This window comes from Kushneria aurantia DSM 21353 (assembly GCF_000382245.1).
GTDB classification, from domain to species: Bacteria; Pseudomonadota; Gammaproteobacteria; order Pseudomonadales; family Halomonadaceae; genus Kushneria; species Kushneria aurantia.
Genome location: NZ_KB907890.1, coordinates 1 through 43,738 on the forward strand (window position 1 = coordinate 1; position 43,738 = coordinate 43,738).

A 43,738-nucleotide genomic window follows, 5' to 3' on the forward strand; every position below is an offset into this window, starting at 1 on the left:
ATGGATACCGGAGATCGGTTATTCGTGCTTTGTCTCGGCGAAGCGGTCAATCACGGATTATCTGATCGGCTATTACAGTGCTCTCCGGCCCCACAAGCATAATGATGGGCTGCCGCCCAATGTGGCTGAGCAGCTCTATTGGAAGACTCAAAAGACAGTGGCCTAAATCACTTGACCACTACAGGATATTCATATGCTTGAGCTTGCCGCTGATCTGTTCGGGAGACAAGCGCTGACGCAGCATGTGCTGAATCAAGGCGAATCGAGGGCTGCCTGGAAGCAGTTTGCTCATGGGCCGACAACCGTCTCGACGGTCATGACGGTGCTGTTGCGCATGTGACGCGCGATACCGTCCATCGGACGACCCTTTGCGCCGTATCTCTCGACTGATCGTCGCCGGAAACCGTTCAAGCAGAGCCGCTACCTTCCTGATGCTCAAGCCTTGTGCGAGGCTGACCTGGATAGTGGCACGTTCTTCGGTGCAGAGTTCAGAATATGACATGGGTACAACACCTTACCGGTTTGATCAGGTGTTGCATTCAGAATTTGCGGCCAAGCAGTGTCTTCGCTACAAGGCTCACGGACACTAGAAACCCGCACACTTGGCGGGTCGTAAAGCGTTTTTACGGTTTAGGTGAACCGTATGGCGTCGCTCGATAGCACCTCTACCATGGCCGTATCTCCAAGGCTATAAGCCTGCTGGAACAGCTTTGCAAGCTCTGAGCGTCCATATATCCGTGGTGCGCCTGTGGACTGAGCTTTCCTACTTATGTAGCCGAGAACGGCTTCTGGTAAGTCCTTCACATAGATTTCAACCGTGTCTTTGTGGTCACCGAACAAGTCTGTGGCTTCCTTGGGGACGTTGACGAACCCCTGCTCGTAGTAGGTGGTGCCAAGCTTCAAGGTGAAGGTGCCAGTGGGCGCGGGGAAATCCGGTGCCTGCAGATCGGCTTCTTCCTGCTCCTGAGCGACCTCTTTTGGTGGCTTACCGTTCCATGGAGGGTCGAGGGTCTTGATAATGCTGTCCTCAAGGCCACTTGCTAGGTTCAGGTGGAACGAGCCGTAATGCATGAGGCCGTTGTCAGGTAGAACGTAGATATCTACTTCCTCACCAGCTTGAAGGCAAGCAAGGATGTTGGCGTTGTTCTTGGTGTTGGTGGGCTGTCTACCGTGGGGGTTCCGGTAGCCATAGAAACGGCGTGAAAGCGTTGTGGTGGTCTTTCCTACGTATCGAACCTCACCGTCGACGACGAAGACATACAGAACGTTAGAGTCTTTGTAGAAGCGGTCGAGCTTGAAAGCAATGCGGTTGTCTTCAAGGAACCAGTGACCAGCGTGCTCGAAGCCGACTTTCAGAAGTCTGTCCATGGACTACCTCACTGAATCGAGCCAAGGGCTCTCAGGTGGTTTCTCAAGCCTTCCACGCTCTGTGCTGGCCGTGTCCTATGGATCATGGCGTGACAGTTAGCACAGACCGGCACAAGGTCGTTTACGGGGTCTATCTGATACTCTTCTCCAATCTCAGAGATAGGCACGATGTGGTGAACGTGAATATACTCTTTGCCAAGACCGCCATAGAAGCGTGTGAAGTCGAATTCGCATACCTTGCACTGGTAGCCATGCTTCTCAAGGCATTTGGCTCTGGCCTTGCCATTACGCTCAAATTGGTTCACCAGCACCGATTTCGAGGCACCCTCGGTAGTGTTCATAATTCTGTGTCATTTCTTTAAACTGGGCCAAAAAGAGATGACTCATGACCCAACCTACATTCGATATGGATGCCGCCCTTCAAGCCCTGCGTGAGGGCAAGGATCTCACCGGCAAAGAGGGCATCCTGACGCCGTTGATCAAGCAACTCACCGAAGCCGCCATGCAAGGTGAGCTGGACGCCCACCTGGCCTCGGAGGACGCGCCTAATCGCAAAAACGGCTCCAGTCGCAAAACCATGCAAGGACCGACAGGCAGCTTTGAGCTAGACGCACCGAGAGACCGGGCTGGCTCCTTTGACCCTCAGATCGTCAAGAAACACCAGACCCACCTCACCGACGAGCTGGAGCGTAAAATCATCGCCTTGTTCGCACTCGGTAACAGCTATCAGGACATCCGCACGCACATTGCCGATTTGTATGGCATTTCGCTCTCAAACGGCACCCTCAATGCGGTCACCGACAAGCTGCTACCGGAGCTGCAAGCGTGGCGTGAGCGTGACCTGGAGGCCATTTATCCGATTGTCTGGCTCGACGCCATACACTACAAAATCAAGGAGAATGGTCGCTATGTCAGCAAGGCGGTCTATACCCTCCTTGGCCTGAATATTGAGGGCAAGAAAGAGCTGCTCGGCCTCTACCTCTCCGACCAGGAAGGTGCTCACCACTGGCTCGGCGTCCTCACCGATCTCTACAATCGAGGCGTCAAGGACATCCTGATTGCCTGTGTCGACGGTCTGAAGGGCTTTCCCGAGGCTATCGAGTAGATCTATCCCGACACCGAGATCCAGCACTGTGTCATTCACCAGATCCGGAACTCGCTGAAGTACGTGGCCTCAAAAAACCACAAGGTCTTTATGGCCGACCTGAAAGCCGTCTACAAGGCGGCCACGCTCAATGCCGCCGAGATGGCACTTGATGACCTGGAAGCGAAATGGGGCGATAAATACCCCATGGTTATCAAGTCTTGGCGAGACAAGTGGCCCACTCTCTCGGCCTACTTCAAATACCCGGATTACGTCCGCAAGGCGATTTACACCACCAATGCGGTGGAGGCCGTGCACCGCCAGTTCCGCAAGCTCACCAAGACCAAGGGCGGCTTTGCCAATGAGAACAGCTTACTCAAGCTGCTCTATGCCGGTATACTCAAAGCGTCCGAGCGCTGGACGCATCCCGTGCAGAACTGGAACTTGACGCTGTCACAGATGGCTATTCATTTCCCAGGACGCTTGGAACAGCACCTCAGCCTATGAGGTAGTTGGCTGACACAGAGTTTTGAACACCCTCGCACCCTCGAAATAAACCTCATTGCTTTCAATTTCTTCGGCTACGAGCTTTGGTTCTTTTTTCTTATCGACCGCATACCACTCCCTCTCTATTTTCTCCAACTGCATATCATTGAGTTCAGCAATGAAACCGCCAATCTTTGCTGGACCTTCTTCACCGTCTCGCTCCTGTTCTACGTATTCCATAACAAAGGTTTTGAGTGTATAGCCTTTATCCTCGATCAGTTTGATATGCTCAATCGCCTGTCCATAGCCACTCTGTTTGCGTCCTTTATCAGACTTCTGCCAATCTTCGCTGAGTAATAGGCTCATATCAGTATCAACTTTATCGTTCCACACACCGAATATGACGAATCTTTCATTGTGATTCACAAACGACCAACTCCACAACCAGTTCGCACAGGTTGCGCCGTGACTTTCGATGAATTGTTTACGGTTCATAGCCAGTCCCCTTGAATACCAAATCAGCTTGGCCGCAGATTCTGAGTGCAACACCCCACCCGGTAAGGTGTTGTACCCATGTCCTGTTCTGAACTGTGTGCCAAAGTACGTGCTCCCCCCCAGGTCAGCTTCGAGCAGGGCCTGAGCATCAGGCCCGAACCACCTCAACAGGCGGCGGTTTTCTTGTTCGCTCCGGCCGCGCGGTCTGCCCTCAAGGCCATCCACACCCCGATAAGTGCCAGCACCGACATCACCGCACCGGCCAGCGGCACCGCCTGATAACCCAGCCCGGCGGCGATCACTGCACCACCCAGTGCTGCGCCGATGGCGTTGCTCAGATTGAAGGCGCCGATATTGACCGCCGAGGCAAGGTTGGGCGCATCGCCAGCCGCGCCAATCACGCGCACCTGCAAGGGCGGCACGATAGCGAAGCTCGCCACGCCCCACAGAAAGATCAGCCCTGCCGTCGGTACCCGATAGGGGGCCAGCAGGGCAAAGGCGATCAGCACCAGCGTCAGGCCGGCAAGGGTGACCATCAGGGTACGGTCGACCGAGCGGTCCGCAAATCGGCCCCCCAGAGTGTTGCCCAGCATCAGGCCGAGTCCATAGATGACCAGCATGGCAGCGACAAAACCAACCGAAGCACCGGTCTCGACCTGCAATAGCGGTACGATGTAGGTGTAAACGGTGAACATCGCGCTTGCCCCCAGGGCGGTAAGGGTGAGCGCCACCAGCACCGGGCCGCGCGCCAGCACCCGCAGCTCTGCCAGCGCACCTTCGCTGGCCGGCGCCGGGCGGTCCGGCAGGGTCAGGCGCAGTGCCGCCATGGTGACAAGCCCCAGTGCGGTAAAACCCCAGAAAGGCAGGCGCCAGCCGAACTGTTCGCCCAGCCATGTCGCCAGCGGCACGCCCGCCACCGTGGCCAGCGTCAGCCCGCTGAACATCGCCGCTACCGCACTCGCCCCACGCCCCGGCACCACCACGCTGGCGGCCACTACTGCACCGACGCCGAAAAAGGCGCCGTGATTGAGCGACGTGACGATCCTCGCCACCATCAGCATGGCGTAACTCTGCGAAAGCGCCGCCAACAGATTGCCCAGGGTGAAAATGGCGGCGAGTCCGATCAGCAGAGTGCGCCTTTTCATATTCCCGGTGGTCAGCGTCATCAGCGGCGCCCCTGCCATCACACCGATGGCGTAGGCACTGATCAGCAGTCCGGCGGTGGGAATCGAGACGCCGAGATCGCCGGCGATCAAAGGCAGCATCCCCATGGGTGAAAATTCGCTGATACCGATACCGAAGGCGCCGATGGCAAGCGCCATCAAGGGAGGATTGAGGGTCATGACGTCTTTTCCCGGATGAGTGTTTGGGGCAAAGATAAAGGCCTCTTTTCACTATCGGTAGCCGGCAACAAGGCAAGGGAGTTTTAACATGAACGCAAAGACGCTCTCGCCGAGTGATCGCACCCGTGCGCTGGAAGTCTTTCTGGCGGTCGCCGCAGCGGGCAGTTTTTCGGCTGCCGGGCGGCAGTTGGGCATCAGCCCTTCGGCGGTCAGCCGCACGGTGGATCGCATCGAGCAGCGCCTCGGGGTGCGACTGCTGCTGCGCACCACCCGCGCGCTGACGCTGACGGCGGAGGGCCAGGCCTATCTGCATGCGGCGCGGCGCATCATTACCGACCTCGACGACGCCGAGCAGGCGATCGCCGATCTGGGCGCACCGCGCGGTCGGCTACGGATCAGCGCCGCCCAGTCGCACGGGCGACTGTGCGTGGTACCGCTGCTGAAAGCATTCACCGCACGCTATCCGCATATCCTGGTCGATATCAGCCTGAGCGATGCGATAGTGGATATCGCCGCCGGCCAGACGGATGTCGCCATCCGCTTCGGCCCCCTCCCCGACAGCTCGCTCAACGCCCGCCGGCTGGGCGACAATCGTCGCGTCATCGTCGCCTCCCCCGACTATCTCGCCCGCCATGGCACACCGCGTGTTCCGGAAGATCTGCACGAACACAACTGCCTTAATTTCAACTTCCGCCGCGCCGAGCCGGTCTGGCCCTTTTGCAGGGCGGGGCAGGAGTACGCCATGAGCGTGCGCGGCAGCGTCGAGGCCAACAATGGCGAAACCCTGGGCCAGCTCGCCACCGCCGGGGTGGGCATTACGCGCGTGGGCGCCTTCAGTGTGGCCGCCGAAATCGCCGACGGTCGTCTGGTCACACTGCTGGAGGCGTATAACCCCGGCGACAAGGAGGAGATCAATGCGGTTTTCGTCGGCGGCGCCCACACCCCCGCTCGCGTGCGCGTCTTCGTCGATTTCATGATCGACAGGCTGCGCCAGGCGCCCGAAAAGGGGGGCCGACTTGCCAGAAGCGCGGCCAACTCCAATACTGATTGACCTGTGTTGCCACTATCCGGAGCGCCGCTCGCCATGCCGCTCAACGATGACACCACCCATGCTGACCAGCGCGCCCTGCTGGTGGTCGATCTGCAGCCCGATTTCATGCCGGGTGGACCACTGGCCTGTGAGCGCGGCGACGAGATCGTCGACGCCATTGGCGCGCTGATCAACGACAGCCGCTTCGGCCGCGTCGTGGCCAGCCAGGACTGGCATCCGCCGGGGCATATCTCCTTCGCCGGCAGCCACGCCGAGCGCGCGCCGTTCGACACGCTGGAGCTCTACGGCGAGCCCCATACCCTGTGGCCGGATCACTGCGTGCGCGGCACGCCCGGCGCCGCTCTCGACCCGCGCGTCGACTGGTCGCGGGCCGATCTGATCCTGCGCAAGGGCAGCGACCCGCGCATCGACAGTTACAGCGTCTTTCGCGACAACCTCGGCCCCGACGGCCAGCGCCCCGCCACCGGGTTGGCCGGCTGGCTGCGCGAACGCGGTGTGCGCGAGGTCTATCTGTGCGGTCTGGCGCGCGAGGTGTGCGTGCTGTGGAGCGCCGAGGACGCCGCCGCTGCAGGGTTCGATACCTTCTTTCTGTGGCCGCTGACGCGACCGGTAACGTCGGCTTCCGATGTGGCCACGCGCCAGCGGCTTGGCGAACGGGGCATTCATATTGTCGATGCCCCCGACATGGCAGTCCTGCAGGATAGGCAGGACTCACACAAGGAGTGACTACATGAGCGACCACGTCTACAAGTCTGTCGAACTGACCGGCTCCTCCGAAACCAGTATCGAGGATGCCGTACAGAAAGCCCTCTCCAGGGCAAGCGACACCATCAAGAACATGCAGTGGTTTCAGGTGACCGAAACCCGCGGTCACATCGTCGACGGCCAGGTGGGCCACTGGCAGGTGAGCGTCAAGGTGGGCTTCACCCTCGAATGATCCTCCCGAGGCGCCGCCCGGCGGCGCTTCGCGCTGTTCCCCTCCCCTCGCCCGGCTATTCCACGGGCCTTCCCCTTGTCGTCGATTGGTGCCACCATCCTCGCCACCACGGGCAGCGACAACCAGCGCGCAGCAACAAGGTTTCCCGCGCTCGCAGCGCTCATCACCCCAGCGGACGATTGGCATGAAGATCATCATTCTGGGTGCCGGCCAGGTCGGCGGTACTCTGGCGGAACACCTGGCTCACGAGGACAACGACATCACGGTCGTGGATGTGGACGGCTCGCGCCTGCGCGATCTGAGCACGCGACTCGACCTGCGCACCGTGCAGGGGCACTGCGCCTATCCTGCCACCCTGCGCGAGGCGGGCGGCGACGACGCCGACATGCTGATTGCGGTGACCAACTCCGACGAAGTCAACATGATCGCCTGCCAGGTGGCCCATACGCTGTTCAGCACCCCGACCCGCATCGCCCGGGTGCGCGCCTCCCAGTATCTGACCCGCAAGGGGCTGTTTTCGCAGGATGCCATTCCGGTCGACGTATTGATCAGCCCCGAGCAGGTGGTGACCAACCACATTCGCCGCCTGATCGAGTACCCCGGTGCCCTGCAGGTACTCGACTTCGCCGGCGGTCTGGCGCAGTTGGTGGCGGTCAAGGCCTATTACGGCGGGCCGCTGGTAGGTCAGGAGCTGGGGTTTCTGCGCCGCCATATGCCCAACGTCGACACCCGGGTGGCCGCCATCTACCGCCGCAATCGGCCCATCATGCCGCGCGGCGACACCGTCATCGAGGCCGACGACGAGGTTTTTTTCATCGCCGCACGCAAGGACATTCGTACCGTGATGGGCGAGCTGCGGCGCATCGACCGCGGTTTTCGACGGGTGATGATCGGTGGCGGCGGCAACATCGGCGAGCGGCTGGCGGAGACACTGGAGCACGACTACCAGGTCAAGATTCTTGAGCAGAACCTGGAGCGCTGTACCCACCTCTCGGAGCATCTCGACCGCACCGTGGTGCTGCACGGCAGCGCCACCAGCAAGCGGCTGCTGCTGGAAGAAAACATCGAGGAGTGCGATATCTTCTGCGCCCTGACCAACGACGACGAGGTCAATGTGATGTCGTCGATGCTGGCCAAGCGGCTGGGCGCCAAGAAGGTGCTGACCCTGATCAACAACCCCGCCTATGTCGACCTGGTGCAGGGCGGCGAGATCGATATCGCCATCTCGCCGCAGCAGGCCACCATCGGCAGCCTGCTGACCCATGTGCGCCGTGGCGATATCGTCAACGTACACTCGCTGCGCCGTGGTGCCGCCGAAGCGATCGAGGCGATCGCCCACGGCGACTCGCGCTCCTCACGGGTAGTGGGCCACACCATCGGCGAGATCAAGTGGCCCGAGGGAGTCAGCGTGGGCGCCATCGTGCGCGGCCGCGAGGTGCTGATGGCCCACGGCGACATTACCATTCAGACCGATGACCACGTGATTCTGTTCGTGGTCGACAAGCGCCGCCTCAAGGACGTGGAGCGGCTTTTCCAGGTAGGGCTGAGCTTTTTCTGAACTCTACCGGCCGCCCATGAGGGTGCCACACAAAGGCCGGATGGATGATCAGAACGGCGTCGGCGACGCCACGGACAGAAGATTGGCACAAGCAATTCTTTACCAATCGATAAAATACTGATCTAATCACGTCCATGAAAGGCGCTGAAGGAGAGCCACCATGAGCGGAAGACCCAAAGAATACGACGATACAGCCGTCATGGACGCCGCAATGGATGTTTTCTGGACGAAAGGTTATGAAGCCAGTTCAACGCAGGAATTGTGTGAGCGTACAGGTCTGGGGCGTGGCAGTTTCTACCATGCCTTTGGCAGTAAGCAGAACCTCTATGAGCAGGCATTACGTCACTACCAGGAGTTGGGGCTCAAGGCGCAGACCGAAATTCTCAATGGCCCCGGTACCGCCAGGGAGCGATTGCAGGCGCTATTGCAGTGGGGCGTGGATGGCGACCTGAACTCCCGGGGCCGCAGCTGCATGGCTCTGTTTTCCGTCATGGAGCGCAGTAATAAAGATCCGGTGATCGAACGGATAAACCGCTCCTATGTCAACAGACTGGAGGCAGTGGTTTGCCATGTCATCGCCGTCGGCCAACGCAATGGAGAGCTTGCCAACGAACAGCCTGCCCTGGAAGTCGCACGCGCATTCCTGGCCAGTTACTACGGGCTGCGCATCCTTGGACAATCCATGCCGGACCGCGCATTCCTGTCCGATGTGCTACAGGGGACAATCGCCAGACTCTAAATGCAGATGCTTGCCGGCCAGTGGGCCGGTTCTTTTCGATCAATTTTGTACTTATAGGTACACTTTAGAGGGGAATTTGCCATGCCATTGGCAGTTTACATGCTGGGGTTGACGATTTTTTCCTTGACCACTTCGGAATTCATGGTTGCCGGCATGATGCCGTCGCTGACACAGGCATTTGACGTGTCGGTGACGCAGATCGGCCACCTCATCTCGCTCTATGCCATTGGCATGGTTATAGGGGGACCGCTGCTCACCTGCGGCCTGCTGACACTGCGCATACCCAACAGGAAGGCGCTGCTATGGCTGCTGGGCTTCTATGCAGTCGCTCAAGCGGTGGCCGCGTCCGCAACCAGCTACGACATCATGGCCATCGCCCGAGTTGCCACGGGCGTGGCCGGTTCAGCGTGCTTTGGCGTATCGTTGGCGATCTGCGCCGAAATTGCAGCTGCCGAATCACGGGGACGCGCCGCGTCCATCGTGATCGGCGGACTGATGCTGGCAACGGTGCTGGGCGTTCCCATTGCCACGGTCATCGACCAGCACTGGGGCTGGCGCGCCAGTTTCTGGCTGGTGGTCGCTCTGAGCGTGCTTTGTGCCACGGCCATCATTTTCCTGGTGCCCTGCTCCAGGGCTTCCGAAACAGTCAGCCCGGCTGTGGAGCTTGCAGAGTTCAGGAACCGGCATCTATGGGCGGCCTATGCCACCAGCGGGCTGATTATTGGCGCGACCTTCGCAGCTTTCAGCTATTTCACCCCGATCCTGACCGAGGTGACCGGCTTCGCTACTGCCTCGATACCCTGGCTGCTGGGAATCTACGGCGCGGCGAATGTCGTGGGCAATATGGTCGTGGGGCGCTATGCGGACAAGCACACCATGCCCATCATGGCGTGGGGCCTGATCGTGCTGGGCGCCGCCCTGGCGGTGTTTGCCCTCTTTGCTCAAAACCAGGCCTTGAGCCTTGCCGCACTGATCGTGATCGGCCTGGTCGGTGTTCCGATGAATCCCGCCATGATCGCCCGCGTCATGAAGACCGCTCACCCGGGCGCGCTGGTCAATACCGTCCATACCTCGGTCATCAACATCGGTCTTGGCCTCGGTACCTGGATCGGCGGCCTGGGCATTTCGGCTGGCCTCGGAATCCGCTCGCCACTGTGGGTCGCTGTTGCCCTGGCGGTTCTCGGCCTGCTCAGCCTGCTGCCCTATCTCGCGCGAAAAACCGCGAACGGCACGCCGTGCGCCGATCAATAGTATTGCTTATGGCCGTCGGTCCATGGCCGACCAGAAGAAACACTCAATTCACAGTCCGGAATTGTTTGACCACCGCAATGAAACCTTTACAGAAGGTTGGTTGCTCTCAAGGTGAGGGAGGTTGCACCTTGCATGACTTTTCAGGGAAGACTGTCCTGATTACCGGGGCTGGTTCCGGAATCGCCCGTAGCGTGGCATTGGCCTTCGGAGCTGCCGGCGCACGTATCATACTGTTGGGTCGGAGAGTCACCGAACTGAAGGAAACGGCAACGCTCATCCCCGGATCGGCTGAGGCCGTCCGTTTCATGCCTGTTGACATTACTGACGAAACTTCCGTGGATAAGTTCTTCAGTTCGGTCAACAGTATAAATGCGGCGCCTCCATCTAGTTACCGGGGTCTTGAAACCATCGTGCGCGGCCGCGAGGTGCTGATGGCCCACGGCGACATTACCATTCAGACCGATGACCACGTGATTCTGTTCGTGGTCGACAAGCGCCGCCTCAAGGACGTGGAGCGGCTTTTCCAGGTAGGGCTGAGCTTTTTCTGACGAAGCACTCAGCCGAGATCGCGCAGCGCCTCGGGGTGTCTGGCAGCCACCCGGAGCAGCGTCAGCGCCGCGCCGGTAGGTGCACGCCGGCCCTGCTCCCACTCCTGCAGGGTGCGCTTGCTCACCCCCAGCAGCTCGGCAAAGGCAAGCTGTGAAAGCCCCATGCGGTGGCGCGCCTGCGCGGCGGTGGAGACCTCCATCCGAGTTACCCGCGCCGCTTCGCCGCGCTTCATCTGGCGCACCGATTCAAGCAGCTTTTCACCCAGCTCCTCTCCGGTCATGGTGTTATCTTCACGCATACTCGATAGACTCCCTGATCGCTTTCAGGATCACGGCCGGAATATCGCCGCGAACCGCTTTGGCGTAAATCACCAACAGCCAGATTTCACCGTTGGCGAGCCGGTTATAATAGATGACCCTTATCTTGCCCATGCCGCGGCGCATCCAGCGTATCTTGCGACAACCGCCGGAGCCGGGCACTACGCTACCTGCCTCGGGATTTTCGGACAAAAAGGCGAAAAACTTACCCCGTTCATCTTCCGACCAGAGGGTTCGCGCATCAGTCTCGAACAGCGGGGTTTCGATAAGAGTATACATGACTCGATAATACGTCCCTGACGTATAAGGGACAAGATTTTCCCGCATCGCAGCTCGCTGAGGCAGCGCTTGCGCCCTTTTGTCTACGGCCGCCGCTTCAGCGATAATCATCTCGAACACGGGCAGCAGAACTCGCCCGCCATCATGACTTCCAGCCCGCGAGTGACCATGAGCGACACATCCCGGGGGCCGCGCGAGGGCCTCGATCTCGGCACCCACCATCTCGAACTGTTGGGCACCGCCCACGTCTCCCGTGAAAGCGCCGATGAGGTGCGTGAACTGATCCGCTCCGGCGAGTTCGACGCCGTGGCTATCGAGCTGTGCGCCTCGCGCTATCAGAGCCTGGTCGAACCGGATGCGATGGCGAAGCTCGATCTCTTCCAGGTGCTCAAGCAGGGCAAGGCCGGCATGGTGGCCGCCAGCCTGGCGCTGGGCGCCTTCCAGCAGCGGGTCGCAGCGCAGTCCGGCATCGAGCCGGGGGCGGAGATGCGCGCCGCAGTGGAAGAGAGTCATCAGGCGCAGCTGCCGCTCTACCTGATCGATCGTGAGCTGGGCGTGACCCTCAAGCGCATCTATCGCAACGTGCCCTGGTACCAGCGTTTCGCGCTGATGTCGGGACTGGTGGGCAGCGTACTGTCGCGTCAGAAGGTCTCCAGCGAGGAGATCGAGCGGCTCAAGGAGGGCGACGTGCTGGAGTCCACCTTCGCCGAGTTCGCCCAGCAGTCGCAGAGCCTCTATGCGCCGCTGATCAGCGAGCGCGACCGCTACATGGCGCTCAAGCTGGTCGAGGCGCTGCCGGAGGGTGGCGCAAGGCGGGTACTGGTGGTGATCGGCGCCGGCCACCTGAAGGGCATGAGCGGCCATCTGCGCGAGTTCAACGAGGCACCGCCAACGCTGCAGGCAGCCCAAAGTGAGCGCGAAACGCTGGAAACCACGGCACCGCCGAGCCGCGTCTGGAAACTGCTGCCGTGGCTGATCGTGGTGCTGATACTGGCCGGCTTCGCGCTGGGCTTCAGCCGCAATACCGAGCTGGGCTGGACACTGGTGCTCGAGTGGGTACTGATCAACGGCGTGCTGTCGGCGCTGGGGGCGCTGATCGCGCTGGCTCATCCGCTGACAGTGGTTACCGCCTTTGTCGCCGCGCCGCTCACCTCGCTCAATCCCACCGTGGGGGTGGGCATGGTGGTCGCAGGTGCAGAGCTCTATCTGCGCCGTCCCACAGTGGGCGATTTCTCCGCCCTGCGCCGCGATGTCAGCCACTGGCGCGGCTGGTGGCGCAACCGGGTGGCGCGCACCCTGCTGGTCTTTCTGTTCGCCACCATCGGCTCCGCCGCCGCCACCTGGATCGCCGGACTGCGCATCGCCGGTCAGCTGTTTGGCTGAGCGGCGCAGCGCACGGTCGCGGAATTTCAGGATTCAGCGCTGCTCTGCCCGTCGCGCCAGCAGTCGCTCGGCGGCGTCGGACAGGCAGGGCGTACCGGCGTCGCGACGGGCGGCGGCATACTGATCGTTGAAAACGGTGAAGTAGTCATCGAGCACTGCCGCCGCCTGGCTGTCACCGATACGCGACAGCAGCTCGGCGGCCACTTCGGCAGTACAGAGGTGCTCGGGGCTGGCCGCTTTGCGCAACCGATAGCGGGTTTGACGCGCGCTGTGCAGGGGCACTACCGGCAGCGCAGCGAGGTAATCACTGCGGCGAAACATGCGTCGTGCCTGGCGCCAGGTGCCGTCGAGCAGAATCAGTACCGGTATGCGCTCGCTTGACGCCACTCGTTGCGGGCCGACCACCCGATGGCGATAGTCGTCATTGTCGTCGGGAAACACCACGAAGGGCTCGAAACGCTCATCGGCAAGCGCCGTCAGCAGCGCCGGGTCGGGTTCGGTACGCGACCACTGAAAGACCCGGGTATGCTCGATGCAGTCGCCGATCAGGCGGCCGGTGTTGGTGGGCTTGTAGTGCTCGATACGGTGGGTGATCAGCCAGATATGGGTGCGGGTCGCCACCCGCACCCGGTAGGCGCAGATACAGTGCAGGCGCGGCATGCGGCACGCCTCGCAGCGGCTGGCAAAGCTGCCCCGCGCCCGAAAGGGGCGCGAAGGCGCCTCGGGATCGTAACCTTCGCTCATGACGCGGTGACATTCTCACGCGTGCCGGTGTGCGCCGCGCGACGTTTCCACCAGGCGGCCAGCAGCGAACCCGAGATGTTGTGCCACACCGAGAAAAGCGCCCCGGGCAGCGCCGCCGCGGCGGGGAAGAAGGTGGTCGCCAGCGACACCGCCAACCCCGAGTTCTGCATGCCGACCTCGATGGACACCGCGCGGCTGTCGCGCTCGTCGAGCCCGAACAGGCGCGCCACCCAGAAGCCGCCGGCCAGTCCGCAGGCGTTGTGCAGCATCACCGCCAGCGCCACCAGCGGTCCCAGACTCGTCAGCCGGTCGGCGTTGAGTGCCACCACGATAGCGATGATCACGACGATGGCGGCCATGGCGACACTCGCCAACGCCGGCTCGATGCGCCGGATAGTGCCGGCGAAGCAATGGTGACAGAGCGACCCCAGGGCGATGGGCGCGATCACCAGTCTGGCGATGCTCCACAGCATGCCGACCACCGGAATCTCGATGCTGGTGCCCAGCCAGGCCCACACCAGCAGTGGCGTCATGGCGACCGACAGCAGCGTCGAGACCAGCGTCATGCTGACCGACAGCGCCACATTGCCACCGGCCAGCCAGGTCATGACGTTGGAGGCAGTGCCACCGGCGGTAGCCCCCACCAGCATCATGCCCACCGTCAGCGCCGACGACAGTCCCAGCAGATGAGAGATGACGAAGGCGGCTGCGGGCATCAGCGCAAACTGCAGCACCAGCCCGATCAGCACCGCCTTCGGCGAGCGCGCCACGGCGGCGAAGTCATGGCGCGACAGCGTCAGCCCCATGGTGAACATGATCAGCGCCAGCAGTGGCTGGATCAGATGGCTCAGCGCGCTGAACGCCTCGGGCATCAGCGCCGCCAGCACGGCAGCGGCGATCGCCCAGAGTGGAAAGAGTCGATTGATGGTTTCGAACATGGGGCTGGCTCTATGCAGAACAGGCGGTAATGACCGCGCGCGGACAGGGTGATCTCAACGGCTGCGAGGGTAACCGAACACGGCTCCCGCCGCGCCTGGCCAAAGGTGTCACGATGGCGCCGACGGGCGCTGTCAGGCGGTGTCGAAATCCACCGCCGCGGGCTTCACCAGCCGGCCCTGCTGGTGCCAGAAATCACACAGATGGCGCACGCCACGCGTGGCACTGCCACAGATGGGCACCACACCGTTGCTGACCAGCGACGCCGCGCCCGGATCGACCAGCACGCGCGGTGCGTCGAGCGGCGCCTCATCGAGCAGCATCGACGCCGGCGTCACCGCCAGCGAGGTGCCGACAATCAGCAGCAGATCGGCTTCGGCGACGATATCGCAGGCGGTGGCGTAGAGCGGCACGTTTTCGCCGAACCACACCACATGCGGGCGCAGCTGCGAGCCGCTGTCGCAGTGATCGCCCATGTCGATGTTCTGGTCGTCATCGAGGCGATAGACCAGCCGAGGGTCGCGGGTCGAGCGCGCCTTGAGCAGTTCGCCGTGCAGATGCAGCACGTCGCGCGAGCCGGCACGCTCGTGCAGGTCGTCGATGTTCTGGGTAATGATGCTGACGCGAAAATCCTGCGCCAGCTCGGCCAGCGCCAGGTGGGCGGCGTTGGGGTTGGCGGCGCGCATCTGAGCACGGCGCTGATTGTAGAACTTCAACACGGTGTGCGGATCGCGGGCCCAGGCTTCCGGGGTCGCGACATCCTCGACCCGGTGGTTCTCCCACAGGCCATCGCCGTCGCGAAAGGTTTTAATACCACTTTCGGCGCTGATTCCGGCGCCGGTCAGCACAACCAGGCGAGACATTGATCACTTCTCTCCGCAGCAGTGGGAAGGCGGCCAAAAGACGCCGCCCTGTTCAGGATTTCATTCACTCAATGTTGCCCTCGAGTTGTCGCCTGCTCGACCACGAGCGCGGCTGCGATATTACCAGACAGGCGCCGACGAGACACGCCGGGGCCTGTACAGCCCGGGCTCGAGACCCGACAATAGTGGCCCTTTCCCTTTCGACAGTTCTCCTTGCGACGCAGCCGATGAGCGGATTGATTCCGATCCTCTACCGTGACGACCACCTGGTGGTGGTGCACAAACCCTCCGGCGCGCTGGTCCATCGCAGCGCCATGGCGCGCCATGCCGGGCGGGTCATGCTGCAGACGCTGCGCGATCAGCTCGGGCAGCGGGTCTACCCGGTGCACCGCCTCGACCGCCCCACCTCGGGGGCGCTGCTGTTCGCCCTCGATGACGATACGGCCTCGGCGCTCAACCGGCAGTTTCGCGAACATCGCGTCGATAAGCGCTATCTGGCGGTGGTGCGTGGCATCGGCCCGGAGGCAGCGACCCTTGATCGGCCGCTGCGCGACGAAGAGGGGCCACGACCCAAGGCGCAGATGCCGGCCCAGCCGGCACTGACTCGGGTGCGGCGGCTGGACAGCGTCGAACTGCCGGTGCGCATCGACCGCTACCCTACCAGCCGCTATTCGCTGATGGAGGCGCGACCGGAGAGCGGCCGCCGCCACCAGATCCGTCGCCATCTGAGCGGCTGTGGCCACCCCATCATCGGCGATGCCAAGCACGGCAAGGGCGTACACAACCGCTTCTTTCGCGATCACCTCGACGCCGGCCGGCTGCTGCTCGCCGCCGTGGGGCTGGGTTTTCACCACCCCGTCAGCGGCCGCTGGATGAGCGTCAGCGCCGCTCCCGAGGCGGACTTCGCCGCACTGCTGACACATTTCGGCTGGTCGGGGCATCTGCCTCCGGACAGCGTCAGCGTCTCCGATGAGGCGCCTGCCATCCATCGAACCGAGCGTGAACCCTCGACACCATGAACGACCCTATTCGGTCTCCCACGGCCCCCCTCGACCCGCGCCATGAGGCGGATTTCGCCGCCCGCTTCGATGGCCTGCGCCGCCTCTACGGCCAGCGCGGCGTGGCCCACCTGCGCCGTGCCCATGTGGTGGTGATCGGCATCGGCGGCGTGGGCAGCTGGAGCGTCGAGGCGCTGGCGCGCTCCGGTTTCGAGCGCCTCAGCCTGATCGACCTTGACGATGTCTGCGTGACCAACATCAACCGCCAGCTGCATGCCCTCGACGGCACCGTCGGCCGCCCCAAGACCGCGGTGATGGCCGAGCGCTGCCGACTGATCAACCCCTGGCTCGAGGTACGCGAACTGCCGGGGTTCGTTACCCCCGACAACATCGCGCGCATGCTGCCCGAAGACTGCGACCACGTTATCGATGCCATCGACCACGCCGCTGCCAAGTGCGCGCTGATCGACCACTGCCGCCGCCGGCGCATCGGCATTACCATCACCGGTGCCGCCGGCGGGCTGACCGATCCGACCCGCATCACCCTGGCCGATCTGACCCGCACCGAACACGACCCGCTGCTGGCGAAGGTGCGCAGCCGGCTGCGCCGCGACTACGGCTACAGCCGCAACCCGAAGCGGCGTTTCTCGCTGCCCTGCGTCTATTCGCCCGAGCAGCGCCGCTTTCCGGATGGCGCCGGTGAGGTGTGCAATACGCGCCCGCCCAATGGCGAGGCGCTGAGGCTGGGCTGCAGCGCCGGCTACGGTTCGGCAACCTTCGTGACCGGCGCCTTCGGCTTCGCCGCCGTGAGCCACGCCATCGACAACATCATCGCCCGCGGCGAGCGCGCCGAAGCCCCGGCCGCCGCCGATAGTGAACAGGAGTGATCATGCCCCATACCCCGCAGACCGCACTGCCGCCGGGCATCTACCGCCACTACAAGGGCAGCGACTACGAAGTGATGGGCGTGGCGCAGCACAGCGAGACCGAGGAGGCGCTGGTGGTCTATCGCGCCCTGTACGGCGAGTTCGGCCTCTGGGTGCGGCCGCTGGCCATGTTCATGGAGACGGTCGAGATCGACGGCGAGGCGGTGGCCCGCTTCCGCCTGATCCGGCATTTCTGATGACGCGCTGCGCGCATCGCACACGCAAAAGGCCGCACCTCTGAAAAGTGGCGCGGCCCTGTCGATACAAGCCGGAGAGGCGGTGCGATCAGGTCGCCGTTTCGCCCTCGCGCGGCTGGTCGGCGGCACGCATCTGGCGCTGATGGTAGTTTTCCAGCCCCACCTGCTCGATCAGCGACAGCTCGGTCTCGATGATGTCGATGTGCTCCTCTTCATCGGCGAGGATTTTCTTGAGCATGTCGCTGCTGGGGAAGTCGCTCACCGACTCGCAGTAGCGGATCGCCTCGAGCAGGTCGTTGCGCCCCTCGTGCTCGATATGCAGATCACACTCCAGCATCTCTTTGGTGTTCTCGCCGATATGCAGCTTGCCGAGATCCTGCAGGTTGGGCAGGCCTTCGAGAAACAGAATACGCTCGATCAAAGTATCGGCGTGCTGCATCTCCTCGATCGACTCCTTGTACTCCCAGTCGTTCAGGGCATGCAGACCGCGGTCGCGGTACATGCGCGCATGCAGAAAGTACTGGTTGATCGCCACCAGCTCGTTGCCGAGGCACTTGTTGAGGTGTTCGATAACGTGAGGATCGCCCTTCATGATGTGGTCTCCGCCGGTCAGGTCATCCTTTTCTGGCGCACAAGCGCCACAATTGTTCGGTCAGTATCCATCAAAAGGGGCGTAATTTCGACACCCGCAGACATAAAAAAACGCCGATGAGAGAGTTTATCATCAGCGAATTCAAACGGTTAGCAGTTTCCGGCAAAAAAGCTGACCCTATCCCACCGCATAGGCCAGTTCGTCAAAGCGTTGCGCCGCCGGATGAGTGGCGCCGAACTGCGCCAGCAGCGCGTCGTCGACGATCTCGCGAGCAAGACAGGTGCACTTGCCGCACTGGGTCGAGCAGCGTGTCTCACGTGATACTTCGCCAAAGCTGGAGGCGCCCTGCGCCACCGCCTGGCGCAGCTGACGATCGGTGACCTTCTTGCACATGCAGACGTACATCACTCCCCTCCAACTGACGAATACAAATGATTCTCATGACAAGCGCTGAAGGGAATATGCGAAATATTTTCATTTACGTCAAATAAAAAATTGAAGAAGAGCGGCGTTGGCCGCTCTTCTTCGTTGCCAATGACGTCAATGTCGTTTTCGGGGCGGGTCGCGCTCAGTAGAGGCCGGCGGGATCATCGCTGTAGGAGATCAGCTGGCATTTAAGCTGCTGGTAGCTGCCAAGAATGGCCAGATGGGTCTCGCGGCCGATGCCCGACTTCTTGTAGCCGCCGAAGGCGGCATGAGCCGGGTACTGGTGGTAGCAGTTGGTCCACACCCGGCCGGCCTGAATGCCGCGGCCCATGCGCCAGGCGCGGTTGATGTCACGGGTCCAGACGCCGGCGCCGAGGCCGAATTCGGTATCGTTGGCGATCGCCAGTGCCTCCGCCTCGGTTTTGAAGGTGGTCACTGAAAGCGTCGGCCCGAAGATCTCCTCGCGGAAAATGCGCATGTCGTTGTGGCCGCGGAAGATGGTGGGCTGCACGTAGAAGCCGTTTTCATACTCGCCTGCAACCCGAGCGCGCTCGCCGCCCAGCAGCAATTCGGCGCCTTCGGCACGGCCAATCTCCATGTAGGAGAGAATTTTGTCGAACTGCTCTTTCGACACCTGAGCTCCCATCTCGGTGTCGCTGTCCAGCGGATCGCCGAACCTCAGCCGTTTGGCCCGCTCGATGAGACGCGCCATCAGTTCGTCGTAGACCGCTTCATGAATCAGCGCCCGCGACGGGCAGGTGCACACCTCTCCCTGGTTGAAAAAGGTCAGCATCAGCCCCTCGACGCACTTGTCGGCAAAGGCCTCGCCGTGGCTCAGCACGTCTTCGAAGTAGACGTTGGGGGATTTACCGCCCAGCTCCAGGGTAGCGGGAATGATGCGCTCGGCGGCACGCCCCATGATATGGCTGCCCACCGGCGTGGAACCGGTAAAGGCGATCTTGCGAATACCCTCGTGGCTGGCCAGCGCCTCGCCGGCCTCTTCACCCGGGCCGTGCACCACGTTGAGCACGCCGGGCGGCAGCAGGTCACCGATCAGTTCCAGCAACACACCGATCGAGGCCGGCGTCTGCTCGGCGGGCTTGAGCACGCTGCAGTTGCCCGCCGCCAGTGCCGGCGCCAGCTTCCAGCCGGCCATCAGTAGCGGAAAATTCCAGGGGATGATCTGCCCCACCACGCCATAGGGCTCGTGGTAATGGTAAGCCACGGTCTGGCCGTCGATCTCGCTGATGCCGCCCTGCTGAGCGCGAATGCAGCCGGCGAAATAGCGAAAGTGATCGGCCAGCAGCGGAATATCCGCCGCCAGGCACTCGCGGATCGGCTTGCCGTTATCCCAGCTCTCGGCCACCGCCAGCGTTTCGAGGTTCTCCTCGATACGATCGGCGATTTTGAGCAGGATACCGGCGCGCTCCGCCACCGGCGTTGCCGCCCAGCCGGGTGCCGCCTTCTGTGCCGCCTGAACGGCCAGATCGATATCGGCGCGGCCGGAGCGCGGCACCTGACAGAACACCTCGCCGGTTACCGGGGTGATGTTGTCGAGATAGCGCCCCTCCACCGGCGCGCGCCACTCGCCGCCGATGAAGTTGTCGTAGCGCTGACGGAAACTGACTTTCGAATCGGGGCTGCCGGGTCTTGCGTACTTCATCACACACCTCCTGGACAGGCCGCAAAGTGACAATGCTGCGCCTGCCAGGATGGCACCCGCGCAGGAGCGTCACAATCGCTCATTGGTCCAGGAGCCGGCCGCCTATCGACAGGCGGCGATCAGCCGGCACGCCGCAGCAGCCAGAGCCCGATGCCGTAGCAGAGCAGCATCGGCACCAGGATCGCCCAGATCGGCGAGAAGCCGAAGATGATCGCCGCCGGCCCCAACAGATCCTGCACGTACTTGAAGGTCAGCCCCACGATGGTGCCGTAGAATACCCGGGTGCCGGCCGCCACCGTGCGCAGCGGGCCGAACACGAAGGAGGCGGCAATAATCACCAGCGAGGCGAGGGTCAACGGCAACAGTGCCTTCTGCCAGAAGTAGAGCCAGGTGTCGTCGGCGCGAGTGCCCTGGGCGTTGAGGTATTGTCCGTAGCGCCACAGGTCGCGCATCGACTGGGTGTCGCTGTCGGTGATGATCAGGCGCAGCAGATCGGGGTCGAGCGAGGTACTCCAGGCAAGGGTGTCGAAGCGTTCGGCGCTGGTGGTGTCATCGCCGATAGTGGTGCGCTCGACGTTTTCCAGCTGCCAGCTGCCATCCGGCTGCAGCACTGCCCGATCGGCGTGGGTGGCCGCCACCAGCTCGCCCTGCTGATAGCGAAAGCGGTTGAAATCGAGCAGGGTGTTGTCGGCGCGGATCGATCCGAAGCGATAGAAGCTGTCGCCCTCGCGCTGCCAGCCGCCACGGTGACTGGCCACGCTGCCGCCCTGCAGCTCGGTACGATACGACTCGGCAATCATCTGGGTACGTGGTGCGGCAAATTCGCCGATCAGCATGATCACGATCACCACCAGTGCCAGTGATTTCATCACGCCGACCAGGATGCGCCACAGCGAGAAGCCGGCCGCGCGCATCACGGTCAGCTCGTTGCTCGAGGCCATCGCCCCCAGCCCCACCAGTGCGCCGATCAGCACGCTCACCGGGGCGAATTCGTAAAAGCGCCAGGGCAGCTGCAGCACGCCGTAGACCAGCATCTGCGCGCTACCATAGTCGCCCTCGGCATCGCCCAGGTTATTGATGAAACTGATGATGAAATCGAGCCCGAGGATGATCACCTGGACAATCAGCATGCCCGCCAGCACGTTACGGGCGATATAGCGATCCAGTCGGTTGAACATTATCTGAGCCCTCCGCTGCGCCACAAAAGCCCTGCGCCGATCAGCGCAAACAGCAGGTGAATCGGCCACAGCCCGATGGCGGCGGAAAGCTGACCGGCGGCGATGGCATCCTGCGCCGCCAGCAGCAGACTCATGTAGGCGACGTACAGCATGATCGCCGGCAGTATCCGCGCGAAGCGCCCCTGACGCGGATTGGCGCGCGACAGTGGCAGCGCGATCATGGTCAATACCAGCACCATCAGCACCAGCGAGAAACGCCACTGCAGAGCGGCGCTGGCCTCGCGACTGTCGGCACGCAGCAGCGCAGCGGTCGATTCGAGCTCGACATCGTCAAGCGTCATCTGCGCGCTGCTGTCCTCCAGGCGCAACGCATAGGTATCAAAACGCAACCGCTCGAGCGCCGGCGAGCCGGGCGTGACGCTTACCCGCGAGCCGTTGGAGAGCACCAAAAAACGGCTGCCGGTCTCCTCGTCGGTGGCCTGGTAGCCGCTTTCGGCGCGGGTCAATACCTCGACACGCTGCCCCTGCTCGCCGCGCTGGCGCTCGGCAATAAAGACATTCTGCAGGCGGCTGTTGTTGTCGCTGTGGCCCTCGGCATAGAGCGTACGCCCTCCCAACGACTGAAAGCGCCCCGGCGCCAGCGCGCTCAAATCGGCACGCTGCTGCTGCTCGGTGAGCAGGCGCTCGTTTTGCGAAAGTCCCAGCGGGGTCAGCCACAGGCTGCACAGCGCCACCGCCAGCGCCACCAGCAGCGCCGGCCAGCAGGAAGCGCCCAAAAGGCGCACAGGACTTATGCCGCAGGCGCTCAACACCGTCATTTCACTGTTGAGATAGAGCTGCCCGTAAGCCAGTAGAATGCCCAGAAAAAAGGCCAGCGGCAGAATCAGTTGCACAAATCCCGGCAGGTGAAACAGCATCAGGCTGCCCAGCAGGGTGGCGGGAAAATCGCCCTCGGCGACGTCGCTGAAATAGCGAATGAAGCGATTACCCATGATGACCAGCAGCAGAATGCCGGTAACGGCCACCATGGTCGTCAGTATCTCGCGCATCAGGTAGCGAAAAACGATCAAACAGTAACTCCCTGTACCTGCTTTACCCGTATCGATCTCTTGCCGGCGCTTTCAGGCCTGCACTGCCCCGCATGGTCATGACCCTGCCACAACAACACCGATATTCGTTTACCATGGGGACAGGCACAAGCGCCTGTTCGTCAGGGCAGGCATTATCGCCAATACCCAGCGCATTGTCCCGGAGACATCATGGAATTTCCCGTTCTCACCGCCAACCCGGCCAGGGTCGATACCGGCTGCATCATCGTGCCGGTATTCAAAAGCGGCGACCTGCCGCCCGCCAGCGCGCGTCTCGACGACGCCAGCGAGCGGCTGATCGGCCAGCTGCTGGAGCGTGGAGACTTCGACCCGACCACCGGCAACGTCCAGCTCCTGCCCTTTGCCCCCGGCCTCAATACCGACCGCCTGCTGCTGGTGGGCTGCGGCGAGCCGGACGCCTTCGACGAGGAAGCCTTTCGCCGCGCCCTGGATGCAGTACTGGCGGCGCTGCTCAAGCTGCCCGTTGAAGAGGCTGCGATCGTCATGCTCGACCGCCAGACGGGCCCGCGCGACAGCGCCTGGAAGGCGCGCATGATCGCCGAGTGCACGCTGCGCGCCAGCTGGCGTTTTGACACCTTCCGCTCGAAAAAGAGCGAGCCGATTCAACTCAACAGGCTGTCGCTGATCGTCAGCGACGCCGGCGCCGCCCGCGATGTCGAGAAAGGCGCCCGGGTGGGCGCAGCGACCGGTGCCGGTATCAACCTGTCGCGGGAGCTGGGTGAGCTGCCGGGCAACGTCTGCACCCCGCGCTATCTGGCCGAGCAGGCGCAGCTGTTGGGCAGCGAAGCCGGCTTCGAAGTCAGCGTTCTTGACGAGCAGGCGCTGGAGGAGATGGGGGCCGGTGCGCTGCTGGCGGTCGGTCGCGGCAGTGCCGAGCCGTCGCGACTGATCGCGATCGAATACCGCGGCGCCGACGAGTCACAGCCCCCCCATGTGCTGGTGGGCAAGGGCATCACCTTCGACAGCGGCGGCATCTCGATCAAGGGTGGCGCCGACATGGACGAGATGAAGTTCGACATGGGCGGCGCCGCCGGTGTCATGGGCGCCATGAAGGCGATCGGCGCGCTGCGCCCGAAAATCAACGTGGTCGGGGTTATCGCCGCCGCCGAGAACATGCCCGACGGCCATGCCTACAAGCCCGGCGATATCATCACGACCCTCAAGGGGCTGACCGTCGAGGTGCTCAACACCGACGCCGAGGGGCGGCTGGCGCTGGCCGATGCGTTGACCTTCGTCGAGCGCTATCAGCCCGCTTCGGTGGTGGATATTGCCACGCTCACCGGCGCCTGCATGGTGGCCCTGGGCGATCACGCCAGCGGTCTTGTGGCCAACGACCAGGCGCTCGCCGACGCCCTGCTGGCAGCCGGCATCACCGCACGCGACCGCGCCTGGCAGCTGCCGCTGTGGGCGGAGTACGACAAACAGCTGGAGTCGCGCTATGCCGACATGGCCAACATCGGCGGGCGCAAGGCGGGTGCCATCACCGCCGGCTGCTTTCTGTCGCGCTTCAGCGGCAGCTACCGCTGGGCCCACCTGGACATCGCCGGTACCGCCTGGCGCGGCAAGCAGGGCTCGACCGGCCGCCCGGTGGGGCTTTTGACCCAGTATCTGCTCGACTGCGAGGCAAGCGCCGAATAACGCTGCAGCGCTTTGTTGCCGCACTGCGGCTGTGCCATTCTTGAATTTCGCCAATTGTGATGTGCCGGGCGCCCCGATCGGCGTCCGCATGCTCTTTCAAGCCCTATCGACAAGCCCTATCGACGGAGAACCGACCGTGTCTACCCAGCAATTCGATCTGCGCCCCACTGCCCACCCCACCGAAGAGAGAATTCGCGCGGAGATTCTGGCCAACCCGGGCTTCGGTCGCTACTTCACCGACCATATGGTGCACGTGCGCTGGACCCACAACGACGGCTGGCACAGTGCGATGGTGCGCCCCTATGGTCCGCTGACGCTGGACCCGGCTGCCTCGGTGCTGCACTACGCCCAGGAGATCTTCGAAGGGGTCAAGGCCTATCGTCACGCCGACGGCTCGGTATGGACATTTCGCCCGGAGCGCAACGCCGCCCGCTTTCAGGCCTCGGCACGACGGCTTGCGCTGCCGGAGCTGGACAGCGACACCTTTATCGCCTCGCTGAAGGCGCTGGTCAGTCAGGATGTTGACTGGGTACCCACGCCGGCCAGCGAGGCGGAGGAGTCGAGCCTCTATCTGCGCCCCTTCATGATCGCCAGCGAGAAGTTCCTCGGCGTCAAGCCGGCCAAACAGGTCGACTACTACGTCATCGCCTCACCGGCGGCGGCCTACTTCAAGGGCGGCGTCAAGCCGGTGTCGATCTGGCTGTCGTCGCACTATAACCGCGCCGCCCGCGGCGGCACCGGCTCGGCCAAATGCGGCGGCAACTACGCCGCCTCGCTGGCCGCCCAGAAGGAAGCCGAGGCGCACGGCTGCGATCAGGTTGCCTTTCTCGATGCGGTGGAGAACCAATGGGTCGAGGAGCTGGGGGGCATGAACCTCTTTTTCGTTTTCCGCGACGGCCGCATTGTCACGCCGGCGCTGACCGGCACGATTCTGGAGGGCGTCACCCGCGACTCGGTGCTGCAGCTGGCCGCCGACGACGGCCTGCAGCCCGAAGAGCGCGCCATCAGCATCGACGAGTGGCGCGAAGGCGTGCGCTCCGGTGAGATCAGTGAGGTGTTCGCCTGCGGCACTGCCGCCGTGATAACCCCGGTGGGTGAGCTGATCAGCGAAGATGATCGGCTGGTGTGCGCCGAGGGCAGCGGTGGCGAAGTGGGCAAATCGCTGCGCAAGCAGCTGCTGGATATCCAGTACGGTCGCGCCGAGGATCGTCACGGCTGGCTGACCCGGCTGGCCTGAACCCGACTTTTTGGCAACGTTTTTCAACCGGCAACGTTTTTCAAAAGGAGCCAACCGCCCATGAGCGTCATGATCATTACCGGTGCCAGCCGCGGCATCGGCGCCGCCACCGCGAAACTCGCCGCCGCGCGCGGCTATGCGGTGGCCATCAACTACGTCAGCAATCGCGAGGCCGCCGAGCAGGTGGTCAGCGATATCGAGTCAGCCGGCGGCCGGGCGCTGGCAGTACAGGCGGACATGGCCCATGAGGCCGATATCGTGCGCCTGTTCGAAACCGTCGACCGTGAACTGGGCACGCTCGACGTGCTGGTCAACAATGCCGGCGTGATCGACCGGATCGCCCGCCTCGACGAGATGAGCGCCGAGCGTATCGAGCGCATGATGCGCATCAACATCACCGGCCCCTTCCTCTGCGCGCGGGAGGCGGTCAAGCGGATGTCGACACGCCACGGCGGCAAGGGCGGCGCTATCGTCAATATCTCCTCGGCGGCCGCGCACCGCGGCGGCGCGGGCGAATATGTCGATTACGCCGCCTCCAAGGGCGCCATCGACACCTTTACCGAGGGGCTGGCGAAAGAGGTGGCGGCCGAAGGCATCCGCGTCAACACCGTACGCCCGGGCGTGGTGCACACCGAAATTCACGCCAGCGGCGGCAACCCGGACAAGCCCGAGAAATCGAGCCAGGCGATTCCCATGGGGCGCGCCGGTGAACCCGACGAAATCGCCCACGGCATTCTGTGGCTGGCCGGCGGCGAGGCGTCGTTTGCCACCGGCGCGTGTCTGGACATTGACGGCGGGGTGTAAGCGCCCACACAACGACTATCTGTCTCATGGCTCCTCCGCTGCTCTGTTGCTGGCCGATGACATGCAGGAGGTCAGGGCGCTCTATCGGCTCTGGAGTTTTCACTGGCAGGCCTCTGAAGCACACATTGCCAGGGTCGGAGAAGCATTAAGGGATACCGATAAAGGAACATTCACCATGTCCATGGATAACTGGCTTGCTTTTGCTATCGCCTCTGCCATCATGCTGGCGATTCCGGGCCCCACCATTTTGCTGGTCATCTCTCATGCGTTAAGTCATGGCCGTCGGGCGGGCGCCGCGACGGTCGCCGGTGTCGCCCTGGGCGATCTGGTTGCCATGAGCGCTTCGATGGCCGGACTGGGGGCGCTACTGACAGCTTCGGCAACGTTGTTTACGCTGCTGAAGTGGCTGGGCGCCGGCTATCTGATCTACCTCGGCATCAAACTCTGGCGTACCGCACCCACCCTTCACGACGAAGGTGCAGGCCCTGCCATTACAGGGAAATCAGCGAGACTTTTCGGTCACGCCTTTACGGTGACCGCACTCAACCCCAAGAGCCTTGTGTTTTTTATCGCTTTCGTGCCTCAGTTCATGGATCCGGGGCTGCCACTGCTGCCGCAGATCGCCCTGATGGAAATCACCTTCGTCTCGCTGGGCGCGCTCAACGCCGCGCTGTATGGCCTGCTCGCCTCATCGGCACGCCAGAAAATCAGACAGCCCGGCCTGCAGCGTATCGCCAACCGTACGGGCGGTAGCCTGCTGATCGGCGCGGGCTTTTTAACGGCATTCTACAGGCGAACCAATGGATAATTCGCTCACACGGTCATGACCCGCATCGACTTCTATGTACTCTCCGCCACTACGGCCGAGGCGCGGCTCGACTTCGCCTGCCGGCTGGCGGAGACCATCTACCGCAAGGGCTACCGGCTGCATCTGCACTGCGAGGACGAGGCAATGGCGGCCGGCCTCGACGACCGCCTGTGGACCTTCCGCCATGACGCCTTCGTGCCTCATGTGCGGCTGGACGATCAGCGCCTGCCGCCGGCGCCGGTAACGCTGGGTTGGCAGGATGCCGCGCCACCGCCGGGTATCGAAGCGCTGCTCAACCTGCATCCCGATATCCCCGACTGGTTTTCACGCTTTCCCAGAGTGGCGGAGATCATCTCTCAGCAGCAGACGGTGCTCTCCGCCAAGCGTGCCTGCTGGCAGGCCTACCGCGAGCGCGGCTATGAGGTAGAGAGCCACCGCATTGGCGGTGGCTAGCAGTTCAGCTCTGACGCTCGACACGAAAGCGCTGCGTAACGCCGTAGAGTTCACCGGCACTGCTGCTCATCTCCGCTGCGGAGGCGGCCGTTTGCTCCACCAGGGCCGCGTTTTTCTGAGTATTCTGATCCATCTGACTGATGGCGTCGTTGATCTGCTCGATGCCGCTGCTCTGCTCTCGACCGGCAGCAGCGATCTCTTCGAGCAGGTCGTTGATACGCTGAATCCGGCTGTCGATCTCCTGCATCCGCTCACTGGCGAGTTGCACCCGCTGCGAGCCACCCTCGATGTGCTGACCGGACGCCTCGATCAGTTCACGGATATCCTTCGCCGCATTCGAAGAGCGGTTAGCGAGACTGCGCACCTCATTGGCCACCACCGCGAAGCCGCGGCCGTGCTCTCCGGCGCGCGCCGCTTCGACCGAGGCGTTGAGGGCCAGAATATTGGTCTGAAAGGCGATGTTGTCGATCAGCGAGATAATCTCGCCGATACGCTCGGCGCTGGCGGTAATCTCCTCCATGCCGCTCACCGCCTCGCTCATCGCCTGTTGCCCGGCGCTGGAGGTATCAGCCGCTTCACCGGTCAGCTGGCGAGCACGGGCGGCGTTATCGGCGCTCTGGCGCACGCTGGCGGTCATCTGCTCCATGCTGGAGGAAGTCTGCTCGAGCGCCGCCGCCTGCTGCTCGGTACGTTGCGACAGCTCCTGGTTGCCGGAAGACAGCTCTTCGGCCCCCTGGTCCACCCTGCCGCCGGTCTGCTGCAGCGATTTAACCAGTTCGGCAAGATTGTCACGCATGGTGCTGATATCGGCCAGCAGGCTGCCACGATCGCCCTTGCGCAGGGTGATGTGGGCGCTCAGATCACCCCCGGCGATCTGCTTGACCACTTCAGCGGCACGACCGGGCTCACCACCCAGCCGGCTCAGGATACGACGCATTCCCCACCAGAACAGCATCGTCAGCAGCACACCGGCGATCAGTATCACCAGTGTTGACTGCAGTAGACGGGCCATCACGATATTGTTGATGTCCCCCATGAACATGCCGCTTACCAGGTACATATCCCAGTCGCGATCATGTTGCACGAAGGCCAATACGGAGAGGTTATCCTTGCCATCGCGGGAAAAATTGGAACGGTACTCAACAAATCCACTGCCTTCTCCAGCGGCGGCGATCACGTTCTGAAACAGCAGACTGCCGTCGCCCCCGGTCACATTGGAGACATCCTGACCACGTGGACGTTCGGGATGGGCCAGGATATGCAGATCGCTGCTGACGGCATACACATAATTGCCGTTGCCGTAGCGTAAATTCTGTAGCGCGTCCAGCGCCTGCTCACGCGCGGCACGCTGCTCCATGACGCCCTGCTGCGCCATGTCCTGATAGTGCTGAACAAGGCTTTCTGCCATTTCTACCGCCTCGACCAACTGCATGCGTCGCTCGGTCACCAGTGCACCGTGCAATTGGCTCGCATTGATTGTCAGCGTGACAAGCAGAACCAGCCACATTACTCCCAGACCGATCAACATTTGCCGTCGTAGTGTCAGCTCCCGACGGGTTCGATTAGCGCTGCCTGCGGCTGAAGGATTGTTTGTGGCGTACTGCGCCTGCGGTAATGCAGCTTGTGAAGCATTCATGAAAAAGCGGCCTGATCTTGTGTCGGGATGGATGTTGGCAGCATACCGGCGCATGGCATGCGACTTTAGTATCAATCCGTCTATCGACTCAGTGACGACAATCTTTAGAACCACCGCTCAATTGTCGACAATGCCTACCCCGCCATGACGGCCACCGCTTGCCGGCGCTATAATCGATGGTATTTCGCCGCTTTCAGGCGGCCGTTGCGAATTTCAGCACCCCGGACCGAGCCTCTTCATGGAAAAGACCTATCAGCCCGAATCGATCGAAAGCACCTGGTATCAGCACTGGGAGGGGCGCGGCTATTTCGCACCGCGCGGTAGTGGCGACCCTTACGCCATCATGATCCCGCCTCCCAACGTGACCGGCAGCCTGCACATGGGCCACGCCTTCCAGGACACGCTGATGGATACCCTGGTCCGTTATCGGCGCATGCAGGGGCGCAACACGCTGTGGCAGGCCGGTACCGATCACGCCGGTATCGCCACTCAGATGCTGGTCGAGCGCAAGGTGGCCCACGAGGAACAAAAGAGTCGTCACGATCTGGGCCGCGAGGCCTTCATCGAACGCATCTGGGAGTGGAAGCAGGAATCCGGTGACCATATCACCCACCAGCTCAGGCGCATGGGGTCGAGCATCGACTGGAGCCGCGAACGCTTCACCATGGACGACGGCTTCTACCGGGCGGTACGCGAGGCCTTCGTGCGTCTTTTCGATGAAGGGCTGATCTATCGCGGCAAGCGGCTGGTCAACTGGGACCCGGCACTGGCCACCGCGATCTCCGATCTGGAGGTGGAAAACCGCGAGACCGACGGCCATATGTGGCACTTCAAGTATCCGCTGGCCGGCGGCGAAAGCTATGAATACATCGAGCGCGATGCGGACGGCAATGTCACCCTGCGCGAGCAGCGCGACTATATCTCGATCGCCACCACCCGTCCGGAGACCATGCTGGGCGACGGCGCGGTGGCGGTGAACCCGAATGACGCGCGCTACGCGCCGCTGGTCGGCAGGCTGTGCGAAATTCCGGTGGGGCCGAAGGCACAGCGCCGCCTGATTCCCATCATCGAGGATGACTACCCCGATCCGGCGTTCGGCTCCGGTGCGGTCAAGATCACCGGCGCCCACGACTTCAATGACTACGCGGTGGCCCAGCGCAACGCCATTCCGCTCTACAATCTGATGGACCGCCACGCCCATATGCGCAGCGACGGCCTCTCCTATGCAGAGAGCGCCGCGCTCGCCTCACGTGCTGCCCGCGGCGAGCCGCTCGACGACGTGGCGCAGGTCAATCTGGTGCCCGAGGAGCTGCGCGGCCTGGATCGCTTCGAGGCGCGCGCGCGCGTGGTCGAGGCGATCACCGCCGAGGGCCTGGCGGTCACCGTCAGCGATGAAGAGGGCCGCCAGCAGCCGCTGGTCGAGAGCAAGAAGATCATGCAGCCCTTCGGCGACCGCTCCGGGGTGGTGATCGAACCCTGGCTTACCGATCAGTGGTTCGTCGCCGTCGAAAGCCTGGCCAAACCGGCGATTGCCGCCGTCGAGAACGGCGACATTCAGTTCGTGCCGAAAAACTACGAGAACATGTATTTCGCCTGGATGCGCGATCTACAGGACTGGTGCATCTCGCGCCAGCTCTGGTGGGGGCATCGCATTCCCGCCTGGTATGATGAAAACGGCGCCTTCTATGTCGCACGTAGCGAAGAAGAGGCGCGCGAGAAATATGGTCTCGAACCCGGGGTAGCGCTGCATCAGGACGACGACGTGCTGGATACCTGGTTCAGTTCGGGGCTGTGGACCTTTGCCACCCTGGGCTGGCCGCAGCAGACGCCGGAGCTTGCCACCTTCCACCCCACCAGCACTTTGGTGACCGGTTTCGACATCATCTTCTTCTGGGTCGCGCGGATGATCATGCTGACCCTGAAGTTCACCGGCGAGGTGCCCTTCAAAACGGTCTATGTGCACGGCCTGGTGCGCGACAGCCAGGGGCAGAAGATGTCCAAGTCGAAGGGCAACGTGCTCGACCCCATCGACCTGATCGACGGCATCGATCTGGAAAGCCTGGTGGAGAAGCGCACCGGCAACATGATGCAGCCGCAGAAGGCGAAGGCGATCACCAAAGCCACCCGCGCCGAATTCCCCGAGGGTATCGAGCCCAACGGCACCGACGCGCTGCGCTACACCTTTCTGTCGCTGGCCACCACCGGGCGCGATATCAAGTTCGATCCGGGCCGGCTGGAGGGTTACCGCAACTTCTGCAACAAGCTGTGGAACGCCGCCCGCTACGTGCTGATGAATACCGAGGGCGAGGACTGCGGCGCGGATGGCGAGGTAGCGCTGTCGCTCGCCGACCGCTGGATTATCTCGCGTCTGCAGCAGGTCGAGCGTCAGGTGACCCGCTCGCTGGACGACTACCGCTTCGATCTCGCCAGTCAGGCCCTCTACGACTTTATCTGGCACGACTACTGCGACTGGTACCTGGAGCTCTCCAAGCCGGTGCTGTGGGACAGCGAGGCGAGCATGGCAGCGCGTCGCGGCACGCGCCGCACGCTGGTGCGAGTGCTGGAGGCGATCCTGCGACTGGCGCATCCGATGATGCCCTTTATCACCGAAGAGATCTGGCAGAAGGTGTCGCTGCTGGCCGGTGTGGATATTGACCACCACGGCAGCTCGATCATGGTGCAGCCCTGGCCGGTATGCGATGCAGCGCGCATCGATGAGCAGGCAGAAGCCGACATCGAATGGCTCAAGGCGGTGATCGTGGCGATCCGCAATATCCGCGCCGAGCTCAATATCGCGCCCGGCCGTGAGCTGGCGTTGCTGCTGACCCACGGCGACGACACCGACCGCCGCCGCCTCGACGACAACGCCCGCTTTCTGAGCCGGCTGGCGCGGCTCTCGGAGGTCCATTTCGCCGCTCCCGAGGAAGTGCCGGCCGCCGCCGTGCAGCGTGTCGGCAGTCTCGAACTGCACGTGCCGCTGGCCGGGCTGGTCGACCGCGACGCCGAACTGGCGCGCCTGGATCGCGAGATCGGCAAGCAGGAGAAGCTGATGGCAGGCGTGGAGAAAAAGCTCGGCAACGCGAGCTTTACACAGAAGGCGCCCGCCGAGGTGGTCGAGAAAGAGCGCGGCAAGCTCGATGAGGCCCGCGCCAGCCGCGACACCCTGTTGGCCCAGCGGCGCACCATTGAGGCGCTGTAGCCGCTGCTGTGAAGTTGGTGCAAGGGGCGCCGTGAGGCGTCCGGCAGATCGATGACAAACCTGATAGCACTATTGCTGGCGGTATGGCCGCAAGGATCGGGATAGCCTGAAACGAGGGTTATTCGCCAGGGATGGCGAATTTAGCGCCCAGGGAGGGGTTTATAGCGCCCTCGTGGAAGGCTTGTCCCGATCTGAATTACTTTATCGGCAGCCTCAAAGGGCGCCACGAGGCGCCCCTCACGTTGCCGAACCTACCAGCTGCCGGTGTTCTCCATCGACGCCCAGGGTTCCTGCGCCGCCTGCGCATCGCCCTTCTGCAACAGCTCGATGGAAATCCCGTCGGGCGTTTTGACGAAGGCCATGTGGCCGTCACGGGGCGGCCGGTTGATGGTCACACCGTTGTTCATCAGGCGCTGACAGGTGGCGTAGATATCATCTACCCGGTAGGCCAGATGGCCGAAATTGCGAGCATCCTTTGAAAGCTCCTCCGGGTCCCAGTTCCAGGTCAGCTCGAGTTCCGGCGACTGGTGCTTGCTGGAGGATGCCACATCCTCGTCGGCAGCCAGAAAGATCAGGGTAAAGCGCCCCTTCTCGCTCTCCTTGCGGCGCACCTCCTTCATCCCCAGCAGGTCACAAAAGAAGTGCAGCGACTGGTCGATGTCGGTGATTCGCAGCATGGTGTGTAGATATTGCATGGTCTCTCCAGCTTTCTTTAAAGGCGTCGTGATGGGCAGGCTTTTCGCCCGCCTTGTCCTGCAGGATAGCTGGACCGTGAGCCGTTCACAGGTTGAGATTGTCCGGGCGCACATCGAGCTGTTCGAGACGCTGCGCCAGCAGCCCCGGAAAGCGGCGATACCAGGTCTGGTTGAGCGGCGAAGGGTGCGGCAGCGGATAGAACCTGAAGGTGCGGCTGCCACCGGCCGGGCGAGCTCTCGAAAGGCCTGTCGCTGGCGTTGCTCCAGCGCCATACTGCTCTCCTTAAGCCGCATCAATATTGGCATGCTATGGTAAATGGCGTCTTGCTCGATTCCAGGCTCGAGCACAGCCGTCATGGACGGTAACACCATCAACGCCGGTTCGATGGCACAGATAACGCACTCCCCGATCAGCAGGACATAAAAGGCATGGATTCATTGACACAGGCCTGCCTCGGCGGCGCTATTGGTGGCGCAGTGCTGGGAAGGCGGCTGGGACGCCGCGCGGTAGTGCTGGGCGCGGTCACCGCCACGCTGCCGGATCTCGACAGTTTCATCGATTACGGCAACGCAGTGGCCGACTATACCTTTCATCGCGGTTTCAGCCACTCGCTGTTCGTGCTGACCGGGGTGGCGGCACTCGCCACGCTCATATGCAGCCGGCTGCCACGGGCCCGCGACATCCCGGCACGCCGGTGGTGGTGGTTCTGGTGGCTGTGCCTGATCACGCATCCGCTGCTGGACGCCTGCACCACCTACGGCACCCAGCTCATGTGGCCGCTGGCGCCGCCACCCACGGCCTGGCCGCTGTTTTTCATTATCGACCCGCTCTATACCCTGCCACTGCTGATCGCCGTTATCGTCATGCTGATACGCGGCCGACCGGGACGCGCGCCGCTGGCGGGACTGGCGCTCTCCACGCTTTACCTCGGTTTTGCCATATCGGCGAAGGCTGCAGTGATCGATCACATTACGCCAACGCTGATCGAGCGTGACCTGGTCGACCGCCCGGTGATGGTCCAGCCAACGCCCTTCAACACTTTGGTGTGGCGGGTAACGGTGATCGACGACGGGCGTCAGCTGGAGGCGCTGGTCAGTCTGTTCGACGGCGACCAGGCGCCGCGCTTCGATCTCTTCCGGCGCCCGCAGGTCGACTACGACAGCGCCGTCGATCTGTGGGCAGGGCAGCGGCTGGCGTGGTTTTCGGCACCCTTCTGGCGCATTTCGGCAGCCGATGACCAACTGCTGATCACCGATCTGCGCATGGGCTTTCCGGGCAGCTATTTCTTTGCCTTCGTGGTCGCCGAGCGCGAAGATAACGGGTGGCAGGCAGTCACGCCGCGCCAGCCGCAGGACCTGCGCCCCGACATGTCACTGCTGCCACGGCTGGCGGCGCGTATTGTCGATTCGCGGGCGCTCTGCCCGGCTGATTTCGGCGATCGTGACCTGCTGTTGCCAGAGAGCGAGTGTGTGATGCCCTCGACCTGACCACGAGACGCAGGACGCCCTGCACTGAACGCGAATACCATGAGAGACAGGTCTTCATGATCGAATTTCGCCACCTGCGCACCCTGCTGGCACTTCGCGACACAGGATCGCTGGTCGAGGCCGCCGAACGTGTCCATCTGACGCAGTCAGCGCTCTCTCACCAGCTCAAGGATCTCGAGGAGCGGCTGGGCTGCCCGCTCTTTCTGCGCAAGACCCGCCCGGTTCAGTTTACCCGCGCCGGCCAGCGTCTACTGGGGCTGGCCGAGCAGGTGCTGCCCCAGGTACGCAACGCCGAGCGCGATATCGCCCGCATGGCCGGCGGCGAGCAGGGTCGGCTGCACATGGCAATCGAGTGCCACAGCTGCTTTCAGTGGCTGATGCCTACTATCGACCATTTTCGCGACCACTGGCCCGAGGTGGAGGTCGACATCCCCGCCGGTCAGCACTTTGACCCACTGCCGGCGCTGGCCCGCGAACAGCTCGACCTGGTGATCACCGCCGACCCACAGCCGCTGGCGCAGGTGCACTACGAGCCGCTGTTTCGCTACGAGAGTCTGCTGGCGGTATCCCGCCAGCACTCGCTGGCCGAACGTCGCTTTGTGACCGCCGAGGAACTCAGTGAGGAGACGCTGATCACCTATCCGGTAGCGCACAGCAAGCTGGACGTTTTCAGCCGCTTCCTCGATCCGCTGGGCGTTCACCCGCGCGAGACCCGCACCGCCGAGTTGACCATGATGATGATGCAGCTGGTGGCCAGCGGTCGCGGCGTTTGCGCGCTACCCAACTGGGCGCTGACCGAGTATCTGCAGCGCGACTATGTACGCGCCTGTTCGCTGGGTGAAGAGGGCGTGTGGGGCACGCTGTACGCGGCGGTGAGAAGCGACCAGTTGGAGCTGGCGTGGATGACCGACTTCCTGCGCACGGCGCGGGAGACCTCCTTTGCGGTGCTGGACGGCATTCGACCGGCGAATTGACGGCGTCGTACGCTATGACACCTCATCGTCGTCCGACCATTCACGCGGCAGGCAGAGTATAAAGCGGGCGCCGCCCAGCTCCGGCGCGCTGTCTACCTCGACATGGCCGTCGTGCCACTCCATGACCCGCGCCACGATCGCCAGTCCGAGGCCATAACCGCCGTTTCTTTCCCGCTGGCGGGTACGGCTGTCGTCAAGACGAGCGAAGGGTTTGAAGATACGTCGACGCGACTGTTCCGGCACGCCGGGGCCGTCGTCCTCGACGCTGATATAGACGCTCTGGTTATCGCCCGTCAGCTGGATCCGGACCCGGCTCTCGGCATGGTGGCAGGCGTTGACCACCAGATTCTGCAGCGCCCGCTGCAGGTAGCGCCGGTCAGCATGCACCCTCAGCGCGCTGTCGCCGACCACTTCCAGTGTCAGGCGCGGAAAGAGCGTTGTCAGCGTCTTGACCACTTCATCGGCCATATCGCCTACCGCCAGCGTAATCGGCGCCAGCGGTATGCTGCCATCTGCCGTGTTGTCCAGCCGCGCGTAGGTCAGTATTTCGTCGATCAGCCGGTCGATCGCCTCGATGTCGTCGTCGACACCGCCCAACAGCCGCCGAATCGCGGGCGAGTCGCTCATGTCATCGACCATCTGCAGGGCGAAGCGCACCCGCGCCACCGGCGTGCGAAACTCATGCGATACGGCACGCATCAACTCCTGCTGTGACGACAGCACCGACTGCACCTGATCGGCCATGGTGTTGAACGACTGCTCCAGCTGGGTCAGGTACTCCTGCCCCGGCTCCGCTCGAGCGCCGAAATCTCCGGAGGTGAACCGCAGGGTAATCTGCTCGAGCCGTGTCAGGCGCCGTTCCAGACTACGCAGCAGCAGATAGATCACCATGCCAAACAGCAGCAGCAACATCGCCATGACCGCGGCGATCACCATCAGCGGCAGCGGCTCGAAGGGGCGCAGCGGGCCGACCATCAGCCAGCGCCCGCCGGGAAGGCTGGCATAAAATGAAAGGTTGGCACGATCGGCGCCGATGTTGATGACCACATGGCCATCATTGAAGCTTGCAAGCTGCCGCTCGGAGAGCCCGGGCGGCGTGCCGCTGCCCAGTCCCATGCCGACCGCCATGCGCTGGCGCAGGGATCGAAAGCGCGTCTCGCGCTCTGCCTCGGGCGCAAGTTCCAGCCACTGGCGCAGCAGTGACACCAGCAGTATCGGCTGGCGCTCGGAGAGCCCGACGAACTGCGCCGCCAACACCGCGCCATCCTCGCCCGGCAGCTCCCGGTAGAGCTGCCAGCCGCTCTCGCCCTCGGCGCGACGCGCCAGTACGCCGCCGTTGTTGAGCCGGTAGCGCTCGAGAAACCCCAGTCGCAGCGTTTCCGGGTCGGACATGGCAAGGCGAATGCCCAGTTCATCTTCATAGGCACTGAGCCACTGATCGCGGGCATCGGCGGGCTGAGACGCCACCAGTGCGGTCAATAACGCCATGGGCGCACTGGCAAGCCGCTGACGATAGCTGTCCTGACGCCAGTCGTTGATCAACCAGGCGGCCCCGAGGCCGACCAGAAAGATCAATAAAAGCGATATGAACAGCATCAGGTAGAGACGGCGAAAGCCACCGTTGGTCGACCGGGTGGACGACCAACGCGCGCTCGGGCCGCTATCGGTATCCTGATAAATGGATGGCGTCCGGCCGGTTTGCAATGCCATCTTTCATTCCCGTCGGAGGATGACGATCACCGGGCATCGTTCTGACCAGGGGCACCGCCGTGGTTCAGCTTTCACGTACGAACAGATATCCCCTGCTGCGTACGGTCTTGATGCGCTGCGGCTGATGGGGGTCGTCGCCGATCTTGGGACGAATGCGCGATACGCGCACGTCGATAGAGCGATCCTGACCATCGTAGCGGATGCCGCGCAGCGCCGAGAAAATTTCTTCACGGGTCAGCACGCGCCCGGCGTGAGAAGCGAGCAGCCAGAGCAGATCGAACTCGGCACTGGTCAGGTCGATGCGTTCACCGTTGAGCCAGGCTTCGCGGGTCGAGGCTTCGATCACCAGGTCGCGAAACTCGAGCCGCGTCTCCTCCTGCTCGGAGGTTTCAGGGCCGTCGGCACGGCGCAACAGTGCCCTCATACGGGCCAACAGCACACGTGGCGGCACCGGCTTGGGTACGTAGTCGTCGGCGCCCATTTCGAGCCCCAGCACCTGATCCATATCGTCGGTGCGCGCGGTCAGCATCAGAATCGGCCCTGCATACTGCGGACGCGCTCGGCGACAGATCGACAGTCCGTCCTCACCCGGCAGCATCAGATCGAGAATCACCAGGTCAGGGCGCAGCGACACGATACGCTCTACGCCGTTGGCGCCGTCATGCTCGACGCTGACTCTGAACCCGTTGCCTTCAAGATATTCGCGCGTCAGCGCGGCCAGCCGCTCATCATCCTCGACGATAAGAATGTGCTCGTTGGCGTTTGTAATGTTATCCAAGGCTTGTCCGTCCGATCATTGTAAAGAGAGCTTTCCTGCCATCGCCTGACGCTGCGTTCTTTTCTGCCGCAGGCAGGCAAGACAACCCTCGACATGGACACCGCACTTCGATCAGTGTTCCGTTAACCACATTGTGCCACCCTTGCCGGAAACTGCCCATATCGATGGCCGCGCGATCATATCGCGCGGCTGTCTACCCTGACACGCATGAATTTTTGTCCGATTGCAGCCTGTTTCGGCTGAAATATTCGCGATCTACCCCACCCTATAGAATCGATGGCAAGGCTTTCCCGTCAACGCCAGCGGCAGCAGGCGTTGCGCCGGAAAGGTCACAGGTTGTCCACATCCCACGCACTCTTGACCACAACTTTTTACTGTTGAGCCCCCTCGCAAGACACAATATAGTGTGCCTGCAACGCCGGCAGACACACTATATTGTGTCCGGGCGCGCAAAACGCCCGATAACGGCAGCCCGCTTTCAACGACTCGCTTCAACGGTTATGCCGCTCTCTCCTGCACTTTAAGCAGGCGAACACGGCCTATCTTTGACCTTAACGGCATGGAAGGAATATCGCATGGCTACGTCCACTGACGAGCGCAGACATCAGGTCGCGCTTGATGACGGATCGCAGGATCATACGACCCATCGCCAGGTGCTGCGCATCATCAAGCGCACCGGCGATACGGTCGAATTCGACCCCGGCAAGATTTCCGTGGCCATGAGCAAGGCCTTCCTCGCCGTGGAGGGCAGCAACGCCTCCGGCTCCTCGCGCATTCGCGAACAGGTCGAGGCGCTGACCCAGTCCATCGTCGAGACCTTCGAGCGGCGCATGCCGGAAGGCGGCACCCTGCATATCGAGGATATTCAGGATCAGGTCGAGCTGGCGCTGATGCGCTCCGGCGAGCACAAGGTGGCACGCGCCTATGTGCTCTATCGCGAGGAGCATGCCCGCGCTCGCGCCGCCGAGCAGCAGGGCATCGAGCGCCCCCATCCGACCATCAACGTCACCCAGCCCGACGGCAGCCGCCGGCCGCTGGATCTGGCACGCATCGAAACGCTGGTCGGCGATGCCTGCAGCGGCCTTGCCAATGTTGATGCCAAACGCATCGTCGAGGAGTCGTTGCGCAACCTCTACGACGGCGTCACCGCCGATGGCGTAGCCACCGCGCTGATGATGACCGCGCGCACCCTGGTCGAGAAGGAGCCCAACTACACCTTCGTCACCGCGCGCCTTCTGCAGGACAACCTGCGCCGCGAAGCGCTCTCCTTCCTCGGCCTCTGCGAGGAAGCCACCTTCGGCGACATGGCCACCCTCTACAGCCGCGCCTTCTCGACCTACGTGGCACGCGGCATCGAGTTCGAGCAGCTCGACCCGCGGCTGGCCGAATTCGATCTGGAGCGCCTCGGCGCCGCGATCGATTACGAACGCGACAATCAGTTCACCTATCTGGGCCTGCAGACCCTCTACGACCGCTACTTCCTGCATCGCGACGGCGTACGCTACGAGCTGCCGCAGGTGCTGTTCATGCGCGTAGCAATGGGTCTGGCACTCGAAGAGGACGACCGCGACGCGCGCGCCATCGAGTTCTATCAGCTGCTGGCGAGCTTCGACTACATGACCTCGACGCCGACGCTGTTCAACGCCGGCACCGTGCGCAGCCAGCTCTCCTCCTGCTACCTGACGACCGTGCCGGACAATCTCGAGGGCATCTATGGCGCCATCCGCGACAACGCCATGCTCTCCAAGTGGGCCGGCGGTCTGGGCAATGACTGGACGCCGGTACGCGCACTGGGGTCCTACATCAAGGGCACCAACGGCAAGAGCCAGGGCATCGTGCCCTTTCTCAAGGTGGTCAACGACACCGCCGTGGCGGTCAACCAGGGCGGCAAGCGCAAGGGCGCGGTCTGCTCCTATCTGGAGAGCTGGCACCTGGATATCGAGGAGTTCCTCGAGCTGCGCAAGAACACCGGTGACGATCGCCGCCGCACCCACGACATGAACACCGCCAACTGGGTGCCGGATCTGTTCATGAAGCGCGTCAGCGAAGAGAAGGAGTGGACGCTGTTCTCGCCCTCGGTATGCCCCGATCTGCACGATCTCTACGGTGCCGCCTTCGAAAAGCGCTACGAAGAGTACGAGGCGATGACCCGTACCGGCGAGATCAAGCTCTACAAGCGCGTGCCGGCGAAGGATCTGTGGCGTCGCATGCTGTCGATGCTGTTTGAAACCGGCCACCCCTGGATCACCTTCAAGGACCCCTGCAACCTGCGCAGCCCGCAGCGTCACGCCGGGGTCGTGCACTCTTCCAACCTGTGCACCGAGATCACCCTCAACACCAGTGCCGACGAGATCGCGGTGTGCAACCTGGGGTCGATCAATCTGGCCGCGCACATCGTCGATGGCCGGCTCGACAGTGAAAAGCTCAAGCGTTCGGTCAAAACCGCCGTGCGCATGCTCGATAACGTCATCGACATCAACTATTACGCAGTGCCCCAGGCCAGGCGCGCCAATTTCCGTCACCGCCCGGTGGGTCTGGGGCTGATGGGCTTTCAGGATGCGCTCTACAAGCAGGGTATCGCCTACGCTTCACAGCAGGCGGTAGATTTCGCCGACAACTCCATGGAGCTGATCAGCTATCACGCCATCGAAGCCTCCAGTGACCTCGCCGCCGAGCGTGGCCGCTACGAATCCTTCGAGGGCTCGCTGTGGAGCCAGGGCGTGTTGCCGATCGACTCGGTGAACGAGCTGGCCCGCGAGCGCGGCGAGCAGTATCTGCAGATGGACACTTCCGCCACCCAGGATTGGCAGCGCATCCGCGACAAGGTGCGCCGTCAGGGGATGCGCAACTCCAACGTGATGGCGATCGCGCCGACCGCGACAATCTCCAACATCTGCGGCGTGACCCAGTCGATCGAGCCGACCTATCAGAATCTCTATGTGAAGTCGAACCTCTCCGGCGAGTTCACCGTGGTCAACTCCCATATGGTGCACGCCCTCAAGGAGCGTGACCTGTGGGACGAGGTGATGATCAACGATCTGAAGTATTACGACGGCTCGCTACAGCCTATCGAGCGTATCCCGGAGGATCTGCGCGAGCGCTACGCTACCGCTTTCGAAATCGAGCCGCGCTGGATCGTCGAGGCCGCTTCGCGTCGTCAGAAGTGGCTCGACCAGGCGCAGTCGCTGAATCTTTATATCAGTGGCGTCTCCGGTCGCAAGCTGGACAACACCTACCGTATGGCATGGCAGCTGGGGCTCAAGACCACCTATTACCTGCGTGCCCAGGCCTCGACACGGCTGGAGAAATCCACCCTGAAAGGCACCGATGGCAAGCTGACAGGCGTCAAGCCGGCCGCCGCACCTGGTGCTGCAACCGGCGACAGCCGTCCGTCCAGCGCCGCTCCGGCGGCCGATCCGCAGCAGCCGATGGGCTCGGCACCGCCCCTGGCCTGCTCGCTGGACGATCCGGACTGCGAGGCGTGTCAGTAACGTACATTTGCACCACCGAGGCAGCGACCGCCGTGTCGCTGCTGACGAATATAAAGGCCGCTCCGCGTCGGTGACGTCGGAGCGGCCCGCAGGAGGCCAACAACATGCAGGAATCCACACTCTTTGATGCCGAAGACGGCAATGGGCAGGTCGACAACAGCGGTCTGGGCGAAATCGACGTAGGTGCGGCACGTATCGATGCCAGCGAAAAGTCGATGATCAATGCCCGTTCCGACGTCAATCAGTTGCTGCCACTGAAATACGGCTGGGCCTGGGAGAAGTACCTCTCCGGCTGCAATAACCACTGGATGCCCACCGAAGTCTCGATGCAGGGCGATATCGCCACCTGGCGCGCACCGGTCAACAGCCCGGAAGGATTGACCGAGGACGAAGTGCGCATGCTAAAGCGCAATCTCGGTTTCTTCGCGACCGCCGAGTCGCTGGTGGCCAACAACATCGTACTGGCGGTCTATCGTCATCTGACCAACCCCGAGTGCCGTCAGTATCTGTTGCGCCAGGCCTTCGAGGAAGCGATCCATACTCACACCTTCCAGTACATCTGCACCTCGCTGGGCCTCGATGAGGGCGAGCTGTTCAACATGTACCGCGAGGTGCCGTCGATTACCGACAAGGACGCCTGGGCACTCAAGCACACCCAGAACCTCGAAGATCCGGATTTTCGCACCGGTTCACCGGAGCGCGATCAGGCCTTTCTACGCGACATGGTGGCCTTCTATGTCATCTTCGAAGGCATGTGGTTCTATACCGGCTTCGCCCAGATTCTGGCGCTGGGTCGGCGTAACAAGATGGTCGGTATTGCCGAGCAGTATCAGTACATTCTGCGCGACGAATCGATCCACATGAACTTCGGTATCGACTGCATCAACCAGATCAAGATCGAAAACCCACACCTGTGGACCGAAGACTTTCAGGAAGAGATCCGTGGCATGCTGCGCGAGGCGTGCGAGCTGGAGGTTGCCTACGGCAAGGAGACCATGCCCCGCGGTATCCTTGGCCTGAACGCCGAGCTCTGCGAGCAGTACATGCACTTCATTACCAACCGTCGCGCCGAGCAGATCGGTCTCGCTCGCCTCTTCCCCGAGGTGGATAACCCCTTCCCGTGGATGTCGGAGGTGATCGATCTGCCCAAGGAAAAGAACTTTTTCGAGACCCGTGTCACCGAATATCAGACCGGCGGCGCATTGAGCTGGGACTGATCTCTTCATTCGACGCACCGACAAGGGGCCCTGATGGGCCCTTTTTTGTGCCCTGCCATCCCTGGCGGGCACCCTTCCGCTGGCGCTGCCAGCGCGCAGTAAGATACCCTCCGAGCTCGCATACAAAAAGAGCCTCTTCAGAGAGGCTCTTTTAGACCGACAGAACAGATAACCGTTTTACTGCTGCTGATTATCGTCGCTCATCTCACTGCCCGCTTCCTGCATGGCGTCACCGGTCGCATCGGTAGCATCGTCGGCAGCATTACTGGCGGCATCGCCTGCGTTATCAAGTGCTTCGCCCGTCTCATCAACGGCATTGGAAGCAGCGTCGCTGGTAGCATCAGCCGCATTGGAGGCAGCGTCGCCAGTGGCATCGGCGGCATTGGACACAGCATCACCAGTGGCATCAGCAGCGTTGGAAGCGGCATCACCGGTGGCATCAGCAGCGTTGCTGGCGGCATCGCCGGCCTGGTCCGCAGCCTGACTCATCTCTTCGCTGGCATCATTGGCACCATCATCATTGCCGCAACCAACGAGTGCAAAGCCCATACCCATCATGGCAACCAACAGTAGACTCGATGTCCTTTTCATTTTGCCCTCCCCCTTGCCTGGTGATAAGTCGAATAATTCACAACCAATGACGGAAATAATCCTTTTCAACGGTTAATATAATTGTGGTTCAGGCATGCAGAAAGCGCCAGCATCAGAGAAGAGTTCAAACTGTCATACAACTGAAAAGCGAGGGACTCCGGACAGAAGCGTTGACGACGTAGATGCCTGATTTGCAGCTCTTTGTGGTCGGGGTCCGGAAAAGCAAAACCCCGACCATGGGCCTGGGTTTCAAAAGGGTGCCTGACGATGACCCGGGCGGCGTTCCGCTACTGTTACTCGTCCCGTCCCGGGACTCGCCCTGCGGGCCCGCTGAAGCGGTTCCCGTCTGTTCCCGACAGACGGGTCATGGGGAGACCCCTGAAAAGCCCATGGGGAGGACCGGAAAAGCAAAACCCCGACCATGTTGTAATCGGGGTTTCAAAAGGGTGCCTGACGATGACCTACTCTCGCATGGGGAGACCCCACACTACCATCGGCGCTGAGCGGTTTCACTGCCGAGTTCGGGATGGGATCGGGTGGGACCCGC

39 protein-coding genes, 1 rRNA gene and 5 pseudogenes are annotated in these 43,738 nt (G+C 62.5%); 24 read left to right on the top strand and 21 right to left on the bottom strand.

Annotation, left to right across the window (positions count from 1 at the left end):
- Positions 1 to 166 (top strand): annotated as a pseudogene (locus tag H146_RS22210) (IS3 family transposase); the annotation flags it as partial.
- A gap of 18 nt (positions 167 to 184) precedes the next feature.
- On the opposite strand, the pseudogene H146_RS20880 reads toward H146_RS22210, so the two are convergent.
- The 3 genes and pseudogenes from H146_RS20880 to H146_RS20045 all read right to left on the bottom strand — a co-directional run.
- Positions 185 to 502, bottom strand: a pseudogene (locus tag H146_RS20880) (transposase); the annotation flags it as partial.
- A gap of 128 nt (positions 503 to 630) precedes the next feature.
- Complete coding sequence (locus H146_RS21935; RefSeq protein ID WP_019952829.1) at positions 631 to 1,368, bottom strand: GIY-YIG nuclease family protein; 738 nt, start codon at positions 1,366 to 1,368, stop codon at positions 631 to 633.
- A gap of 8 nt (positions 1,369 to 1,376) precedes the next feature.
- Positions 1,377 to 1,709, bottom strand: a complete 333-nt coding sequence (locus H146_RS20045; RefSeq protein ID WP_019952830.1) for an HNH endonuclease — start codon at positions 1,707 to 1,709, stop codon at positions 1,377 to 1,379.
- A 44-nt stretch (positions 1,710 to 1,753) separates the two neighbouring features.
- On the opposite strand from H146_RS20045, the pseudogene H146_RS20050 reads away from it, so the two are divergent.
- Positions 1,754 to 2,959 (top strand): annotated as a pseudogene (locus H146_RS20050) (IS256 family transposase).
- Here H146_RS20050 and H146_RS19635 read toward each other — a convergent pair.
- Both H146_RS19635 and H146_RS0115660 read right to left on the bottom strand, forming a co-directional pair.
- Positions 2,954 to 3,433 (bottom strand): hypothetical protein, encoded by a 480-nt coding sequence (locus tag H146_RS19635; protein ID WP_156826856.1) that lies wholly within the window; start codon positions 3,431 to 3,433, stop codon positions 2,954 to 2,956. The pseudogene H146_RS20050 and the gene H146_RS19635 overlap by 6 nt on opposite strands.
- Positions 3,434 to 3,597: 164 nt before the next feature.
- Positions 3,598 to 4,776, bottom strand: coding sequence for an MFS transporter (locus tag H146_RS0115660; RefSeq protein WP_019952834.1), 1,179 nt, complete (start codon positions 4,774 to 4,776; stop codon positions 3,598 to 3,600).
- Positions 4,777 to 4,864: 88 nt separating this feature from the next.
- On the opposite strand from H146_RS0115660, the gene H146_RS0115665 reads away from it, so the two are divergent.
- The 8 genes and pseudogenes from H146_RS0115665 to trkA (H146_RS21500) form a co-directional block, all read left to right on the top strand.
- Entirely contained in the window at positions 4,865 to 5,827 is a 963-nt protein-coding gene (locus H146_RS0115665) for a LysR substrate-binding domain-containing protein (protein ID WP_019952835.1), read from the top strand.
- Positions 5,828 to 5,860: 33 nt separating this feature from the next.
- Positions 5,861 to 6,553 (top strand): nicotinamidase, encoded by a 693-nt coding sequence (locus H146_RS0115670; RefSeq protein WP_019952836.1) that lies wholly within the window; start codon positions 5,861 to 5,863, stop codon positions 6,551 to 6,553.
- Between the two features lie 4 nt (positions 6,554 to 6,557).
- On the top strand, positions 6,558 to 6,764 hold the full coding sequence (locus H146_RS0115675; RefSeq protein WP_019952837.1) for a dodecin: 207 nt from the start codon (positions 6,558 to 6,560) through the stop codon (positions 6,762 to 6,764).
- Positions 6,765 to 6,948: 184 nt separating this feature from the next.
- Positions 6,949 to 8,322 (top strand): Trk system potassium transporter TrkA, encoded by a 1,374-nt coding sequence (gene trkA, locus H146_RS0115680; RefSeq protein WP_019952838.1) that lies wholly within the window; start codon positions 6,949 to 6,951, stop codon positions 8,320 to 8,322.
- 160 nt (positions 8,323 to 8,482) lie between these two features.
- Positions 8,483 to 9,061, top strand: coding sequence for a TetR/AcrR family transcriptional regulator (locus tag H146_RS0115685; protein ID WP_019952839.1), 579 nt, complete (start codon positions 8,483 to 8,485; stop codon positions 9,059 to 9,061).
- Positions 9,062 to 9,142: 81 nt separating this feature from the next.
- Positions 9,143 to 10,312: an MFS transporter gene (locus H146_RS0115690; protein ID WP_026352044.1), complete on the top strand. Its 1,170-nt coding sequence runs from the start codon at positions 9,143 to 9,145 to the stop codon at positions 10,310 to 10,312.
- Between the two features lie 77 nt (positions 10,313 to 10,389).
- Positions 10,390 to 10,662: pseudogene (locus H146_RS21940) on the top strand (SDR family NAD(P)-dependent oxidoreductase); the annotation flags it as partial.
- A 57-nt stretch (positions 10,663 to 10,719) separates the two neighbouring features.
- Positions 10,720 to 10,860 (top strand): annotated as a pseudogene (gene trkA / locus H146_RS21500) (Trk system potassium transporter TrkA); the annotation flags it as partial.
- 8 nt (positions 10,861 to 10,868) lie between these two features.
- Here trkA (H146_RS21500) and H146_RS0115700 read toward each other — a convergent pair.
- Positions 10,869 to 11,159, bottom strand: a complete 291-nt coding sequence (locus tag H146_RS0115700; protein WP_019952842.1) for a helix-turn-helix domain-containing protein — start codon at positions 11,157 to 11,159, stop codon at positions 10,869 to 10,871.
- Positions 11,152 to 11,577, bottom strand: a complete 426-nt coding sequence (locus H146_RS0115705) for a transcriptional regulator (protein WP_245558766.1) — start codon at positions 11,575 to 11,577, stop codon at positions 11,152 to 11,154. Before H146_RS0115705 ends, H146_RS0115700 begins: the two co-directional genes overlap by 8 nt.
- Before the next feature lie 48 nt (positions 11,578 to 11,625).
- On the opposite strand from H146_RS0115705, the gene H146_RS0115710 reads away from it, so the two are divergent.
- Positions 11,626 to 12,840 carry a TraB/GumN family protein gene (locus H146_RS0115710; protein ID WP_156826857.1) on the top strand — a complete coding sequence of 405 codons (1,215 nt, stop codon included), beginning with the start codon at positions 11,626 to 11,628 and terminating at the stop codon, positions 12,838 to 12,840.
- 33 nt (positions 12,841 to 12,873) lie between these two features.
- Here the strand turns inward: H146_RS0115710 and H146_RS0115715 are convergent, their stop codons facing one another.
- The 3 genes from H146_RS0115715 to H146_RS0115725 form a co-directional block, all read right to left on the bottom strand.
- Positions 12,874 to 13,584, bottom strand: coding sequence for a tRNA-uridine aminocarboxypropyltransferase (locus H146_RS0115715; protein ID WP_019952845.1), 711 nt, complete (start codon positions 13,582 to 13,584; stop codon positions 12,874 to 12,876).
- The gene (locus H146_RS0115720; RefSeq protein ID WP_019952846.1) at positions 13,581 to 14,522 is read right to left on the bottom strand and encodes a bile acid:sodium symporter family protein; all 942 of its coding nucleotides are present in this window, start codon (positions 14,520 to 14,522) and stop codon (positions 13,581 to 13,583) included. The genes H146_RS0115715 and H146_RS0115720 overlap by 4 nt, the downstream gene beginning before the upstream one ends.
- Positions 14,523 to 14,654: 132 nt before the next feature.
- Positions 14,655 to 15,383 carry an SIR2 family NAD-dependent protein deacylase gene (locus H146_RS0115725; RefSeq protein WP_019952847.1) on the bottom strand — a complete coding sequence of 243 codons (729 nt, stop codon included), beginning with the start codon at positions 15,381 to 15,383 and terminating at the stop codon, positions 14,655 to 14,657.
- A gap of 227 nt (positions 15,384 to 15,610) precedes the next feature.
- On the opposite strand from H146_RS0115725, the gene H146_RS19640 reads away from it, so the two are divergent.
- Genes H146_RS19640 through H146_RS0115740 form a run of 3 tightly spaced genes read left to right on the top strand, consistent with a single transcriptional unit; the run spans position 15,611 to position 17,504 of the window.
- The gene (locus H146_RS19640; protein WP_156826858.1) at positions 15,611 to 16,402 is read left to right on the top strand and encodes a pseudouridine synthase; all 792 of its coding nucleotides are present in this window, start codon (positions 15,611 to 15,613) and stop codon (positions 16,400 to 16,402) included.
- The gene (locus H146_RS0115735; RefSeq protein WP_019952849.1) at positions 16,399 to 17,268 is read left to right on the top strand and encodes a tRNA threonylcarbamoyladenosine dehydratase; all 870 of its coding nucleotides are present in this window, start codon (positions 16,399 to 16,401) and stop codon (positions 17,266 to 17,268) included. The genes H146_RS19640 and H146_RS0115735 overlap by 4 nt, the downstream gene beginning before the upstream one ends.
- A gap of 2 nt (positions 17,269 to 17,270) precedes the next feature.
- Complete coding sequence (locus tag H146_RS0115740) at positions 17,271 to 17,504, top strand: DUF1653 domain-containing protein (protein ID WP_019952850.1); 234 nt, start codon at positions 17,271 to 17,273, stop codon at positions 17,502 to 17,504.
- An 88-nt stretch (positions 17,505 to 17,592) separates the two neighbouring features.
- On the opposite strand, the gene bfr is transcribed toward H146_RS0115740, so the two are convergent.
- The 5 genes from bfr to lptF form a co-directional block, all read right to left on the bottom strand.
- Positions 17,593 to 18,096 carry a bacterioferritin gene (gene bfr, locus H146_RS0115745; RefSeq protein WP_019952851.1) on the bottom strand — a complete coding sequence of 168 codons (504 nt, stop codon included), beginning with the start codon at positions 18,094 to 18,096 and terminating at the stop codon, positions 17,593 to 17,595.
- A gap of 177 nt (positions 18,097 to 18,273) precedes the next feature.
- Positions 18,274 to 18,489, bottom strand: coding sequence for a (2Fe-2S)-binding protein (locus H146_RS0115750; RefSeq protein ID WP_342664565.1), 216 nt, complete (start codon positions 18,487 to 18,489; stop codon positions 18,274 to 18,276).
- Positions 18,490 to 18,664: 175 nt separating this feature from the next.
- Complete coding sequence (locus tag H146_RS0115755; RefSeq protein ID WP_019952853.1) at positions 18,665 to 20,185, bottom strand: aldehyde dehydrogenase family protein; 1,521 nt, start codon at positions 20,183 to 20,185, stop codon at positions 18,665 to 18,667.
- Positions 20,186 to 20,304: 119 nt separating this feature from the next.
- Positions 20,305 to 21,363 carry an LPS export ABC transporter permease LptG gene (gene lptG / locus H146_RS0115760; protein ID WP_019952854.1) on the bottom strand — a complete coding sequence of 353 codons (1,059 nt, stop codon included), beginning with the start codon at positions 21,361 to 21,363 and terminating at the stop codon, positions 20,305 to 20,307.
- Positions 21,363 to 22,433, bottom strand: a complete 1,071-nt coding sequence (gene lptF / locus H146_RS0115765; RefSeq protein WP_019952855.1) for an LPS export ABC transporter permease LptF — start codon at positions 22,431 to 22,433, stop codon at positions 21,363 to 21,365. The genes lptG and lptF overlap by 1 nt, the downstream gene beginning before the upstream one ends.
- A 189-nt stretch (positions 22,434 to 22,622) precedes the next feature.
- On the opposite strand from lptF, the gene H146_RS0115770 reads away from it, so the two are divergent.
- The 5 genes from H146_RS0115770 to H146_RS0115790 all read left to right on the top strand — a co-directional run bounded on the left by H146_RS0115770 (position 22,623) and on the right by H146_RS0115790 (position 27,412).
- Positions 22,623 to 24,110 (top strand): leucyl aminopeptidase, encoded by a 1,488-nt coding sequence (locus H146_RS0115770; protein ID WP_019952856.1) that lies wholly within the window; start codon positions 22,623 to 22,625, stop codon positions 24,108 to 24,110.
- An 88-nt stretch (positions 24,111 to 24,198) separates the two neighbouring features.
- On the top strand, positions 24,199 to 25,347 hold the full coding sequence (locus H146_RS0115775) for a branched-chain amino acid aminotransferase (RefSeq protein ID WP_083920908.1): 1,149 nt from the start codon (positions 24,199 to 24,201) through the stop codon (positions 25,345 to 25,347).
- A gap of 60 nt (positions 25,348 to 25,407) precedes the next feature.
- The gene (locus H146_RS0115780) at positions 25,408 to 26,151 is read left to right on the top strand and encodes a glucose 1-dehydrogenase (protein ID WP_019952858.1); all 744 of its coding nucleotides are present in this window, start codon (positions 25,408 to 25,410) and stop codon (positions 26,149 to 26,151) included.
- 175 nt (positions 26,152 to 26,326) lie between these two features.
- Positions 26,327 to 26,959 (top strand): LysE family translocator, encoded by a 633-nt coding sequence (locus H146_RS0115785; RefSeq protein ID WP_019952859.1) that lies wholly within the window; start codon positions 26,327 to 26,329, stop codon positions 26,957 to 26,959.
- Positions 26,960 to 26,974: 15 nt separating this feature from the next.
- Positions 26,975 to 27,412: a DNA polymerase III subunit chi gene (locus H146_RS0115790; RefSeq protein ID WP_019952860.1), complete on the top strand. Its 438-nt coding sequence runs from the start codon at positions 26,975 to 26,977 to the stop codon at positions 27,410 to 27,412.
- 4 nt (positions 27,413 to 27,416) lie between these two features.
- On the opposite strand, the gene H146_RS0115795 is transcribed toward H146_RS0115790, so the two are convergent.
- On the bottom strand, positions 27,417 to 28,919 hold the full coding sequence (locus tag H146_RS0115795) for a methyl-accepting chemotaxis protein (RefSeq protein ID WP_169433493.1): 1,503 nt from the start codon (positions 28,917 to 28,919) through the stop codon (positions 27,417 to 27,419).
- 367 nt (positions 28,920 to 29,286) lie between these two features.
- Between H146_RS0115795 and H146_RS0115800 the strand changes: the two genes are divergently transcribed.
- Complete coding sequence (locus H146_RS0115800) at positions 29,287 to 32,247, top strand: valine--tRNA ligase (RefSeq protein ID WP_019952862.1); 2,961 nt, start codon at positions 29,287 to 29,289, stop codon at positions 32,245 to 32,247.
- Positions 32,248 to 32,498: 251 nt separating this feature from the next.
- On the opposite strand, the gene H146_RS0115805 is transcribed toward H146_RS0115800, so the two are convergent.
- Positions 32,499 to 32,942, bottom strand: a complete 444-nt coding sequence (locus tag H146_RS0115805) for a VOC family protein (RefSeq protein WP_019952863.1) — start codon at positions 32,940 to 32,942, stop codon at positions 32,499 to 32,501.
- 429 nt (positions 32,943 to 33,371) lie between these two features.
- On the opposite strand from H146_RS0115805, the gene H146_RS0115815 reads away from it, so the two are divergent.
- Together H146_RS0115815 and H146_RS0115820 are read left to right on the top strand one after the other, a co-directional pair.
- A complete protein-coding gene (locus H146_RS0115815; protein WP_019952865.1) occupies positions 33,372 to 34,430 on the top strand; it encodes a metal-dependent hydrolase in 1,059 nt (352 codons plus the stop codon).
- 56 nt (positions 34,431 to 34,486) lie between these two features.
- On the top strand, positions 34,487 to 35,404 hold the full coding sequence (locus tag H146_RS0115820) for a LysR family transcriptional regulator (protein ID WP_019952866.1): 918 nt from the start codon (positions 34,487 to 34,489) through the stop codon (positions 35,402 to 35,404).
- 12 nt (positions 35,405 to 35,416) lie between these two features.
- On the opposite strand, the gene H146_RS19645 is transcribed toward H146_RS0115820, so the two are convergent.
- Positions 35,417 to 37,114 carry an ATP-binding protein gene (locus tag H146_RS19645; protein ID WP_019952867.1) on the bottom strand — a complete coding sequence of 566 codons (1,698 nt, stop codon included), beginning with the start codon at positions 37,112 to 37,114 and terminating at the stop codon, positions 35,417 to 35,419.
- A gap of 64 nt (positions 37,115 to 37,178) precedes the next feature.
- Positions 37,179 to 37,892, bottom strand: a complete 714-nt coding sequence (locus tag H146_RS0115830) for a winged helix-turn-helix domain-containing protein (RefSeq protein ID WP_019952868.1) — start codon at positions 37,890 to 37,892, stop codon at positions 37,179 to 37,181.
- 575 nt (positions 37,893 to 38,467) lie between these two features.
- Between H146_RS0115830 and H146_RS0115835 the strand changes: the two genes are divergently transcribed.
- Positions 38,468 to 41,383: a ribonucleoside-diphosphate reductase subunit alpha gene (locus tag H146_RS0115835; RefSeq protein ID WP_019952869.1), complete on the top strand. Its 2,916-nt coding sequence runs from the start codon at positions 38,468 to 38,470 to the stop codon at positions 41,381 to 41,383.
- Between the two features lie 104 nt (positions 41,384 to 41,487).
- Positions 41,488 to 42,600: a ribonucleotide-diphosphate reductase subunit beta gene (locus tag H146_RS0115840; RefSeq protein WP_019952870.1), complete on the top strand. Its 1,113-nt coding sequence runs from the start codon at positions 41,488 to 41,490 to the stop codon at positions 42,598 to 42,600.
- Positions 42,601 to 42,777: 177 nt separating this feature from the next.
- On the opposite strand, the gene H146_RS19650 is transcribed toward H146_RS0115840, so the two are convergent.
- Both H146_RS19650 and rrf read right to left on the bottom strand, forming a co-directional pair.
- Positions 42,778 to 43,260, bottom strand: a complete 483-nt coding sequence (locus H146_RS19650) for a hypothetical protein (RefSeq protein WP_156826860.1) — start codon at positions 43,258 to 43,260, stop codon at positions 42,778 to 42,780.
- A gap of 379 nt (positions 43,261 to 43,639) precedes the next feature.
- A 5S ribosomal RNA gene (gene rrf, locus H146_RS0115850) occupies positions 43,640 to 43,738 on the bottom strand; the annotation flags it as partial.

Coding starts and splice junctions, on each gene's coding strand:
- H146_RS0115755 (WP_019952853.1), bottom strand. CDS start 20,185: ATGAAGTACGCAAGACCCGGCAGCCCCGATTCGAAAGTCAGTTTCCGT.
- H146_RS0115780 (WP_019952858.1), top strand. CDS start 25,408: ATGAGCGTCATGATCATTACCGGTGCCAGCCGCGGCATCGGCGCCGCC.
- lptG (WP_019952854.1), bottom strand. CDS start 21,363: ATGTTCAACCGACTGGATCGCTATATCGCCCGTAACGTGCTGGCGGGC.
- bfr (WP_019952851.1), bottom strand. CDS start 18,096: ATGAAGGGCGATCCTCACGTTATCGAACACCTCAACAAGTGCCTCGGC.
- H146_RS0115805 (WP_019952863.1), bottom strand. CDS start 32,942: ATGCAATATCTACACACCATGCTGCGAATCACCGACATCGACCAGTCG.
- H146_RS0115820 (WP_019952866.1), top strand. CDS start 34,487: ATGATCGAATTTCGCCACCTGCGCACCCTGCTGGCACTTCGCGACACA.
- H146_RS0115675 (WP_019952837.1), top strand. CDS start 6,558: ATGAGCGACCACGTCTACAAGTCTGTCGAACTGACCGGCTCCTCCGAA.
- H146_RS0115665 (WP_019952835.1), top strand. CDS start 4,865: ATGAACGCAAAGACGCTCTCGCCGAGTGATCGCACCCGTGCGCTGGAA.
- H146_RS0115725 (WP_019952847.1), bottom strand. CDS start 15,383: ATGTCTCGCCTGGTTGTGCTGACCGGCGCCGGAATCAGCGCCGAAAGT.
- H146_RS0115815 (WP_019952865.1), top strand. CDS start 33,372: ATGGATTCATTGACACAGGCCTGCCTCGGCGGCGCTATTGGTGGCGCA.
- H146_RS0115670 (WP_019952836.1), top strand. CDS start 5,861: ATGCCGCTCAACGATGACACCACCCATGCTGACCAGCGCGCCCTGCTG.
- H146_RS0115835 (WP_019952869.1), top strand. CDS start 38,468: ATGGCTACGTCCACTGACGAGCGCAGACATCAGGTCGCGCTTGATGAC.
- H146_RS0115785 (WP_019952859.1), top strand. CDS start 26,327: ATGTCCATGGATAACTGGCTTGCTTTTGCTATCGCCTCTGCCATCATG.
- H146_RS0115750 (WP_342664565.1), bottom strand. CDS start 18,489: ATGTGCAAGAAGGTCACCGATCGTCAGCTGCGCCAGGCGGTGGCGCAG.
- H146_RS0115710 (WP_156826857.1), top strand. CDS start 11,626: ATGAGCGACACATCCCGGGGGCCGCGCGAGGGCCTCGATCTCGGCACC.
- H146_RS0115790 (WP_019952860.1), top strand. CDS start 26,975: ATGACCCGCATCGACTTCTATGTACTCTCCGCCACTACGGCCGAGGCG.
- H146_RS21935 (WP_019952829.1), bottom strand. CDS start 1,368: ATGGACAGACTTCTGAAAGTCGGCTTCGAGCACGCTGGTCACTGGTTC.
- H146_RS0115740 (WP_019952850.1), top strand. CDS start 17,271: ATGCCCCATACCCCGCAGACCGCACTGCCGCCGGGCATCTACCGCCAC.
- H146_RS0115715 (WP_019952845.1), bottom strand. CDS start 13,584: ATGAGCGAAGGTTACGATCCCGAGGCGCCTTCGCGCCCCTTTCGGGCG.
- H146_RS0115735 (WP_019952849.1), top strand. CDS start 16,399: ATGAACGACCCTATTCGGTCTCCCACGGCCCCCCTCGACCCGCGCCAT.
- H146_RS0115795 (WP_169433493.1), bottom strand. CDS start 28,919: ATGTGGCTGGTTCTGCTTGTCACGCTGACAATCAATGCGAGCCAATTG.
- H146_RS19635 (WP_156826856.1), bottom strand. CDS start 3,433: ATGAACCGTAAACAATTCATCGAAAGTCACGGCGCAACCTGTGCGAAC.
- H146_RS19645 (WP_019952867.1), bottom strand. CDS start 37,114: ATGGCATTGCAAACCGGCCGGACGCCATCCATTTATCAGGATACCGAT.
- H146_RS20045 (WP_019952830.1), bottom strand. CDS start 1,709: ATGAACACTACCGAGGGTGCCTCGAAATCGGTGCTGGTGAACCAATTT.
- H146_RS0115840 (WP_019952870.1), top strand. CDS start 41,488: ATGCAGGAATCCACACTCTTTGATGCCGAAGACGGCAATGGGCAGGTC.
- H146_RS0115685 (WP_019952839.1), top strand. CDS start 8,483: ATGAGCGGAAGACCCAAAGAATACGACGATACAGCCGTCATGGACGCC.
- H146_RS0115720 (WP_019952846.1), bottom strand. CDS start 14,522: ATGTTCGAAACCATCAATCGACTCTTTCCACTCTGGGCGATCGCCGCT.
- H146_RS0115775 (WP_083920908.1), top strand. CDS start 24,199: ATGCTCTTTCAAGCCCTATCGACAAGCCCTATCGACGGAGAACCGACC.
- H146_RS0115660 (WP_019952834.1), bottom strand. CDS start 4,776: ATGACCCTCAATCCTCCCTTGATGGCGCTTGCCATCGGCGCCTTCGGT.
- H146_RS0115770 (WP_019952856.1), top strand. CDS start 22,623: ATGGAATTTCCCGTTCTCACCGCCAACCCGGCCAGGGTCGATACCGGC.
- H146_RS0115690 (WP_026352044.1), top strand. CDS start 9,143: ATGCCATTGGCAGTTTACATGCTGGGGTTGACGATTTTTTCCTTGACC.
- H146_RS19640 (WP_156826858.1), top strand. CDS start 15,611: ATGAGCGGATTGATTCCGATCCTCTACCGTGACGACCACCTGGTGGTG.
- H146_RS0115700 (WP_019952842.1), bottom strand. CDS start 11,159: ATGCGTGAAGATAACACCATGACCGGAGAGGAGCTGGGTGAAAAGCTG.
- trkA (WP_019952838.1), top strand. CDS start 6,949: ATGAAGATCATCATTCTGGGTGCCGGCCAGGTCGGCGGTACTCTGGCG.
- H146_RS0115800 (WP_019952862.1), top strand. CDS start 29,287: ATGGAAAAGACCTATCAGCCCGAATCGATCGAAAGCACCTGGTATCAG.